This window comes from Streptomyces sp. NPDC079141 (assembly GCF_040686775.1).
GTDB lineage: Bacteria > Actinomycetota > Actinomycetes > Streptomycetales > Streptomycetaceae > Streptomyces.
Genome location: NZ_JBFBLP010000009.1, coordinates 222,854 through 277,659, shown reverse-complemented (window position 1 = coordinate 277,659; position 54,806 = coordinate 222,854). Strand labels below are relative to the sequence as shown.

Genomic DNA, 54,806 nt, shown 5'->3' with positions numbered 1-54,806 from the left:
TACGACATGGCCAAATGATCAAAGGCGTGTTCAAGTCGTTCGAGTGTGGCGATTCCTGCGTCGCTGGCTTGTACCCGCCGGGCAAGTTCCCAAGCGTCCATTTCGTCGTCATGTGGCTTGCCGTCCTCAGCGCTGAGCGATAGGCCGAGGTATTCGTTAACTGCTTGAATCAGTTCGGGAGAAGCTGCTTGTTTCCCGTTAATTACCCGGCTCAGATACGAAACGTCGTAATGCAACTCCTTGGCAGTACCTCTCAGGCTCTTGCCCTGCGCCTTGAGTGCTGCCCGTACCTCGGTCCCGAAGTCGTTCATGCCGCCGCCCGTGCAGTGTGGACTGTTGACTCTCAGCCTAGTCAACGCTGGTCAACTGCCCTATGGGTACGCGAAATCGGTTGAGTTGACAGACGCAACGCAAAGCCCCCGGACCACATGCACGGTGATCCAGGGGCGCGGCCACCAACCGGTAAGGGGTTGACGACAGTGCCCAAAGCTACAGGCAGACTCCCTGAAAGTCGCCAGCGGACGGAGCCTCTGAGGGAGATCGTTTCGGGCCGGTACCCGGAGATTCGGGCCACTCCAGCGCCTGACTGCGACGTCTGCGCGGCGCTGGCCAAGCAGTGGCAGGAGACCAGCGACCGTGACGTGTTGATTGAGATCAACAATCACCCGCACGACGAACCGAAGCTTTCGCGCGTCAGGCATTGGAAGGCTGAGGGGGCGTCGGTCGGATGATGTCACCCACGACACGGCCGAATCGCCGCATGCGCGCCTTACCGGCCCCTGAGCTAGTCAGCCTTGTGGAAGGCTCGGAAGGGCGGTCTGAGGGCGACTGGTGGACTCAGTACGGCGGCGCGCTTGACCCGGCGTCCGGCGTCATCGCGTTTCCGCCCCGCTCGCTGCCTCCATGTCGAGTGCCGAACTGCCGTCGCTGCGAGACCAGGGGGACGGCATGACGCGCGCAACGTACCGATTCCGTGAGCACACGCTGACTGCGGACGACCGACCCGACGCCGAACCGCTCAGGCACAGCATGGAGTGCAAGGCGTGCAGCGAGATCAGCGACGCAAGCGAGAACCCTGAGGACGGCTCGAATTGGGCCGTTGGTCATCTCAAGAGCAACCCCGGACATCTGGACTACCGGGCGCGCATCACTCGGCCCTATCGATTCGAGCCCGGAGAGTGGCAGTGACGACGAAGCAGGAAGACGCCTACCTGTTGGCCCCTACCCAAGAGGTGACGGGCACGGTCGGGGAAGACGTGCTGACCGTTCACAAACTCAGCGAGGGAAAGCCGGTGTGTGGCGCGACCGGCGAACTGACCGAGTGGCAGCGCGCCGTGACGTGTTCCGCGTGCGTCGCTGCTGAGTGACCCCGACCCGCTGAGGACGGCCCAAGTAGGGCTCAGCGTGTCGGCTGCCCCGTCTGTGCGTACGTCCCCCCGTGGCGCATGGGCGGGGCTTCCCCATGCCCTCTGACCTGGTGTACCTTCCAGAACTGCTAGTTAGAAGCGTTCGGATCAGCCATGACGACCCAGTTTCGGTCTGGTCCCTGGCCCACGTCCGTGTTGGTGGCGCCGAGGCCGAGCAATCTGGCCACCTCTTCCTCGGTGCTGCTGTCGATCGGGCTGACGTCGAGGTGAAGCCGGTTCTTCTTCACGGTCTTGCCCTCGGGCACCTGGACGAACAGCAGGGCGGGCGGCATCTGGCGGGCCCGAACGTCCTCGACGGTCGGCACCCAGGAGCCGATCTCGACCTTGTCCTTGCTCCGGTCGATCACTTTGAAGTCCAGGACCTCGCACCAGAAGGCTGCGAGCCGCTCCGGATCGTGGCAGTCAACGACCAACTCAGTGAACCTACTTGTCATGACGCTCCCAGATAGTGCGGACGGGGCTCAGCGTAGAGCGGCCCGTATTTCAGCAGACTCGACCTCCGGGTCGTGCACAGCACACCGTCGCTCCAGCGCGGATGCCACGTCTGCATTTGCCGTCACCCCCTCCGCGTGCCTGCCCACAGCACCGGTGCCGGCAGGTCCAGAGCGCGGCCGAGGGCGGAGGTGACAGGAGCGGCGTCATCCGGCAGGTGCCGAGCGGCCCAGGCGGCGGCCAGTTGGAGGAAGTCGATCAGGTCGCGCTCAGCGTCGTCGAGCAGTCGACGCAGGTCGGTCACGGACAGCTCGATCACCGGGCTGTTGGCCTGCTCGGCGTCGACGGTCAATCGGACGACGTCGCCGTGACGTTCAGCAAGAGGAGAGGGGTCGTGACCGAACGAGGCCCAGCCATCGCCTTCGACGACCTCAAGCCAGTCACGCCTCTCGTCCAGCCCTTTGCAGCAGCCCGGGACCAGCGCGGTGCCGGTAGCAGTGTCGGTGATCCGCAGCCCTCCGGGCGCGAAGAGGTCGTCCATGGTCAGCAGCCCGTTCAGGAAACCCCCGAGCGGGTCGGCGGGCCGCGGTGGGCGACCGTCGTCCGCAAGGTCGGTGTTGTTGCAGTCGGCGATGCGCATCACCGCTGTGCCGACCTCGGCAGGATCAAGTGCGCCGCCGAGCGGCAGGAAGTCGTACGGCGCGGACTCGGCGACAGGCCAGAGGGTGAAGCCATCACAGGCGTAGATCTCCAGGACGGGCTGCACAACGATCACCCCAGGAAGTGTGCGGTATGCCTGCTCGTGCCGCACTGGGACTACTTCACGACGTCCTGCTCTCTCGCATGCCGCCCAAGCGTGTTGCAGGAGGCTGTGAGCTGGGCATCGCCCGGTGTGGTGGGGTATTGGGGGCCGAGCGAGTGTGGGTGAAGACGTTCACGGGCCTGCGGCTTCATGCGTGAGCGATGAGTTTGGGTGGCGGATCGGGTCTACCTGGCATGAGTCGAATCATGGCTGACACTTCTGGCGACCCCGACGGCCGCCGTGTTCTGCGCGAGGGGACCGCCCGCTCGGGCGCCGTCGTCCGCGGCCGCCGCCTCTTCGACGTGGTCGTCGGGCCGGGAGGCTGGGACGACGCGTCCGGCTACGGCGTCGTCGAGGTCGGCGAGGCCGCGGTCGTCGTCGTGACGAGTAGGCCGCCGGAATCAGTGCGGACAATCAAACTCGACTGGACGTTCGTCACGACCCGTCCGCCCGGCGCCGTCACCGCCGCGCGTGAGCGAGCCGAGGCGGCGGCGTCGGGCAGCGGCGGGCACCTCGACGTCAACCTCGTGGGCGGCGGAGCCGCGGTCGGCTCGGCGCCGGAGGCCGGGGCTGGTCGACGCGCTGACGCTGGGCGCCGGGGCACCACTGTTCACCGGCGACGCGCCGCGCATGCCGGTGCGGCAGAACGTGATCCCGGAATCGACCGCGGCGTACCTGACCTGCGACGTTCTGGGGTGATCCGATGACCACGGTCGAGGTCAATGGGGTCGTCTTGGGCATCGAGTCGTTCGGTGACGACGACGCGCCACTTGTCCTGCTCGCGGGCGGGACGACGATGCTCTCCTGGCCCGACGCGCTGTGCGAGCGCCTCGCTGCCGGTGGGCGCCATGTGGTGCGCTACGACCTGCGCGACAGCGGAGAGTCGACGACGGCGGATCCGGAGGCGCCCGCCTACACACTGCGCGACCTCGCCGCCGACGCGGCGGCCCTTGCTGACGCGCTCGGCGGCGGGTCTGCGCACCTCGCGGGGATCGGCGTCGGCGGGATGGTCGCCCAGGTGGCCGTGCTCGACCATCCGGGCGCGTTCTCGGCGCTCACCCTGGTCGGCACCCGCCCGGTTGCCCCTGGCCCGCCCGACGATGACCTCCCCGGCCATGACCAGGCGATGATGCGCCGGCTGTTCGCACGTCCGAAGCCCGATTGGACCGACCGCGAGGCGGTGGCGGAGTTCGCCGCCGGCGGCGCCGAGATCCGCGGCGACGACCCCGTCGCCGCGCGCGCAATCGCTGGGCGCATCTGGGACCGCACGCCCGGCACCGCAGCCGCGGTACAGCTGGCCAACCAGATCGGCCTGGTGTTTTCCAGGCTCGACTGCAAACCCCGCTGGCGCGAGCGCCTGCCCGAGATCAAGGTGCCCACGCTCGTCGTCCACGGCCGCCGCGACCGGTTCTTCCCCGTCGGTAACGGCGAGGCAATCACGCGCGAGATCCCCGGGGCACGGTTGCTCGTCCTCAAGGAGGCCGCCACCGCGATCCCCGGTGCGGCCGTCGGCGAGGTCGCCGAGGCGATGCTCCGGCTCGGATAGAGGCTGGCGGGTGCCGCGCGGGTCTGGCCTCCGGGCAAGCAGGGGACGTCTGAGACCGGATCCGGCTGCGCACCTGCGATCGGCACGGTTCCCATCGGGTCCAGAAGGCTTTGCTCGATCTGTGTCCCGCAATCCATGGCTTCTGCCGTCAGCACTCCACGTCGAGAACCCGACCCACCAAGGATGCGAAGCGCTCCGCCATGCCGACCGGCCGATGGACCGAGTGATGAGTTTTCGTGCCCACACCCGTCACACCTACGACGGGACACGGCGAGGCGGAAGGATGACGTGATGAGTGCGGACACGCGGCTGGAGGAGCTGGGCGTGAGCGGGCTGGGCGAGGTCGACGAGTCGGCGTTCTCGGGGCTGGCGGAGCAGCATCGGCGGGAGCTGCATGTGCACTGCTACCGGATGCTCGGGTCGTTCGAGGACGCCGAGGACACGGTGCAGGAGACGTTTCTGCGTGCCTGGCGGCGGCGGGAGACCTTCGAGGGGCGGTCGACGTTCCGGGCCTGGCTGTACCGGATCGCCACCAACGCCTGCCTGGACCTGCTCGCCAAGTGCCGCCCGGAGCCTGCGTCCGGCGGCGAGGTGCCGTGGCTGCAGCCCTACCCGGACCGGTTGCTCGACGAGCTGCCCGCGGGCGACGCGGACGAGCCGGAGACCGTCGCCGTCGCGCGGGAGACGATCGAGCTGGCGTACCTGGTCGCGGTCCAGCACCTCGCGCCGCGTCCGCGGGCCGTGCTGATCCTGCGGGATGTGCTCGGCTGGCCGGCGAAGGACGTCGCGGAGATCCTCGGGGACTCCGTCAACTCCGTGAACAGCGCGCTGCAGCGGGCCCGCGCCGGCATGCGGGAGCACCTGCCCGCCGAGCGGCAGGACTGGACCGGCGGCGATCAGGACGCCGGGACACGCGAGCTGGTGCGCCGCTTCACCGACGCCAGCGTGGCCACGGACATCGGCAGGCTCGCCGCAATGCTGCGGCACGACGTGCGCTGCTCGATGCCGCCCACGCCGGGCCTGCACGTCGGCCGGGACACCGTGGTGAAGGACTGGGTCGAGAGCGGCTTCGAGGGCATGAAGGGCCTGCGCGCCGTCCCCACCTCCGTGAACCGGCAGCCTGCCATCGCCTTCTACCTCTGGCGGCAGCCGGAAGGCGCGTACCTGCCGCTGACCATCGACGTCCTGCGCATCACCGGCGGGGCAATCACCGAGATCGTCATCTTCCACGACGACCGGTTCCCTCGGCTCGGGCTGCCGGAGCGGCTGCCGGCGGACGGCACGGAGTAGACCCGGTACGGAGTAGTCCCGGTACGGACGCTCGCGCTGCGCGGTGGCGCGTGTGTCGCGTTGGTCGCGGCGGAGCGGTGCGACGCGTTGGGCGTCGTCACCCGCGGGCTGGTGCAGCCGGAGTTGTGCGACGGCGAGGCCGGGCCGGTCCTCGGACGCGACGCCGGTTCTGGCTCCGCGCCGTCGGCGTCCGCGCCCTGCGCAGCCCCGGCCGTCACACGGCGGGGGTGCGCATCGTCGTTCCCCGGGCCCTGACCGTCGTATGTCAGTCGACTCACCCCGTACGCCAGTTACCGAAGGTTGGAGGAGCGATATGAACGGCATGCATGACACCGGGGTCGTCGCGGGCCCGGCATCGGACCGGAGCGGCCGCGCTCACCGACTCCGCGGGCTCGCCGGCACCGGCTGTGTTGCCGCGCTCGCGGCGATGGTGGTCACGACCCTCGCCGCGGCGCTTGCGCAGGCCGTCGGCGTCGACTTCCAGGTCCCTGATGGTGGGGAGGCGATCCCGTTGTCGGGGTTCGCCGTGGTGACCGGCTTCTTCTCGGTCGTGGGCATCGTGATTGCCGTTGCTCTTCTGCGGTGGAGCGCTCGCCCCGCCCAGCGATTCGTCTGGACGGCAGTGTCGCTGACGGCGATCTCGTTGGTCCCTCCCCTGCTCTCCGGGGCAAACACCGCCACCATCACCGCCCTCCTCGGGCTGCACCTCCTCCCTGCGACGGTGATGATCCCCACCCTGGCGCGGAGCCTGCCCACCCGGACCGATTGACGGGACCTCCGGCTCGGTGCGAGGGCGCGGGCGGATCTGACTGGCGCCGGCCGCGGGGCGGCCGCCCAGGTCTCCCCCACCACACCGAGGACGTAACCGCGGGCAGCGGTTCGCTGTCCGGCCCTTCCCAGTCACTCGGGCCGGGGCCCTCCGACGAATCCGCATGGGGCGCGTTCGTACGTGTGCTCGCCATCTGACGTGTCACGTGTCGGCGGCACGGCTCGCGCCGCCGTCTTACGTCCCGTCAGTTTCGTTCTCCGTCACGCACCCGGAGCCGTAGTCAAGGCGCCGTGCCGTCTCCACGAGGGGTGTGAGCGGGTCCCGGCGCAGGGGCCGCCATCGCGCGGCGGCCCGTGCCGTACGACGGGCGGTGTGCCAGGCCTTCTTGAACCGGGACCGCAAGGCGGCAGGGGTCATGGTCGAGCAACGTTCGAGAGCTGGGCCGCATCCGCTTCCAAGAGAAACATTTCGGCAGCGTTCGCCATGGTTCGCCACCCCTTCCGCAGAATAGAAATATCTACCAACATGAACCTCCCATGTCCGGCAGGCCTGGCAGCCAGGGGGAAGTGCGCCCTGTTCACAGGGCTGACGGATACCGGAGGCGCGCCATGAGAGACCCCGCCCGGCAGGCCAGGGAGTGGCTGGCCGCCGCTGCCCGTGACCCGCGGGAGTGCAAGCGGCAGTGGCGCTCCGACCTCGGAGTCGCGGTTCTGGCCTGCGGGCGCTTCTGGGACGTACTGAGCGTGTCCGAGGACCTGGGCGTGCTCGCCCTGGACGCCCTGCTCGGCATTCCGCAGGCGCCCGGCCCCGCACTCGCCGACGCCGGCTGCCGCCGCGTGGGCTTCTTCCTGCCCCCGGACCCGGACGGGCGCTGGGTCGGGCAGGGCGTGAAGTACCTGGGCCGCGGTACCCGGATCGCGACGCCCGCGCCGGACCGGACCGCGGGACAGCTGCGCTGGCTGGTACCTCCGGACGGCCTCGGCACGCTGTTCGTACCCGCCGCCGTGGAGCTCGCCCTGCAGCACGTGCTCACATCGTCGCTCGCCTCCAAGGTCAACGCACAGCGGCGGTGCCCCACCTGCGGAACACCGTTCGCCAGGTCCCTGCGCAACGGCGGTGGCCGGGGCTGAAGCCGTACCCACGCACACGGTCGGCGGTCCAGCGGCGCGCGGTGGCCTGCCCGGCGAGCGTCAGTGAACCGCCACCGGCTCAACGGTGCGCTCCCACCAGCGGTCGGGCGGTTCTGTGGGGGCGGCCGGCGACTCATGGGTGGTCCGGATGACTGGGGCAGGGGTGTCCCACTGTTCCTCGCGTGCGCCAGGAATCGTCCGCCCACCTGCCTTCCACTCCCTGATCAAGGCGGCGTAGATGGGCGGATGTTCCGGTGATGGGCCCTCGGGGGCGTCCGAGCGTTCCCGACGACGCTCGCCCGCCAGGACGACGCGGCCCCTGGTAACTGTGCGATCCATGCCGAAGCCAACGCGCCCACGGGGCCGGGTGGTACGCCTCCTGCCGCGCAACGCCCGCATCGGTGGAAGGGGCGTCCCTCGTTCGGGGCCATGCGCTTGTCGTACTGAGCGCAGTTGCATCCAGATGGCGCCCCGCCAACCCCCGGCCTACAGCTTTACGTCGAGACGCACGAGCGCGCCAGTCTCCACCAGTTGGTCCGGCAGTGCCAGGTCGGAGACTCCCATGACCGTGCTGGTGGGCCGGTGCTCCCCTACTGAGTTCGGCGCTTCAGGGTGACGACGGTGGGCCGAGGGAGACGCCCGTGGCGCGGCGTTCACTCCGCCATGACCTGGCCGAGGGCCGGGCCGAGGTGCGCCTTGCGACGGGCACTGGACCAGCCTGGTCGCGTGCGGTGGGCATCGTCGTCGCCGCCGGGCTGCTCACTCCCTGCTGGAGGGCTCGGCAGGGCGCAGGTGCACCACCGTGAGGTTGACACCCGGGACTTGAGACAGCGGCCCTCACCTCCGCGGGGTTCGGTTGCGCAGCCGGTCGATCTCAGCGAGCACGCGGTCAACATGCGGACGCACCTGCGCCTGCAATGCATCGCTCCAGCTCTCCTCGGAGTAGGGGCAGTTGAGATAGAGCTGCCTGGCGTGCTCAAGGGCGGCGCGGTGCTCGGGCGGGAGCTGGGCGAGGGCCCAGTCGGCGGCGGCGTCCTTCGACTTGATCTGGCCAGTGGCGAGCGTGGTCCAGATGCGGGCGAAGGTCAGCAGGACGTTGCGGGTGTCGCTGTCCAGGTCGTCGAGCAGTCCGGGGATTCCCGCCACGCTCGCCCGGACCAGGTCGGCCTGCGGGACCGGATCGAGGACCTGCGCCGGGCGCGGGCCGGTGAGGGGGTGGTCGCCGGTCAGCGCCATGGTGATCAGCAGCGCCAGATCGGGCATCGGCTCCGGCCGGGGAACCTCCCCGGCCTCGTACTCGCCACGCAGCCACTCGCCGTAGAGGAAGTCACCGGTCGGCGGGTACCGCCACGGCCGCACCTCGGACTGGACGACCACGGTGACCTCGACCGGGCGGACCTTGTTTCGGTCGCCGGAGATCCGGAGCAGCCCACCGAGGAGTGTCCGTCGATCCTGCTCGTCCATTCGCCGCCGGGAGACGACCAGCACGTCCACATCGCTGGCCGGCCTGAGGCCGCCGAGCACGGAGGAGCCGTGGAGGTAGGTGCCGATGACATCGTGGCCCAGCACACCGCCGACCAGCCCCACGATCTCCTGAACCTGATTCACTGCATCAGCGTCTCCTGCCATCCGGCGGACTGCACAGCATTATCTGATTCGGCTGGTCAGGGCGATGTAGGGATGTCCAGGGCGAGGCCGGTTCCGGCGATGAAGCCGTCGAGGGTGTCTGGTCGGTACTGGAGGCGTTTGAGTCGATTACGGACAAGCGTTTCCAGGCGGTCGAGGGCTACGACGGCCAGCTTCTTCAGACAGCGCGGACAGACGGCACCGCGATCCACTCGCGCCGCGCGAGGCCAGGGCCTGTACAGCGTCCTTCCGCCACAGTTGCTGCCACTGATGGGCCGTCTTCCGGCTGACCCGAAGCCGCCGAGCAATCTCCGGCGGCTTGGCCTTCTGCTCGAACAACTCAGCCGCCTGCAGCCGCACCGCTTCCCGGCGCTGCTGTCCCGCAGCGGTCAGCCCGCCCCCATCCGCATACCTCACACACCACGGGATACAACCAACGCCCCAGAGGTATGCGGGACTTCAACAGAGGTCACCCTGACGAGCCGAAGTCAGTAAGTATGCGGCGTGGAGACGCGCCGTCATGTCGAAGTGTCGATCCGATCAACGGCTCACAGCGTCCGTCGCACGCCCGCCTGACGTTCGAGGTTGTGCAGCTGTACTGCCAGGTCTCCTTCCACGGCGTCGTGCGCCGGGCCCCGACGCCCCACGGGCAGAACCTCCTCGCCCCTCATGTCCTCCAGCATGAGAGCGAACGCGGCGTACATGGCCACGCCAGCGAGGAGCAGTCCGAAGGCGCCGGAAACGTAGCCAATCCAGGCGACACCGGTGAAGTTGAAGAGCGAGGCCACGGCGAAGCGCGGTACAGCCACACAGAGCACGGCCCACATCGCACGCTTGCGGGTCGCGACGGTGGCCATCATCAGGGCGAAAACGGCGAACACGAGATTGAGCATGCCGAGCACTTCCGCGCCCGACGGCGGATCGAGGGCCAGTACCAGGGAACTGGCCAGCCAGGTTCCGGAGAAACACGCCATGAGTGTCGCCGCGAGCACGTCCCTCGCCCCGAACGCCAGGATGCTGACGACCAGTTGCAGGACAAAGGCCGGGAAGATCGTCAGGGCGACGGCCCGATGAGCCTCGTCTCCCAGGAAACCCAGTTGCAGGCTTCCGACGATGACGGAGGCGATCGACACCGCGAAGAAGCCGACCGGCATCGGGGAGGCGATGGGGTGGAGGTTGATGCGGGTCATCGGCCGCAGGTCCGGTTCGAAATGTCTGCCTGTCGGCTCGGCCCGCTCCCCCGGCGATTCGGGACTGCTCCTCATGGTGAATTCTCCTCTTGAGTCGTGCTTGCCAGGGAGCTGGGACTGATCATCGCGCCGGCCGGCGTGCGACGCTCGCGGCGCCGCCCATGTCTGCCCCGCCGAGGGCACGCCGTTCCGGCGCGCAGTCGGGCTCGCTCCGCATGAAGTGGAAATTGCTGATCGTCAGCGCCGCGTCAGGCCGCCCGCGGACCGACGCCGGGTCACGGCATGCGCGGTGATGCTCGCGCCGAGCCACACCGCGAGCATCGGCGGTTCAGGCGCGAACGAGGGGGGTGTCGACCAAATGCTCGGCCAGGAACCATGCCTGGAGTTCGCCGGTGCGGATCACCTGTGAGACCAGCAGGTCGTTGGTGCCGTCGTCGCCCAACTCCCCGATGCGGGCCGCCGCGTCATGGGCCTCGATGAGGATGGCCTCGTGGGCCTCCAGCAGTCGGGACAGCATGGCCGGCACCTCCTCCACACCGTCCGGGGGCCGGGGAATCGAGGTGATCTCGGCGACGTGCCGGGGGTCTCCGACCGCGACGCCGCCCAGGGTCTGGACGCGTTCGGCGAGGGTGTCCACGAGTGCGAGCTGTTCTCCGGCGTGCTTGTCCAGCACCAGGTGCAGTTGGTAGAAGGTCGCCCCGCGCATCAGCCAGTGGTGCTTCTTGTAGAGGCCGTAGAGGATCTGCGTGTCGGCCAGCACTTTGTTGAGCCGCTGGCAGGCGTACATCCGGGCTTCGTAGGACAAGCCGAGCGGGAACTGCTTGACGGTCCCGAACTCCTGGATGATCGCGCCCTTCTGGTGCAGCCGGGGCTGGCTGCTCACTTGTTGCGAGCTGATGGTCATGGTCCGCCTCCTGCGGTCTGCCTGTATGTGCACAGGTGACACTAGGTATCCGCGCGGCGGCCTCGTTGCCCGAAAGCGCATCCGATGCTGCTCGGCAGCGCACAGGTCGACGGGTCTGTGCCCCGTGTTCGTTCTCCGGCAAGTCCCCTTCCGCCGACAGGCACGACCCGGTGCCTCGCCGCCTCCAGCCTCTCGCGGGCGGCGTCGCGCCCGCGTTGGGCATGCGTGCCCAGCAACCCGGTAGCGAGCCTCGGGTGAGAGGTCGTACCCGGGGACGACCAGGGCGGCCTCGGTGCCCACGGCGAGTTCCCGAGCCGCCACCGTCCCGACGGTGCACGGCTGGCTACGCGTCTCCGCCGAGGCGGAGCAGCGCAGGGGCTGTCAGTGCACGGTGAGGCAAAGTCCTGTGCGCTCACGCGATATGAGCGGGCGCGTGTCATGTCTATCGTGATGGCGAAACAACCCGCGGCCCCTCAGACACAGGGCCTGCCCTCATTCCAGGGCACGACGAGCGTCGGTGGAATTCACTCAATTCGATTCGAGTAGTCGGACACCCGAGCGCGACTGGACGAGTACGGCTGAAGAGCCGAAGTCCGCCTGCCCCGGCCCATTACCTGGACCGAAATCGTTTTCCCAGAGGGAGTTTCAGGAGATGTCAGCAATGCCCGTCGGCGGGCTGGTTCCGCATGCCGTCGACCATCCCGCGGACCTCGTCGTCCGCAACGCGAAGATCCACACCGGTGACCCGGGCCGCCCGCACGCGGAGGCGCTGGCCATCCGCGACGGCGTCATCAAGGCCATCGGCGCCGACAAGGATGTGGCCGACCACGTCGGCCCGGGCACGAAGGTGGTCGACGCGCTCGGACGACGGGTCGTCCCCGGCCTCAACGACGCCCATCTGCACGTGATCCGCGGGGGCCTCAACTACGTACTGGAACTGCGCTGGGACGGTGTGCGCAGCCTGCGCCAGGGCCTGGCGATGCTGCGTGAGCAGGCCGCGCGGACGCCGAAGGGCCAGTGGGTGCGGGTGGTCGGGGGCTGGTCGGCCGAGCAGTTCGCCGAACGCCGGCTGCCGACGGTCGCGGAGCTGAACGCGGCCGCCCCGGACACCCCGGTGTTCGTCCTGCACCTGTACCAGTCGGCCGTGCTGAACCGGGCGGCGCTCAGGGCCGCCGGGTTCACCAGGGACACGCCCGACCCCAAGGGCGGCCAGATCGTCCGGGGCCGGGACGGGGAACCGACCGGCATGCTGCTGGCCGCTCCCAGCGCCCTCATCCTCTACTCGACCCTGGCCAAGGCGCCCACCCTGGAGAGCCAGGAGGACCGGAAGACCTCCACCCGGCATTTCCTGCGCGAGTTGAACCGATTCGGACTGACCTCGGCGATCGACGCGGCCGGCGGTTTCCAGAACTTCCCCGACAACTACGCCACCGTCGTAGAACTGGCCAAGGCCGGACAGCTGTCCTTGCGCATCGCCTATCACCTTTTCCCGCAGACTCCCGGCCAGGAGATCGACGATCTCGCCCGCTGGATCGAAATGACCAGTCCCGAGGACGGCGACGAATGGCTGCGGCTGAACGGCGCGGGTGAGAATCTCACCTGGTCGGCGGCCGATTTCGAGAACTTCGCCGAGCCGCGCCCGGAACTCGCCTCCGACTACGAGGCGGAGTTCGAGAAGGCGGTGCGCCTGCTCATGGAGAACGGCTGGGGGTTCCGGCTGCACGCCACGTACGACGAAACGATCCGCCGCGACCTCGCGGTGTTCGAGAAGCTCGCCGCTGATGGGCTCTTCCCGTGCGGGAACCGGTGGCTCTTCGATCACGCCGAGACCGTCTCCGCGGACAGCCTCGACCGTATCGCCGCCCTCGGCGGCGCGATGTCCGTGCAGAACCGTCTGTCCTTCCAGGGCGAGGCGTTTCTACGACGCTACGGCCCCGGCGCCGCCGCGGACGCCCCGCCGATCCGGGCCATGCTGGACCGCGGCCTGACGGTGGGCGCCGGCACCGACGCCACCCGCGTCTCCTCCTACAACCCCTGGGTCGCCCTGCACTGGCTCGTCAGCGGTCGCTCGGTCGGCGATCTCGCGTTGCGTCCGCCGGCGAACCGCGTCGACCGGCAGACGGCGCTGGCGATGTTCACCCGCGCCGGCGCGGCACTGACCGGCGAGGACGAGGTCAAGGGCGTGCTCCGGCCCGGCTGTTACGGAGACCTCGCGGTGCTGTCCGACGACTACTTCACCGTGCCCGAGCCGGACATCGCCCACATCGAGTCGCTGCTGACGGTGACGGGCGGCCGGATCGTCTACGCCGCCGCCGAGTACGAGGGACTCGACGAGGAACTTCCCCCCGTCAGCCCTGCCTGGAGCCCGGTGGCGCACTTCGGCGGCTACCAGGCGTCCCCCCGGGCGGCTGTTACCGGCGCGCGCCAGGCGGAGTCGCTCGGCGAGGCCATCGCCGAGTCGGAGCAGCACCGCCAGTGGCGCATCGCGCGCGGCCTGCTCCCGGAGGCCGCGAGCACGCCCTTCGACCCCTGCTTCGACCTCTGAACTCCCGGAAGACATCCGGCCCTCGGGCTCCCGGAAGACATCCGGTCCTCGAACTCCCGGAAGGGGCCCGGCGCTTGAGCCGCCCCTTCCGGGACACCACCCACAAGCCCCGTCCCCCCGGACGGTTTTTTCCACGGCACGGGCAGCAGTCCGCGCCACCCCTTACCCAGAAAGGCTCCACTCTCATGGTCAACATCGCCGAGGTCACTGCCGCCCCCAGCCCCGACCTGCTCACCCCGGACAACTGCGCGGTGCTGTTCATCGACCACCAGCCGCAGATGTTCTTCGGTACCGGCAGCGGCGACCGCACCGCCATCATGAACTCCACCGTGGGCCTGGCGAAGTCCGCGAAGGCGTTCGATGTGCCGGTCGTGCTGAGCACCGTGGCCGCCGAGTCCTTCTCCGGCCCGATCATGCCGCAGTTGGCCGACGTCTTCCCCGAGCAGAAGATCATCGACCGCAGCACGATGAACGCCTGGGAGGACGTGAACTTCGTCGAGGCGGTCAAGGCCACCGGCCGCAAGAAGCTCGTCGTCGCCGGTCTGTGGACCGAGGTCTGCGTCGTCCTGCCCGTGCTGTCCGCCATCGCCCAGGGCTACGAGGTGTACGTCGTCACCGACGCGTCCGGCGGTGTCAGCCCGCAGGCCCACGAGCACGCCGTCCAGCGCATGATCCAGGCCGGGGCCGTCCCGGTCACCTGGGTGCAGGTGCTCCTGGAGCTCCAGCGCGACTGGGCCCGCACCGAGACCTACGACGCCGTCAGCGCCGTGGTCAAGGAGCACGGCGGCACCTACGGCCTCGGGATGGTCTACGCGCACGCCGTCATCGGCGCCCACGCCGCCGGCTGACCCGCAGCACGAACACGTAAGGAACAGGCAGGAACACGATGGACGCTGGACTGTTGATCCTCCGGCTGGCGGTGGGGCTGCTCATCGCCGCGCACGGTGTGCAGAAGGTGAGCTTCCGGCTCGGAGGCAACGGATTCGCGGGCGGCACCGAGGAGTTCCGCCGTGACGGATTCCGCGGCGGCCGGCTGACCGCGCTCGTCGCGGGAGCAAGCCAGATCGGTTCCGGCCTGTTCCTGGCAGCCGGGCTGCTCACACCCCTGGCCGCGATGGCCGCGATGGGCGTGATGACGGTCGCGGGCACCGTGAAGTGGCCCAAGGGGCTGTGGGTTCAGAACGACGGCTACGAATATCCCCTCGTCCTCGTCGTCACCTCCGCCGCGCTGGCCCTCACCGGGCCGGGGCGGTGGTCCGTGGACCACGCGCTGGCCGTCACCCCCTGGCCGGTGTGGGTGTCCGTCGCAGCGATCGTGACGGGCCCGGCGAGCGGCTTGCTCACGCGCGTGGTGCTGCACCGGCCGGCCACCGCCGCACCGGAGAGGGCGCGGCATGCGCAGGCTGCTGAGTGACGCGTTCCGCACCCTGGCGCCGCGCGGCGAGGATCGGCACGGCCCGCTGCCTCCCCTGCTGCTGATCCTGACGGTGGTCACCGGCCTGGTCGACGCCGTGAGTTACCTGGAGCTCGGGCATGTCTTCGTCGCCAACATGACCGGCAACGTGGTCTTCCTGGGGTTCGCCCTGGCAGGCGACGAGAGCCTGTCCGCGCTCGCCTCCGTCGTGGCGATGGGCTCCTTCCTCGTCGGCGCACTCGCAGGGGGCAGGCTCGGCACACGGTTCGCCGCGGACCGGGGGCAGCTGCTGGGCTCGGCCACGGCGGTGCAGACGGTCCTGGTCGCGGTCACCGTGGTGGCAGCCGCCGTATCGGACGGCCGGGTCACCCCCGGCGTCCAGTACACGCTGATCGTGCTCCTGGGGCTCGCCATGGGCCTGCAGAACGCGGTCGCCCGGCGCCTGGGCGTCCCGGACCTCACCACCACGGTCCTGACCCTCACCCTGACGGGCCTGGCGGCGGACTCCACCCCGGCCGGCGGCGAGGCGCCGCGCCCCGGCCGCCGGGTCCTGTCCGTGCTCGCCATGTTCCTCGGCGCTCTCGTCGGAGCCCTGCTCGTCCTGCACGGCCACCTCGTGCTCGCACTGGGCCTGACGGCGGTGCTGCTCGCGGTCACCGCCGCGATCACCCATCGCCTCCGGACCCCCGATGCCGCCTGGCTCCGGCCGGGGCCCTGAGCCGCACTCCGTCAACGCGTTCCCACTCACCCCGCATGGACCGACATGAGCCCCGCACCACCCTCCCCACCGACACAGCCCGCACAGCCCGACTCGGCCTGGGCACCGCTCGCGACACGCCTCTTCCGAGCGCTGTGGATCGCCCAGTTGGTCTCCAACGTCGGCAGCTGGATGCAGATGGTCGGCGCCCAGTGGCTGCTGATCGGCCAGGACGCGGCACTGGTGACGCTCGTCCAGACGGCGTCCAGCCTGCCCGTGGTGCTCCTGGCTCTGCCGTCGGGTGTGGTGGCCGACCGCTACGACCGTCGAGGCGTGCTCCTGACCGCGCAGGTGGCCATGCTCGCGGTCTCCGGCACGCTGACCGCACTGGCGTTCGCTGACGCGCTCACCCCGGTGCTCCTGCTCGTCCTCACCTTCCTGCTGGGCTGCGGTACGGCGTTGATGGGCCCGGCCTGGCAGGCGATCCAGCCGGAGCTGGTGGAACGCCGTCAACTGGGGCAGGCTGCCGCGCTCGGCGGCATGAACATGAATCTGGCCCGCGCCGTCGGGCCGGCCCTGGGCGGAGTGGTCGTAGCGGCGGCGGGCGCGGGATGGGTGTTCGCCTTCAACACCGCTTCCTACCTGGGCATCGCCGCCGTCCTGCTGCTCTGGCGGCGCCCCAGGACCGAGGCGCCGGTCCCTCGCGGTGAGAAGCTGCTGACCGCCCTCGACGCGGGCCGCCGCTACGTGCGCTACGCACCGGGCATCCGCCGGGTCCTGCTGCGCATGGCCCTGTTCATCCCCGGTGGCGCCGCCCTGTGGGCACTGCTGCCGCTCGTCGCCAGCCGCTCCCTGCACCTGGGCTCGGGCGGCTACGGGCTGCTGCTGGGCGCCGTCGGCGTCGGAGCGGTGGCGGGCACCTTCGTCCTGCCGCACAGCAACCGGCTGCTGGGCGCCAACGGCACGCTGGCCGGCGGCGCCCTGGTCTTCGCGGGTGTCCTGGTCGTCCTGGCCACCGTACGCATCCCGTGGCTGGTGACGGTGGCGCTGCTGTTCAGCGGGCTGGCGTGGATCGGTGTCCTGTCCACCCTCAACGCGGCCGTGCAGACACGGCTGCCCGGCTGGGTCCGGGCCCGCGGTCTCGCCGTCTACCTCCTCGTCTTCCAGGGCGGCCAGGCACTGGCGGCGCCGCTGTGGGGCGCCCTCGCCGACCGGTTGGGGCTCACCGTCCCGCTGCTGGCCGCCGGCGCGTTGCTGCTCGTCAGTGCCCTGAGTCTGCGTCGCTGGCCGCTGCACGGTGCGGAGGGAATCGATCCCTCCCCCTCCGAGCACTGGCCGGTCCCGCCCCTGGTGTTCGAACCGGGGCCGACCGACGGGCCCGTGCTGATCACCGTCTCCTACCGTGTCGCCCCGGGAAACGAAACCGCCTTCAGTGCCTGCATGGAGCACGTCGCCCGCTCCCGGCGGCGCACCGGAGCCCTCACCTGGGGTCTGTACCAGGACGGACAGGACCCAGGGCACTTCATCGAGAACTACCTCGTCGCCTCCTGGTCCGAGCATCTCGCCCAGCACAGCGACAGGCTCACCCTCACCGACCGCCGCGACGAGGAGCAGGCACGCCGTCTCCTCGCCCCCGGCACCCGGCCAGAGGTCACCCATGCCTTCGACACGTCCTCGGGACCGGTCGTCCCGGAAAGGAAGGGCAGCGCTGCCCAGTGAGGGGAGAGGGAGCACCGGGCCACTCAGAGCGCCCGCCCGCCCCGTCCCTGCCGAACGCCGTCATCACCCCGCGCGGAAACCCACCGCGCCGCTGGCCCCGCCCCAACCGAAAGGATCCCGATGACCCCGCCTTCCCCCACCCCGACCGTCCAGCGGGTGGACGACCGGCACCGGTACGAAATCCTCGTCGACGGAAAGCGCGTCGGTCTGACCGCCTACCGCGACCGTGGTGAACAGCGCGTCTTCTTCCACACGGAAGTCGACGACGCCTTCGCCGGCCAGGGCCTGGCCGCGCAACTGGTCCAGGAGGCGCTCACCGACGTACGCGCGTCGGGCAAGCGCATCGTGCCGGTCTGCCCTTACGTGGCCAAGTACCTGATCCGGCATCAGGAGTTCAACGACATCACCGACCCGGCCACGGCGGAGGACGTCCGGTGGCTGGACACGGAGCTGGGCCGGGCGTCGAGTTGATCAGCGGTCGGCCGCAGACCCTAGCGGACGTCGACGAAGTCACCGCTCGCCCTGACCGCGGCCGTGGTGCCGGTGCCCGCGAAGGCGAAGCGGTAGTACCCGTCGGCGCCGGCCGTGGCCGTGGCGGTGACCGCCCCGCCGCTGCCGCTCGTGACGGTCTTGAGGGTGGTGTAGGTGCTGGTTCCCTTCTTACGGAACTGGAGCTTCACCGGCTGCCCCTTGAACCCGACGTACTTGTCGGTGCTCCAGTCGGCCCGGGTCAGGGTGCCCTTGACCGTGATCGTCTTGCCCTTGCTCACCGGCTCGGGCGTGGCGTTGGCAGTCAGCCTGGCGGCACGCAGCAGCTCGACGTGGTACTCGTCGTTGCTCTCGTAGGGGGCGCCCTCCCACGCGTCGACGTGGAGGAACACCCGCCAGGTGCCGGCCGGGCTGTTGCCCTGGGTGAACACCTTGATCGGATCGACGGTGTACGACGAGGTGCAGGTCGTCGTGGGCCTGGTCTCGGCGCAATCGAGCTTTTGGTAGCCATCGGTGTACACCACGGCGTACGACGGACTGAAGAGGGTCGCGTCGGCCTGGTAGACGCCGGAAGCGTGGGTCGCCGTGACGGCGATGGGGAACTTCACGATCGCCTGCGTACCGACCACCACGGGCTTGCCGCCGTTGATGACAACACTGTCGATCCGGATCGGTTCGTCGTCCGCGGCCTGCGCGGGCGGCATCGCAAACGCCGCCCCGGCCAGGGCACAGGCCAGACCGCTGGTGACGACACGTCTGATTCCGGTACGCATACGCTCCCCCAAGGGCACGGAACGGCAGGCCCGCTGAACTGTCCCTGAGTCAGGGCCTGTTGATCAGAGAGCGCATCGTACAGCCGTTCGCCAACCCGGCCGTCGGCGGCAAGGGTTACGGCCCTGCCCGCCGGCCATTCGTCAGATCCAAGGCGGTTTCTAGGGCTTTTTCGCCGCTCGGGCGCGGTAGGCCGCGACCGTCGTCCGGCTGGCGCACGCGTTGGAGCAGAAGCGGCGCGTCCGGTTGCGTGACTGTCCTACATCATCCGGCACCTCGCACCCCACAAGGAGTGCGCCGAACTCCTGCGGACGTTCCGCCCGGGTGCGGAAGAAGTGCACGTCGGCTGGCTCCTGTCCGAGGACTGATCCACCAACGGTCCCTGTTCAATTGGGGAGTGATGTCTGGGCGGATGATCAGGCCCTTTCAGTGGCCGACGTCGTGGTCTCCGGCTTCGACAAGTCCGCTCTCGTAGGCGAAGATCACGATCTGGATCCGGTCCCGCAGGCCGAGCTTGGCGAGGATGCTCGACACATGTGACTTGACGGTCGCGGCACCGATGAAGAGCTGCTCGGCGATTTCCGAGTTGCTCGCGCCCCGGGCCACGGCGATGACGACCTCGCGTTCGCGTTCGGTCAGTCGTGGCACGCGGCCCGAAGCGGCGGAGCTGACGACGCGTCGCTCGGCGAACTGGTCGATGAGCCGCCGTGTGATCGACGGGGCGAGCAGGGCGCCTCCCTCGGCCACGGTGCTCACCGCGACGGCGAGTTGTTCCGGCGGAATGTCCTTGAGGACGAAGGCGCTGGCTCCGGCGCGCAGTGCCTCGTAGACGTATTCGTCCGGGTCGAAGGTGGTCAGGATCAGTACGCGCACAGGCCAGTCGGCCTCTCGCAGAATGACGGAGGTCGCTTCGAGGCCGTCCATCTCGGGCATGCGGATGTCCATGAGGACCACGTCCGGGCGCTCTCGGCGGGCTGCCTCGATCGCCTCAAGTCCGGTGCCCGCCTCGGCGACGACCTCGATGGCGTCGCTCATCCGCAGGATCATGGTGAAGCCGCGGCGGACCAGCGCCTGGTCGTCGGCGACGACGACGCGGATGGTCACGTGGACTCCCCTTGCACGGGCAGATGAGCGGTGAGCCGGAACCCGCCGCCGGGGCGCGGCCCCGCGTCGAGGGTGCCGCCGAGCAGGAGGGCCCGCTCCCGCATCCCGACGATGCCGTGGCCACCCGTGCCGACTTGGCCCGCGCCGGAGACGGACTGGAGGACGGCGCCCCCGCCGTCGTCGAGGACTTCGACGGTGATGCCGGGGCCGGTCCGGTCGTGCCGCAGGCGTACTTCGGTGTGCGTGTGCGGTCCGCTGTGCTTGAGGACGTTGGTCAGGGCCTCCTGGACGATCCGGTACACCGAGAGTTCGACGCGGGCCGGGAGGGGAGCGTGGAGGTCGTCGGTGAGTGAGACGTCGAGTCCGGCCTCGCGGACCTGCGCGATGAGCCGGGGCAGATCGGGCAGGCCGGGCTGGGGGCCGAGCCCGTCGCGCTCGGTCTTCGGGCGCAGCACTCCCAGCAGGTGCCGCAGTTCGTCCAGGGCCTGGCGTCCGGCCTCCTCGACCGCGGTCATCGCCTCCAGGGCGCCCTGCGGATCCTCGGCGGCCACCATCCGGGCGGCACCGGCCTGCACGGTCATCATGCTCACCCGGTGAGCGACCACGTCGTGCAGTTCGCGGGCGATGTGGGTGCGTTCCTCGGCGACGACGCGCTGTGCCTCGGCGGCCTGTTCCTGACGGCGCTGGACGGCGCGCTCGGCACGCAGCCGCAGGCGTCGCCCGAAGTACCAGGCCCCGCCCATGATCACGTAGCAGAGGCTGAGCTCCCCCCAGGGGATGGATTGGAGCAGCCCGTCGATCGTGATCGAGGCGGTGGCCGCGACGATGCCGAGGGGGCCCCACCGCTTGTCGTCGGTATGCCGTCCGACGCTGTAGAGCGTGACGAGCACGATGCCGCCGAGGGTGGCGTAGCTGCTGCCCAGCGTGGGGGCCCAGGAGGCGAGGGCCACGCCCATGACCGCTGTCGGTCTGCGCCGGCGCCAGTAGAGCGCCGCGCCGGCCGCCGAGAAGAGCAGGAGGACCGGCGGGGGGAGGTCGGGGAGCGGGCGGAAGACCAGGCTGTCTCCCGGACCTTCCTCCAGGAACGTCACGGCCAGGAACAGGACGAGGGCGAGGGTGGCGTCCGCGGCTCGCGGCCAACGGACGAAGGGGCCGTGGAACTTGGACGGCACGCTGCTGACCGGCGTCCCGGCAGGCTGTGCCGTGCGGTTCATCATCGCTCCATCACAGGGCTGTTGGTGCTCTGACCTCGATCAGCAGGGGCCACGCGTCGCCATCGTATGTGCGGGCCAAAGACGTCGTCACCCGTCGGCGGGCGGATCCGCCTCTCCGTCTCCAGGGGGAGGTGCTACGTCGATTTCCCCGCCGCGGGCGGGAGCGCCGACCCCCTCCGGCGGCCGGGGACAGCGGCCGCCCCGGCGCCCACGATGGATGAGCTCACGACTCGTGCCGCCGACGCGCAACGGACCTCGGCGGCGGCCCTCTGACAGGAGCCCACGCAGCCATGAACCGAATTACCCGACGCATCGGCAGGGCGAGCGTCCGCCGGCCGTGGGCCACCATCGCCGCCTGGGGGGTCGCCCTGCTCCTGTTGCTGCCCGTCGCCGCGACGGCCGGCGGTTCGTTCGTCGACGACCTGGTCGCGCCCGGCAGCCAGAGCGAAGAGGCGATGGAGCTGCTCGAAGAGCGCTTCCCGGAGGCGTCCAGGGGGAGCGCCATGGCTGTGTTCGCCGTACCGGAAGGGCAGCGACTCGATCGTCACCGGCCTGACGTCGACTCGGCGGTCGCACGAATGGCCGAGGTGGAGCAGGTCGCCACGGTGACCGACCCCTTCTCGGCCGGCACGATCTCGCCCGACGGGCGGATCGGCTTCGCCGAGATCACCTTCGACGTGCCCGTGATGAACGTCGATCCCGCGCAGATCGAAGCGCTGACCGAAGCGGTCGAACCGCTGCGGCAGGACGGCGTCGTCGCCGAACTCGGCGGTGACGCCGTCTTCATCAACGCCGAAACACCCACCTCCGGTGCGGAGGCGGCCGGCCTGCTGGCCGCGCTGATCATCCTGGTGGTCGTGTTCGGCACGGTCGTCGCCGCGCTGGTGCCCATCGCGCTCGCCCTGGTGGCCGTCGCCGCCGGCCTGGGCAGCACCAGCCTGCTGGCCAACGCCATGGACATCTCCACCGCCGCCCCCACCATCGGCGCCATGATCGGCCTGGGCGTAGGCATCGACTACGCCCTGTTCATCGTGGCCCGCTACCGCGAGAACCACGAAGCGGGGCAGGACAACCCCACCGCCCTGTCCCACGCCATGGCCTCCGCGGGCGCGGCCGTGCTCCTCGCCGGCGGCACCGTCATCGTGGCGATGGCCGCCCTCGCCCTGACCGGCCTGGGCTTTCTGACCTCGATCGGCCTGAGCGCCTCGCTGGTCGTCCTCTTCGCCGTCGCGACCGCGCTCACCCTCCTGCCTGCCCTGCTGACCCTGCTGGGCAACCGCATCCACAAGCGACGACGCCTCGGCCGTAAGCGCACCGCCGGGGCCGAGAACTCCGCATGGTGGCGTTTCGCCCACCGCGTCTCCGGCCGGCCATGGCCCTACCTGATCGTCGCCTCGGCAGCGCTCCTCGCGCTGGCGGCGCCCGCGCTGCGGATGGAGACGGGCTTTCCCGACGCGGGCAACGACGCGACCACCACCACCCACCGCCGCGCCTACGACCTGCTGACCGAGGGATTCGGCCCCGGCGTCAACGCCCCGCTCCTGGTCGTCGCCGACCTGCGCAGCCCCGGCGCGGACGCCGAGGACATCCCCGCGCTGGCGAAGCGCATCGCCGCCGACCCCGGCATCGCCACCGTCGGTGAACCTCAGACCTCCGCGGCCGGGGACACCGTGGTGCTGCCCACGCTCCCCACCACCGCGCCCGCGGACGCCGAGACGTCCGCGACGCTGGAACGCATCCGCGATCTCGTCCCGGACAACGTCGCCGTGTCCGGCACGACCGCCATGACCGACGACCTCACCCGGCAACTCACCGACACCCTGCCGGTGTTCGTCGGCGCGATCCTTCTGTCGTCGTTCCTGCTGCTGATGCTGGTGTTCCGCTCCGTCGTGATACCGCTGAAGGCCGCCGTGGTGAACCTGCTGTCCATCGGCGGCGCGTACGGCGTCGTGGTCGCCGTGTTCCAGTGGGGCTGGCTCGGAGCACTGTTCAACCTCGACGGGACCTTCCTGATCGCCTCACCCCTGCCGACGATCTTCTTCGCGGTCCTGTTCGGACTCTCCATGGACTACGAGGTGTTCCTGCTCTCGCGGGTGCGCGAGGAGTACGACGTCACGGGTGACAACGCCGAGTCGGTGGCGCGCGGTATCGCGGCCACGGGACGTGTGATCACCTCCGCCGCGCTGATCATGACGGTGGTGTTCCTCAGCTTCGTCGCCAACCCCTCACCGCTGGTCAAGATGATGGGCCTGGGCCTGGCGGCGGCGATCGTGCTCGACGCGACGATCGTCCGGATGGTGCTCGTTCCCGCGGCCATGGCGCTGATGGCGAACGCCACTTGGTGGCTGCCCGGCTGGCTGGAGCGCCGGCTGCCGCACATCAGCGTGGAGCACGCCGACGCCCCGCCTGCCGCCGAGCCGGTACTCGCCCGCACCTCCGGGCGCGGCTGAGCCGGGAGGGTCAGGAGGTCGCAGCCTTCGCCGCCTCGACCGGCGTCAGCTGGGTCAGGGCGCACCGCCACCGCTCGCCGTCCCATACGAACACGTCCGTGGCCCACTCGTCCGCGGTGAACGGCTCGCCCCGGAAAACACCGCTGTTGGTGCCGTGGGTTGTCACCAGCACCGTTGTATCGGACACCGACGTCACCCGCTCCACGTCGAGGTTCATGGCGTCGTGCGTCAGGTCACCGGAGGCAACCAGCTTGAGGAACGTCGAACCCGACGTGATGCCGCTACCGGCAACGAACTGCCAGTCCGGAGTGGCGAAGCGTCCGATCGCCTCGGCGTCGTTGGCGACGACGGCGGCCGCCCATTCGTCCAGCAGGGCTGCGAAGGTCTCACGATCGGCCTTGGGTGCCGCGCCCTCGCCCCGATAGGTGCCGAAGCTCCAGAGGTTGCCCTCCGTGTCGCGGACGGTGAAGCCACGTGAGCCGTAGTCCTCGTCGACCAGACCGCGAACGATCTCGGCACCGGCGGCGACGGCTCGCTCGAAGAGCGTGTCGGGCTCGTCGCACACGACGTAGACCGCGTCGTTGCCCGGGGCGCGTCGCCCCCAGGCGGACTCGTCCTTGGCGGTGGTACCCAGCATCACGCCACCGCCGAGCGGCCCGCGGAGCTCGGCGTGCTCGACGATCGACGGATCGTCCTCGCGGGCGTGTACCGCGATCTCCCGGAAGCCGAGGACGTCGGTCAGAAAGGCGATCGCGGCGCGCGCGTCACGGTAGGTGAGGCAGGGCCAGACGGTTGTTGTCGTGGTGATTGCGTTCATGCAGGTGACGATGCGCCTCCGCCCCGGTGCTGTCTTGGACGGATGGAACATCCCCCGCGATCAGTTCGGTCGGCGTGCAGCCGGCCAGCGCCACGAAGTCCCGGGTCAGGTGCGACTGGTCGTAGTACCCGCACACCGCCGCCACCTGGGCGATCGACACGAACGGCGGCGCGTGCCGCAGCATCTGCTGGGCGCGCTCGAATCGCACCACCCGGGCCGCGAGCTTCGGCGTCAGCCCGAACTCGCTGCGGAAGCGGCGGGCGAGGTGCTGCCGGCTCCACCCGCTCTCCTCGGCCAGGTCACCGACCGACACCTCGCCGTGGGAGGCGACCACCGTCTGCCAGGCGAAGCGGAGCTCGGGCGCCGCTGCGCCGTCCCCGGCCAGGCGGCCGAGGACGCCGTCACAGACGGCGAATCGGTGCTCCCACCCGGCGGTGTCCTGCAGGCGTTCCCACAGCTCACGGCCGGCGGCTCCGACCACATCCACGAGCTCCACCGAGAGGTTCCACAGCTCGCCCGCAGGCATGCCGAACAGGGCCCGGCTGCCGAGCGGCGTCAGCTCGACCGCCACTCCCTCCTGGTCGCCGCGGTGAGAGATCAGTGCCGCCGAAGCCTGCAGGCCGCTCAGCACGCACCCGTAGCGCTGCGGGGGCTGTGCCGGATCCGTCTGGGCCACCACGTCGATGTCGTCGCCGATGCTGGCAATGAATGTCATATGGCGCGATGGCAGGCCGCGGTGCAGCGCCGGCGGAAACCCCATGAGCCGGTAGCCGCAGTAGCGCTCGATGAACGGCCGTAGCGGTGGGCTCGGTGCGGCCGTCACCCACTCCTCACACCGCTCCACCATGTCAAAAAGCGTACAAGTCGAGCCTTCTCTGCGCCTGCGGGCAAGGAGTTGTGCACTGCGCGACAACTGGCGGCGCGATCTTCGACCTAGCGTGGCCGAGTTCCCTGACAGTCATTCGGAAACGAGGTAACAGCGCATGCCGTTCATCACCGTGGGCCACGAGAACTCCACCACCATCGACCTCTACTACGAGGACCACGGAACCGGTCAGCCGGTCGTCCTCATCCACGGCTTCCCGCTCGACGGCCACTCCTGGGAGCGGCAGAGCGCCGCGCTGCTCGACGCCGGTCACCGCGTGATCACCTACGACCGCCGCGGCTTCGGACAGTCCAGCCAGCCGACCACCGGGTACGACTACGACACCTTCGCGGCCGATCTGAACATCGTGATGGAGACCCTCGACCTGACCGACGCCGTCCTCGTCGGGTTCTCCATGGGCACCGGCGAGGTCGCCCGGTACGTGTCCCGCTACGGCTCCGCGCGGGTCGCCAAGGTCGCCTTCCTGGCCTCGCTGGAGCCCTGCCTGCTCAAGAGCGACGACAATCCGGACGGGGTCGCCCCGAAGGAGTTCTTCGACGGTGTCGTCGCGGCCGTCAAGGCGGACCGCTACGCGTACTACACCGCCTTCTACCAGGACTTCTACAACCTCGACGAGAACCTCGGCAGCAGGATCAGTGAGGAGGCCGTCCGCAACAGCTGGAACGTGGCCGCGGGCGGCGGGTTCTTCGCCGCGGCTGCCGCGCCGTCGACCTGGTACACCGACTTCCGGGCCGACATCCCGGCCATCGACGTGCCGGCCCTGATCCTGCACGGCACGGGCGACCGCATCCTGCCCGTCGAGGGCACCGCGCGCCCGTTCCACAAGGCGCTTCCGTCCGCCGACTACGTAGAGATCGAGGGCGCCCCGCACGGCCTGCTGTGGACCCACGCGGAGGAGGTCAACGCGGCGCTCCTCGCCTTCCTGCGGAAGTGACCCGACGCCGGACCGTCGTCCCGTAGCGCTGTCATAGGCAGGGATTACCCTGCCGGAAGATTGATCAACGGGTCGGGCCGAGGGGCGGGGCATGAGCAGGGACACGGTGACGGTTTCCTACGCCGAGGGCTGGGACGCCGAAGCCCGCCGCGCGTACCGGCCGTTGACGCGGGCGGAGGCAGTGGAACGGGACAGTGCCGGGGATCCGTATGTGATGCTGCACCGGGTCCCTGGGCGCGCGGTCCCCTCAGAGGTGCACCTGGTCGCCTGGCATGACCACTTCGTCGGGCAGTGGGTCTACGACGAGCTGGGGCGACGCACCCACGACGTCGACCTGCGGCTGTTGGAGGACGACCGTCTGTTCCTGCGGCGGTACGTGGAACGACGGTATGCCTCACCGGAGCAGCCGGACCTGGCGTCGGATGCCTGGCTGCTCACGGTGGAACTCCTCCCTGGTGACAGGGGACGGAAGATGCTCAAGGAGCAAGGCGAGAGCGGCGGGTCGTTCCACACACTGGCCGATGTGCCGGAGGGGCGACGATGGCACGACCGGCCCGCGTTCGGGGTCCGGGCGGCCGCCTCGCCCCCGTCGGCTGACGGCCCGGCACGGGAGGTGGCTGACGCTGCCGCCGATGAGCCCGCGTCGCTGTGGCGTCCGCCGAAGCCCATGCGCTTGGAGTTGTCGGTCAACGACCTCTTCCAGCCGGGCAATCCCTTCCCCGTGGAGCCCTGGGAGGGGACGGAGACAGCCGCACCGCGACATATCGCCATGGTGCGGTTCCCGACCGGGCGCCTGGCGGTCTCGGACCCTGGCGACAAGGAGCCCCGTGAACTCGCCGAGCGCATACCTCCCGGCGAATACGCGCTGGAGACGGCCGTGGTCGTCGGCGAGGGCGAGTACGGCGGGAAACGCTTCCCGGTCACCGAGGAGCCCGCTGTACGGCTTCTGATCCGCAACGAGCCCGCTGTCGCCTGGGAGTTGGCGCTGAGCGAGGGCGAGGATCCCCGTCTGCTCCTCGACGGCCACGCCTACGGCTTCGGCACCGACGGGGCGGCCGGCGGCTTCGCGGACGCCGCGGCCTGGGAGACGTTGTCCGGGAAGGTCCGGCGCTACTACGAAGCGCAGGATCGAGGCGCGTGCGAATCCATCGGCGACGGCTACCTCCGTACCGTCGACGAGGAGACCGGAGGTCACCTGGTGTCGTTCTACACGGGGGGCGACGGGACGTGGCCGGTGTGGCTCGGCCGCTCCGCCACCGGTGAACTCGTCTCGGTGGTGGTCATCACGTCCTACCTCTAGCGGTCGGCATCCGCTTGCGCGGAGTACGGCGGGCGCTGTACTCCGCGCAAGCGGCGCGAGACCGTGTCGAAGCGTCAGGGCATCATCTCGTACGCCCCCGACAGAGCCTCGACGCGCTGCCAGACGCGCTCCGAGCGTGCTCCGTCGACGACCGGGCGCCGGACCGCGCCGAGTGCCCACAGCTGCTGCTCCTCGGTGGCGGAGTCCTTGCCGTGCAGCTCGACGGCGTGCGCGGAGAAGTCGCGTACGAGGACGGCGAACAGCTCGTCGAGCACGTCCTCGTCGAGGCCGGCGAGGGCTGCCTGTTCCAGGACGAGCTGGCCGTGGACGACGAGGGCGAAGAGCTGGCCGACGGCGAGGAGCAGGTCGAGGTCCCGGCTCTGCTCCTCGTCCGGGGCGGCGGTGCGTACGAACTCGCAGAGCGCGTCGGCCTGTTCGCGGAACCGGGCGACGTTGGACAGGTGGGCGTAGGCGTCGAAGGCAGGCCGCCAGTCGTGGAAACGTACCGAGCCGAGGCCTCGGGCCGGTCCCTGCCGGAAGAGGAAGGTGTCGTCGGCCGCGTCGAGGCGGGTGGGTACGGGTTCGTAGGCGGCGGGGTCGAGGAGGTGGTTGCGCATGAACTTGAGGATCAGCGCCAGGTTGACGTGGACGGTGCCCTCCAGCTTCGGCAGGCCGCGGATCTCGACGGCGGCCTGGGCGAAGTAGTTGTCCTTCTCGAAGCCCTTGGCGGCGATGACGTCCCACATCAGGTCGATGACCTTCTCGCCCTCGGTGGTCACCTTCATCTTCGTCATCGGGTTGAAGAGCAGGTAGCGGCGGTCGTCGGGGCCCGCGGTGCGGAAGTAGTCGACGGCACGGTCGCTGAACAGCTTCATGCCGACGAGCCGGACGTAGGCGTCGGTCAACTCGCGTCGCACATGCGGGAATGCGGTGACGGGGCGGCCGTAGAGGATGCGGTTCTGCGCGTGGGTGACGGCCTCGTACATCGCGTGCTCGCAGATGCCGATCGAGGCGGTGCACAGGTTGAACTTGCCCACGTTGACGGTGTTGAGGGCGGCGTCGAAGGCGGCGCGGCCGGTGTGCAGGACGTCTTCCGGGGCTACGGGGTAGCCGTCGAGGCGGAACTCGCTGACGTACTTCGAGGAGTCGACGACGTTCTTGACCAGGTGGTACGCCGGATGGCGGCTGTCGGCGGCGAAGAAGACGTAGCCGTCGGGGCCCTCGATGTCGGTGCGGCGGCCGAAGACGGAGACGAGACCGGCGGCGTTGCCGTTGCCGATGTAGTACTTGGCGCCGGTGGCCCGGAAGCCGCCGGTGCCGTCGGGCTCCAGGAGCATGTCGGTGGAGTAGATGTCGGCGCCGTGGGTCTTCTCGGAGAGGCCGAAGGCGAACACCTCGCCCTGGGAGAGGAGTTCGGCGGCGCGGGTGCGGGCGGCGGGGTTGTCGCTCTGCCACACGGGGCCGAGGCCGAGGATGGTGACCTGCCAGGCGTACCAGTAGTCCAGGCCGTAGAAGCCGAGGATCTCGTTGAGTGCGGCGATGCGGGCGGTGTCCCAGCGCTTGTCGCCCTCACCTTCCGCGGCGACGGAGGCGGGGGTGAGGAAGGTCGCGAACAGGCCCTCCTTGGCGGCGAAGGCAAGGAAGTCGCCGAGCCAGGCGCGGGTCCGGTAGTCCTCGATCAGCCGGCGCTTGCCCCGCTCCTCGAACCAGTCGACGGTGGCACGCAGCAGCCTGCGGGTCTCCGGGTCGAAGTGCGCGGGGTCGTAGGTCCGCGGGTTGAAGAGCAGCGCGTCGGCCATGAGTGCCGCCTTTCGGCTGGGAGGGGTGAGGGTGGGTCCGGGTACGGGTCCCGGGGGCCTGTTCGGCCGGTCAGCGACCGGTGTCGAATCGGGCGAGTGTGGCGAGGACGTCGTCGAGCCAGGTGATCATCATCCGCTCGTAGGCGATGCCGCCGCGCAGCACGACGTGCTGGAGCTCCCGTTCGGCGTCGAGCGGGCCGTCGGCCGGGGGTTGTCCGAAGTCGCGGGTCTCGCCAGCGAGGTAGTGGGCGAGGCGGTCCGTGTGCGCCTGCCGGTGCCGCTCGACCTCGCTGATCAGGGCGGCCGGATCGTCGAAGGCGGCGCCCCGGACCTTCACCGCCAGGTCGTGCCGCACGCTCTCGGGTTCGGTCGGTTCGTTAAGCCACGCGGAGAGCGCGTCCCGTCCCGGTCCGGCGACGGAGTACTCCTTCTTGTCCGGACGCCCGTACTGCGGCACGTCCCGGACGTCGACCCAGCCGTCGCTCTCCATGCGCTTGAGCACGCGGTAGATCTGCTGGTGGGTGGCGGTCCAGAAGTAGCCGATGGACCGCTCGAAGCGCCGGGCCAGTTCATAGCCGGAGCCGGGCTTCTCCAGCAGGGACACGAGGATCGCGTGGTCGAGCGCCATGTTCCCGATCCTCCTATGCACCTAGTTGCATAGCAACGCTGTCGTGGTGAGACACGGCTCACCCGGTGCGGGAGGCGCAGATCACCCTCCGCGCTGCGGTGGTGCGGTCCGTACCGGACATTTATTGAGGCTTTTGCGTCGGCGTGGATTCACTTGTTATGTGGCGCAGTTCGACATCGTCATCTGCGGGTCAGGACTGCGGTCCTGTATCGTCCCCCTGGCACTCCCACCCCGTTCGCGATTCCATGTCGCCAACCGGAGCGGTCGGCCAGGCGAGTGCGCCGCCGAATTACCGAACTGGCGATTTGTGAGTTTCCGGGGCGCAGGTCCCGGAACGGTCCGGAGGTCCGAGAGGTGAACGGAGCGACGCACCACGCACATTCGGACCAGGAGCCGCCTGCCGCTTCCCGGCTGCGCAGGCCGGTGGCTGTCCTCCGGGAGCAGCTTGCCCTCCACCGTGAGATGCGCAGAATGGCCAGGACGATTCGCAAGGACATCGGGCTGTCGGGAGTGGAGGACATAGACGGCCTGGTGGAAGTCGTGGCCTCCCGGCGCGGGCGGTCCATCAAAGTAATGTTTCAGCCATTGCCGTCCGATGTCAGCGCGTTCTGTTTTTCCACCCCGGCGCGCGACTGCATCGTGGTGGACGAAACAGCGAACGAGCTGACCCAGTTCCATGCGATCCTCCATGAATTGGGGCACTTTCTTCTGGACGGCGGGGAACACGACTGCGGCGCGCAAGGCAACGCGGACGACGACCCCGTGTGCAGGGAACTGGTTCAGCAGTTCGCGCCGGCCCTCAACCCCGAAGGCGTCGTCAGGATCTTCAGGCGATCGCACTACGCCACCGACGGGGAACGCCGCGTCGAGGCCTTCGCGACGGTGATGCTGGACCGTCACCTCGCACTCCGGCGCGGTAAGGGCCAGGACGGCCTGGCCGCCACCTTCGCTCACCGCAGGGGGACCGGTGTCTGAGTCCGCCGTCACCGTCGTCTACCTGCTCATGGCTGCCGCATTCTGGTTCCTGGCGGCGTGGAAGGGCATCGCCTTCCGGCGTGAGCCCACACCCACACTCGCCCTCATGACCGCCAACCTCACCGTCGCGGGCGCCACTTACGTGCTGGCCTCCCCGCTCGGGTACACCACCACCGGGTCGGCGTTCGGCCAGAGTTGGTTCGCCACGCTGCCGATCTACGTGGCCATCTTGCTCTGCTTCGGTCTCTCGCAGCTTCAAACGATCATCTGGACGTCAACCCGCAAGGATCGACCGCACGGTGCACGCGCCGAACTCGTCGGCTGGTCGACGGCCTACGCCCTGGCCATCGTGGTGATGACCGTCGCGTTCCTCAACGCTGATCTCAACGGCCCCGCCGACCCTATGAAGTTCAATACGGAGCAGTCGGACGAGCCCTTCGTGTGGGTCTTCCTGGCCGTCTTCCTCACGATGCTCACCTGCGGAACCCTGCACACGTGGTACCGCTCGCGCCGCGCACGGCCCAGCGACGAGGGCATCGCGCACGCTCTGCTGTGGTTCGGCCGCAGCATGGCCATCGTGTCCGGCTACGTGGCCTGTTCGGCGCCCGCCATCATCGCGGCCGCCCTGGGATATCACCAGCTCGACGGGGTCGGAGTGCTCGGCTCGGGCTTCGGAGTCGTCGGGTGCATGGGGATCTGCTACGCCATGTCCGGCGCGGCCATCAGTGTGTGGCTGCGTGAGCGGCGCGACATTCTGGCCCTGGAACCGCTGTGGGATCTCGTGGTGGCCAGTGTCAACGAACGCGTCGCGTTCTCCGGCAGCGCCCGCCCGAACCGAATCCTGAATGTCCGCTTCAGCCTGCACCGGCGCATCATCGAGATTCTCGACGGCATCAGGGAGCTGCGGCCCTGGCTGACGGATGAGGCCGCCAAGGCACTTGAGGCCCTGCACGGCGAGGCCGTCGAGGATGAATCCGTCCGCAAGAGGCTGGGGCTGAGCGCGACAGGTCTCCCGGCGCCGGAGCTGGAGGCCGCGGTCACGGCGGCGGGGCTGCAGCACGCGGTCGGCCGCCTCCAGGTCGCCCGCTTGAAGAGCGGCGACGCCGTCCAGCCGGCCCCGCCTCCCCATGGGGCCGTGTACACGCTTCCCGGGCAGGGCACGGCGGCCGACGAGGAACGGCCGCGTCTGATCCGCGTGGCGGGTGCCCTGTCAACACCCCTTGTCCAGGCCTCGATGCACGTCATCCGGACGCCTGGCACGGACGGTGAACCGTCATCCCGGGCCGATGCGGCGGCCCGATAGGGTCGGCCCGAGGTCAGCTGCGCCTCGAAGGCGCGTACCAATGAACCAGAGCCGGGCCCGGCGGGCCCCTGAGGGGAGAAGCGTGCGCAGGGCTGTTGTTGTCGGGGGAAGTTTCAGCGGCCTGCTCGCGGCACGAGTGCTGAGGGACTTCGCCGAAGACGTCGTCGTCCTGGAGCCGGACTCCCTGGACGCCGAGGGAACCGGCCCCGGCGCTCCCCACCGGCAGCAACTGCATGCGCTGCTGGCCATGGGGCATCGCCAGCTGGAACGCTGGTTTCCCGGCATCACCGAGGACCTGGTGGCCGGAGGCGCCCGGCTCGGCAAGGGGCCGGCCGTCCAGTTCTATGTGGACGGCGTGCTCAAGGCTCCCGTGCACGACGCCGAGATGATCGGCGCAACGCGTCCCTTCCTTGAGCAGATCGTGCGCAGGCACGTTCGCTCCCTCCCCGAGGTGCGCTTCGTCGCCGGCCGGGGCAGCGGCCTGCTGCTGGCGCGTGACCGCGTTCAGGGGGTCCGGTTCCGTACCGACGGCGACAGTGCCGAGCATGAGCTGGAGGCCGACCTCGTCGTCGACGCCATGGGGCGCTCAAGCCGCCTCGGCCCGTGGCTGGAGCAGGCGGGCTGGCCCGCCCCGTCTGTGGAGCGCATGAGGGTCGATCTGGGGTACGCCACCGCCTCCTTCCGCCGGGGCGGCGAGCTGCCGGACACCGTGATCGCCCACTCCGCTCCGGGTCCTGCATCCAACTACCAGCCGACGCTGATCGAGCCGGGCGCCCTTACCGCCGTCGAGGACAACCGGTGGGCCGTCGTCCTCGCCGGCTACGCCGGCCACCGGCCGTCCCGGGACGCCGATGCCTTCCTCGCCCGGATGCGGCGGAGTGTCGCTCCCCTCCAGGAAGTGGCCCGGGTCTGCGAGTGGGACGGCGACGTCGGCACATTCCACTTCCGCGAGAGCCAGCGGCGCCGGTTCACCCCGCTGACGCGTTTCCCCGGTGGCTTGACGGCGCTCGGCGATGCCGTGGCATCGGTCAATCCCATCTACGGCCAAGGACTCACCCTGGCAACGCTCCAGGCCTCGTCGCTCGCCGCGCATCTGCGCTCCGGTGCCGACCCTCATGAACCCGCACGGGGGTATTTCCGGCGAGCCGAGGTCGTCGTGAACGCCGCCTGGCAACTGTGCACGACCGCGGACCTGGCCCAGCCCCACGTGACCGGCCCCTACCCACGCGCCTATCCGGTGCTGCGCTGGACCGCGGACCGCATAGCCGAGGCCTCCATCACCGACCCGGAGATCAACCGGGTGTTCATGGACGTCGTCAACATGCTTGAGCATCCGCGCGCGCTCAGCCATCCGCGCCTTCTGCTGCGTACGGCTCGCCACCTTCTCGCCCGCTGACAACCCCGCCCTTCAGGAGAACAGTGACCAGATGGTCCACAGCGCTGGCGCACACCGGCATCCGTGATCCGCGGCTACGTCAGGACTACGACGCCCAGCGCCGGCTCGTCCGCCGGTTCGATCCCCATGCCTACCTCGCCGCACGGCTGCTGCTGCCTGCGCGGCTGCACCCGCCGGTCGTGGCAGCCGTCGCCTTCATGCACGAGACGGACGACTTGATCGACTCCGGGGATGTGGACACCCGCCAGGAAGCCCTTCGTTCATGGGCCGACCAGGTCGCGGAGGCGCTGACCCACGGCTCCGGCAATGCCACGCTCCGGGCCCTGGCCCACACGGTGCAGCGCCACCAGCAACTGGCTTCCCGGGTGACGGACTTCCTCGACGGTGCATCGGTCGAGGCGGCCTGGACGGGTTTCCAGACGGAGGACGACTTCCAGGCCTACGTGGACCAGTACTGCCTGCCTGCGTTGATGCTCACGGCCTCACTCTTCGCGCCGCCCGCCGAGTCCGGCCGGGACGCGCCCTTCCACCAGGCATGCCGCAAGCTGATCGAGGCCTGGCAGCGCATCGATCACCTCACGGACCTGCGCGAGGACGCCGAACAAGGCGCAGTCGGCATCCCGCACGTCACACTGGCCAAGTACGGCATGAAACCTGAGCACTTGCTACGGCAGCCGCCCGATGCGCCGGCCGTCGGTCTGCTGGTCGTCGACCAGGCGCGACTCGCGGGCGAGGCCCTCCAGGAATGCCAGACGCTTCCGGGCCTGGTGGAGCCGGAGTTCCGCCCCTTCGTGAAGGCCCTGATCTCCGTGCAGGAACTGCGGCTTGCTGCCCTGCGGCGCAAGGGCGGCGCCGTGCTCACGGGCGGGGCACGACCACCTGTTGTGGCAACCGTGCGGGTCCTGGCCCGCCAGACCGTACGGGCCCGGCGGCTGCGCCGGCGCTGAGGACAGCGGTCGCCGCGCGTAAGGTGCCCCGGCCCAGGGCGTGCCGCCGAGCGTTGCGGTGGAGGTAGGCGGCTCGGCGGCACTGAGAGGGCGGGACGCGCTGGTGGCCGGGTCGAAACCCCTCAGGGACTGTTGCCGTCCGACCCGGCAAGGCCCAGGACGTTGCGGATGATGCCGAGGACGCTAGTGCGGCGGCCGGCGGGCAGCGCGCGGACCGTCGCCGTGATCTCCCTGATCTCCGGATCCTCTGCCCGCTCCGATTCCAGGGCGTTCTGCAAGGCTTGCCGCAGCTCGCGCGCCAGGCGGTCGTCGCCTGCGGTGAGGCTCCCGCGCAGGGCCAAGTGCTCAACCCTTCCGCCCTTGAGCAGAGCGAGGTAGTTGAGGCTCTCGGCAATCTCCGCAAGGGCCGCGAGCAGGGCGTCACTTCCACGCATGGTGAAGTAGCCGGGGGCCACCCCGAAGAAGCGTTCCAGGGCAGCGCCGACGTCGAGACCCGCCTTGCGTGTGCCGTTCAGCATCTTGTTGACGGCTTCCTTGGAGACCTGTGCGCCCTCCGCGATCTCCGAGATCCTGTACTTCGCACCGTCAGGCCGGCGCCGGGTCTCATGAAGAAAGCGCAGGCGCTCCGTGAACGAGGGATTCAGTTCCGCTTCGCTCACGTCCTCGCCCGCGAACAGGCGGCGGACCGTAGCCTCCGGGATCGCCGTCAGATGAGTGATCCGCTCAAAGTTGATCAACTCCTCCAGTGAGCCGCCCATCCCGGCCGCCTGGTCTCTGAGCGTCTCGATGGCCGCCTTGACGTCACGCTCCTCAGGTGAGTGGGGAGTGTTCATGTATGGGCGGTCTCCTGCTCTGAGGTCGCAACTCCGCGTCCGCGGCGGACAGCAGCGTAGCGCGCAGGTGTTTCATGGACACCACACAGTCGAGTACTTTTGTACTCGCATCGCGGCTGGATCCCTGGCGGCGGGGACAATTGTTGACAGCGAGGTCGGTGTGGACAAGGATCTCTCCCGCGGCGATGCGGCATCCGGCGTTCGTCTCGCCGTACCAGGACTGCTTTCCCCTTGCGGCGCCATCTCCACGATCTGGTGCTTCCTTCATCCAACAAGGTCGCGGGTAGGACGGAGTTACGCACATGCCCCAGCCTTTAGTGCTCCTCGGGTTAGGAGGCTCAGCCGCCTCCAGCGAGTTCACCCTGGCCCAGATCGCCTTCACGCATCCCGTCATCCTGGCCGCCACCACCGCGCCGGCCTGGGCGCGCCCCCACCTTGCCCGTCATCTCTGCGTCGACCCCGCCGATGAAGCGGCAACAACCGCCGCGGTCAAGGCCCTTGCCGCCACCCATGACCTCGGCGGCATCCTGACCTACACCGGCGAACACCTCGTCACCGCCGCACGGATCGCGCAGCAGTTGCAGCTGCCCGGCCCACCGACAAAGGCTCTGGAGTCCTGCGCCGACCGTGCGGAGCTCCGCGCGAAGCTGGCACGGCACAAAGTGCCGGTGCCCGTCTGGGCGCAGGCGGAAAGCCCGGAGGCAGCAGTCACCGTCGCGGACGGGATCGGCTACCCCGTCGTCATCCGCTCGCGCAGCGGGAGCGCCTCGTCCGGCCAGGCGGATCGCGGCAGCGAGGTGGCGGGCATGTGCGCACGCGTGCGCAGCCATGCCGCGCCGAATCACCCCCTCCCGCGCGGCGATGTGCTGGTGGAACGGCGGCTCGACGGGCCGCAGGTGGCCGCGGAGACCGTCGTCCTGGAGAGCGGTGACGTCCAGATCGTCGCCATCACCAGGACCACCCTGGGGCCGCCACCGGCCCGGCAGGCGGTACGGCACTGCGTGTACGCCCACGACGCCCTGCTGCACAACCGCCTGCTGCGTCAGACGGTCGCCCGGGCCGTCGAGGCCCTCGGCATCACCCTCGGTGTGCTCCACATCGAGATGACACTCACCAGCCGAGGACCACGCATCACCGACATCAGCGCTCACCTTGCCGATGACCTGATCCCCCTGCTCGTCAAGCGCGCCACGGGCGTCAACCTGCCCCGGATAGCCGCCGACCTGGCTGTCGGCCGGCTGCCGAATCTGGCCCCGACCCGGCAGCGCGCGGCAGCCGTCCACTTCGCCTACCCCGAGGTCAGCGGTCGGCTTCAACACGTGTCGGTCACCACACCCGGCAGCGGCCCGCTGGTGGATCGCACCGCTGTGACACGAGAACCGGGCCACCAGGTGGAGACGGCGGCACAGGCCACGGCCCAGGACCGTCTCGCGCACTGGGTGGTGCTGGGGGCCGAAGCGGGCGACTGCCACGCCCTCCTCGACCAGGTGATGTACGACCTGCAAGCCGACATCGCCCCCACCGCTGCGGTTCGCGCCGCCTGAATGCACCCTGAGTCAGGGGCACGAGTACCACCGGTTGACGGCTGGCCGCCGGCAACCGGGCGGGCCAAGGCGCCACTGTGATGCCCAACAGTGCCGGACCGTACTCCCCAGCACGGTCCCGGCCTTGGCCCGGGCGGGGGTCCGGAGCGCGCCCGGACCCCCGCAACTGGCATCGACCGCGGCGATCCACGCAGGGAGCGTGGTCACCCGGCAGGCCCCACCTCCACCGAGAGGTCATTGTCGACCGTGTAATAGGGACGCACGACGGCACCGCCGACCCTGGCCGTCGGATACACGAAGATCTCCTTGCGGTCCGCCAGGTCGTCCAGCAGGCGGCCGACACGGGCGAGTGGGGCTTCCCCGGCAGGGCCGGTCCGAACGCTGATGTCCCAGACGCCGGCGGCGTCAGCGGCGATCAGCTCAGTGAAGTCCACGGTGAAGGAGAACCGCCCGCCCGGGCTCTCGACCTGCGGTTCCCGGATCCGTACGGCACCGTTCGCGCCCCTCGCGCGCAGGCGTACGACGGCTCCCGCTGACAGGGTGGCGCCGTGCAAGCGCGCGTTGACCGTCATCGACCTGTCCGTCACGTCGATGCCCTCGACCTCGGCATGCGCGGTGCGCAGCCATGTCCGTACGGCGAGATAGCCGTCCTTGGTGGAGTAGGGAACGCGGACCGCCACCGGCGACGGCCAGTCGCGGGTGTGTCCGTCGACCAGGGCGCGCTGGTCCCGCAGACCAGGGCGGAGTCGCTGTCGCGGCGCCTCGGGTGCGGGAAGCAGGTACACGTCCCACCGTCCCTCGGCGAGGACGGGCTGCGGCTCCAGGACGGCACGTCGGCCGCCGTCGGCCACCGTTTCGACGTGGAGGAGGAGAGGGAGGTCCTCGGGTTTTCCCTTCTTGGGGCGCAGGCGCAGCAGGAGCTGGGCTGATGGTGGATCTGTCGCCTCAAGTGCGGGCAGGTGGAAGGTGATTCGGCCGTCGGCGTCGGTCGTGCAGTGGGCGCGCAGCTCCACGTCATGTGTCATGCCTGGTTCCCGGTTCATCGTCGGCCCCTCCGTACTGCGCGCAGCGCACTGCCGGCCGCGGCGTGCGCGGCGTCTCGCGCGGCGAAACCCCGGCTGATCAGGGCGCGTTGTATCGGGTTGCGTTCCGGTGTGTCCGGCCGCCCGGACCCCCTCGCCGACATCGCCGCGCCGATCAGGCGTTCGGCCTGTTCCACGACGGGAACCGGGGCGAAGCGGCGCGCGTTCTCCATGGCCGTACGGCCCATGCGTCGGCGCCGCTCGTCGTCGCCGACGAGTTCCAGCAGCGCGTCGCTCAGCGCTTCGCGGTTGCCGACCGGCACGAGTCGGCCGTCGACTCCGTCCTTGATGATCTCGCCGGGTCCGTACGGGCAGTCGGTGCTCACGACCGGGAGTCCGCAGCGCATCGCCTCGACGATGGTCATGCCGAACGGCTCGAAGTTGGATGCAGCCGCGCCGATCGAGCCCTTGACCCACTCCGCCTCCATCGGGGCGGCCGCACCCATCAAAAAGACGTTGTCGCACAGGCCCAGCGTGTCGATGAGCTGCCGCAGCCGGGGCTGTTCCTCCCCCTTGCCGTAGATCCGCAACTGCCAGTCCGGGTGTTCGGCGGCCACCCGGGCGAATGCCTCGACGAGCAGGTCGTAACGTTTCACCGGAACCAGCCGGCCGGCCGCGATCACCGCCTTCGCGCGGCCGTCCGCGGCGGGCAGCACAGGATCGGGGACGCTGTTGGGAAGCGCCTCCACCGTGACGCCGGGCAGCCGCATCTTGCGCCGGTAGGCGGCGGCGTCCGCCTCCGTGACCGTGGTGAGCACGTCGAGTCGCCGGTAGGCCCGGCGCAACGCGGTGCGCAGCGACGGTGAGTGGTTGTCGAGGGTGAGGTGCTCCTGCCCGATGCGGACGACATGTCGCGGGGCCTGGTACGCCAGGTGCACGTTGAGCCCGGGGCGGGTGCCGATGACCACGTCGGCGTCGATTGCCTCCAGGCACTCGCCGATCCGCTGATCGGTCAGCTCGCTGTACTGCTGGTAGCGGTATTCGGCGGCCGGGAACACTTTCGCGGGTCTCAGATGAAGCGGATGGTCCTTCTCCTTGCGCAGGTCCACCAGCGGTCGTAGGGACACGCGCGGGTCCAGAGCGAAGTTCGGGCGCTCCCGATGGCGTAACACCGAAACGATCTCCACGTCGTGCCGCGCGGCCAGAGCCTGGGCCAGATTGAAGGTCGTGGTGATCGTGCCTCCGATGCCGTAGGCGTTGTGAATCAGGAAAGAGATCTTCATGGCGGACTAGACCTCACCAACCCCCTTCCCGTTGCCCTCCGTTACCGCTTTGTTCCCTTCACGATCATGTCGGGCGCCGCCCGGTCCCCGCGCCGGCAGTCACCGTGTCACGGTCCGGGTACGCCTCGACGATCCTTCTGGCCACGCAACCGCAGTGGCCGAAAATGTGTCTCTGAGCGCATGGCACGGTCGCCGCGGAGCGGATGAGGGCTCCGCCACTTGGGGGATGCGATGAGCACATGGGAAGTGCCCGGGTACACCGAGTCGTTCGAACTCGGCTCGGGAGCGAGCGGGCGGGTCGTCCTGGCCGTCCACGAGGACACCGGCGTCGCGGTCGCGGTCAAGTACCTCAGCGAGTCGCTGCTGACCCGGCCCGGCTTCGTGTACGACTTCCGAGCGGAAGCACGGCTGCTCGGCGGGCTTGAGAGCCCGTACGTCACCGGTCTGTACGAGTACGTGGAGAGCCCGCACGGCGCCGCCATCGTGATGGAGCTGGTGGACGGCGTCTCGCTGCGGACCCTGCTGACCCGTCACGGCCCGCTCGACCCCGAAGCCGCGCTCGTCATCCTCAAGGGGTCGCTGCTCGGCCTGGCCGACGCCCACCGCATCGGCGTCGTCCACCGTGACTACAAGCCGGAGAACGTCCTGGTCATGCCGGACGGATCGTCCAAGCTCGTCGACTTCGGGATCGCGGTGGACTCGGGGGCGAGCGCCGGGGTGGCGGGAACCCCGGCCTACATGTCCCCCGAGCAATGGACCGGCGCGCCCGCCTCCCCGGCCGCCGACGTGTACGCGGCCACGGCCACGTTCTTCGAGTGCCTGACGGGTCACAAGCCCTACTCGGGGGACAACTTCGCGGAGCTGGCCCTGCAACACGTCGAGGCGCCCGTCCCTGCCGAGGAGGCTCCGGAAGCCGTGCGCGCGCTCGTCCGCCGCGGTCTGGCCAAGGACCCGGCGGACCGGCCCGCGCAGGCGGCGGAGTTCGTCACGGAACTGGAGGCGGTCGCCGGCACCGCCTACGGGAACGACTGGGAGGAGCGGGGCCGAGGCCGGCTCGCCGCACTGGTGGCGCTCCTGCCCCTGCTGCTGCCTTCGGCCCGCAACACCCCCCACACCACCACCGACACCGCACGCACGATCCTGCCCCAGGGACCGGGCCCCGTCCCGGCGCGATCATGGCTGCCCGGCCGGCCCGGAATGCTGGTGTCGGTCGCTGCCGTCATTCTGGGCGTGCTCCTGGCCTACGGAATCCCGTTGGACCCCGGGTCCGCGGCGCAGGAGGCGGCACAAGCCCTGGCCACGACCAGCGCCCAGCCCGGCGCGGATCCGGCCGGGACCTCGGCGCCGACGTCGTCGGTCTCCCCGTCCCCGACGTCCACCGCATCGGCAAGCCCTTCGTCGTCACCCGGCCAGTCGCCCACCGGCCCGGCGACCCCGGGTGCCGAGGAGCCCCCCGCATCCGCCGGCGAGGAAACACCCACGCCGCCGGGCGGCACGGAGAGCACGACGACGCCGACCACCTCTCCCCCATCGCCGGCCGCGCCCGCCGTCAAGGCCGTAGCGGTGTCGGGCTTCAGCCAGACGGGTCCTACGACCGCCACCGCCACCATCGACGTCACCACGGACGGCACCGGGCCGATCTCCATCACCGTCTCGTGGTTCACCAGCAACGTCAGCGGACAGCCCGGCGCTGCCGACGGGGCGCCCGAGACCTACACGCGCAGCGGAGCCACCGCGTACTCGATCACCGTCGACCACACGTTCCAGAACACCGGCTGCTACTGGTCGGTACAGGCCACAACCACGCCGGGCGCCGCCGGCGGTGATGCCTCTCAACAGCTCCTGACCAGGCAGTGTGACATTCGATGACCGCTCAGAACGACCGCACTCCCCCACCCGCCGCGGATCACGAACCGACGCATCGGCTCGCACCCGCCGACAGGCACGTCCCCACGCTCCCGCTGAGCCCCACCGCCGGCCCCGCGCCGAGTGACGAACCCGGCTCCGCCGACGCCGAGTACAGCGCCACCGTGCTGGCCAGCCACTGGATACAGCGACCGGCATCGCAGGACACGCTCGTCGAGGAGAGCCCCTCACCGACGCGGTCGGCACCCCCGCCCGACCGCGTCGAAGGCACCGTATTGCGCTTCGGCCCGGGCGTCACCGCCACCGTCGCGCACCGCACGCACGGCACACTCCCCGCGGTGACGGCACCCCCGCCACCCCCTCGTCGGCGGTGGCGCAGACACGCGCTGCCCGCCCTGGTGCTGATCTGCGTCCTCGGCTTCCTCGCCTGGCAGCGCCTCGGGCCGTCCGTCGAGGTGAGCACGGTGACGGTCACGGCCCGGCCGACGGTTCTGGGGTGCGACGAGACAGCCGACGTCGTCGGCGTGGTCAGAACGAACGGCAGCCCCGGAAAGCTCTCCTACCGCTGGACAAGGAGCGACGGCACCGCCTCCGACGTCCTGCGCGAAGAAGTGGTCCGCGGCCAGAAACACGCACGCCTGCACCTGATGTGGACCTTCCAGGGCCAGGGTCACCGCACGGCGCAGGCCGAGCTTGAGATCCTCTCACCAACCCGCAGAACGGTCACCGCGCAGTTCACGTACGCCTGCCCCTGACGGTGGGATTGTCAGCTCTTCTGTCGGTGCGAGTGCGCGGGGTACACACCCAGGATGCGTACCTCGGTGGAGAAGAAGCGCAGCTCGTGCAGGGCCAGGGCGACGCGCTCGTCGTCGGGGTGGCCCTCGATCTCGACGTAGAAGCGGCTGGGGTTGAAGCCGGCGCCCATCTGATAGCTCTCGATCTTGGTGAGGTTCACGCCGCTGCTGGCGAACCCGCCGAGTGCCTTGTAGAGCGCGCTGGGGATGTTGCGCACGCAGAAGAACAGGCTCGTCATCGTCGCCTCCCCGGTGTGCGGGGCCAGGGCGGCGTCCCGGGACAGGACGACGAACCGCGTGGTGTTGTCCGGGTCGTCCTCGACCTCGGGGCGCAGCACGTCGAGGCCGTAGAGCTCGGCCGCGGCGGGCGGGGCGAGCGCCGCGTGCCGCGGGTCGCCGAGTTCGGCCACCTCACGGGCGGCTCCGGCCGTGTCGTCGCTGACCAGGGTGCGCCAGCCGCCCTCCCGCAGCACCTTGCGGCACTGCCCGAGGGCGTGCACATGACTGCGTACGCACTCGATGTCGTCGAGTGTCGCGCCGGGCACGCCCATCAGGTCGAAGCGGATGGCGAGGAAGTACTCGGCGACGATGAACAGCCCCGACTCGGGCAGCAGGTGGTGTACGTCGGCGACGCGTCCGGCCGCCGAGTTGTCCACCGGGATCACGGCGACATCTGCGCTGCCGAGTGTCACGGCGTCCAGGGCCTGCTCGAAGCTCGTACAGGGCAGCTCGCTACCGCCGGGGTAGAGGGCGCGTGCGGCGGTCGCCGAGTTGGATCCGGGTTCACCCTGATATGCGGCGGTCGTCACCGTGTTCAGCCTTCCTGCGGGGAGGTCCTGCCGCAGGGCAGCAGGAGCTCCGTCGTGGTGCGCACCTGCTGAGGACTCGGGGAACCCGCTTCGATCAGGCTCACCAGGGATGCCGGCCGCCACCCCAGTCTGACGCCGGCCCGTGTTCGTACGCCGCGGTGCCCACATGGTGGACGGTGTTCGCGGCTTGTACGGCATGCGTGGCGTGCCGCCGAACGTGTGACGCAGTCGGCCGAGGCGGAGGCGGCGCCGATGCGCTGCCGGGGTCCAGTGGGTCCGGTGGGTCGGCGTCAACGCGCGCGCGTCATGCCGGGGCGACCGGGCGCGCCGTGGTTCGCCTGCTCAGGGTGTCTTCGTCTTCGCGGCCGACCGTTTCGTGCCCTTGCTCCTGTTGGTGCTCGTGCTGCTTCGCCGCCCGCCGGCGGGCGCAGTCTTCCGGCTGGCGGCCTTCTTCGTGCCTGCGTCCGTACGCGCACGGGCTGCCGGTGTCGGTGTGGTCGGCCACTTGAATTCGATCTCCAGTTCGACCTCGCCGTTGCCGATCTCCACCTCTATCTCACTGCGGAGGTCGTCGGGAATCCGCAGGCTCAGCGTTCCTGGACCCAGTTCCAGTTCGGCGTCCCCGCCTTCCCTCAGCGCGTCCGCGAGTGCCGTGAGCTGGTCAGCGGCCTCATGGCGTGACAGTGAGCGCTTCTGCTCGATCTTGAGGTCCTTCATAGGTAACCCTCCGTATGCCACGAGAGGCTGGATAGCGCTCATTGTGACGTGATGGGCGGGATGGGGCATCCTCGCCTCCGGTCGCTGTGCGTCCGACCTCGCGGGGCCCCGTCGTTCACCAGGAGTGCCCGCGACGCCCGTGGGGCCCGCGGCGGAAGACGGCAGGGCGTGGAGCACCGACAGGAAGACGAGGGCGCTGATGCCAGACGATTCCCCTCGGACTCCCTCCGCCTTCCGCCTTCGGCACGGCTACGGTGACCGGCTGGATCAGGCTGAACTGCCGCGTCATGCCTCGTCGTTCGGTGCAGCGGTCGGCGCTTACGCCGAGCATCGTCCGGATTACGCTCAGGCCGCGGTGCGTTGGGCGCTCGAATCCGCGCCCGGGCCACGCGTACTCGACCTCGGCGCCGGAACCGGCAAGCTGACAGCCACACTTGTCGCGCTGGGCGTGGAAGTCATCGCGATCAAACCCAACCCGGCGATGCTGAGCGAGCTGCGCCGCTCGCTGCCGGGTGTGCGTGCCCTGTCGGGCAGTGCCGAGGCGATCCCGCTGCCGGATGCTTCCGTGGATGCCGTGCTGGCCGGTAACGCCATGCATTGGTTCGACATGGCCGTCGCGGGACCCGAGATCGCCAGAGTTCTCGCGCCCGGTGGCATTCTGGCCGGCTTGTGGAACCTCATGGACGACCAGGTCGAGTGGGTGGCCGGGCTCGCACGGGTCACCGGGAGCGCGGCCATCGGCCCGCGTGACACGCCCGCCAGCTGGCGCGCCGAGATGGCCGACCTGCACCTTCCGAAGACCGGCACGCCTGCCCGGTTCGACTCGCCGGAGCAGGCCGAGTTCCCGCACGGGCAGCGCCGTACCGCTGAATCCCTTGTCGCGACCATCGCGACACGTGCGGGGATGCTGGTCATGCCGGACCAGGCACGACAGGCCACGCTGGGCCGGATCCTGGCGCTCCTCGCGAAGACGCCGGAGACGGCCCACGGCGAGTTCACCCTGCCGATACTGACCGGTGTGTTGCGCGTGCGGCAGCTGTAGGCGTCAGCGACCGCCCGGTCCGGGCGATGCCAACCGACTTCCCCTTCCCCTCCCCCGCCGGGCCGCGCAGCCCGCGTCGGCCCGGACGACGCTGACGCATCCGGCGCCGCAGGATGTGCAGGGGCCGCCGCTACCGTGTGCGAATGCCGATGCAAGGTGCTGGCGGTACTCAGGACGACTGGGCAGAGCTGTTCGTGGGGATCGAGGCTCTGGTGGCACTGCCATCGATGCGACGGGCATGGCTGCGCGGGCTGCGCCGCATCGCGCCGCCGGAAGAGTGACGGCGGACTTGAGTAGCTCCAGGTAGGTCCTTGACTGATCGAGCAAGCCCGACGTGCGGCGCGGGTTCCGGGTGGCTGTCTCGTTCTCGATCTTCACCGAGAGGGCCGACCCAAGGAGAACAGGCATCGCTCAAGATCCACTTTCGGCACGCGGACTCGGCTGTGTATCGAAGGCATGGACGGGCCGGACGATGTGATGTCCAGGTCCGGCCCGTCCGTCCGCCGCTAAAGGTTGAGTTGGTACTGGTGGGTCGTGTGTGTGGGTGTGTAGCCGAGACTGTCGTTGATCTGTCTCATGTGCGTGTTGCTGTCGGCGGTGTCGGTCAGGAGGCCGCCGAGGTCCGGATAGTGCCCATGGGCGTGTCGGATCGACTCGGCCTTCATCCATCGGCCCAGGCCGTGTCCGCGGTGCTCGGGCAGCACGCCGGTGCCGTAGTGCTGGCCATCACCTGTGCCGTTGCCGGGTATGACGAGTTCGGTGAATCCGGCGATCGAGCCGCTGGAGGTGTCGATGGCGGCGACGGTGTGCAGGTGGTCGCCGCGCTGTTCGACGGCCTTCGCCGCGGCCCGGACCCGGTCCACGTCCCAGTACACCGTGCCGTAGTCGGTGTCATCCATGGGCATGTCGTCCATGGCGCGGCGTGAGGCGGCGAACGTCTCGGCGAGGTTGTCGGGGACGGTTCCGTGCCATGCCGCCAGCCGGTAGCCGGGATGCGAAGACTCGATGATCTCGGCGAGGGCGGTGGTGTCCACATCGGCCAGTGGCAAGCGGGAGAACCTCAGGGTGAGGACCTTACGAAAACCGCGCGCCGGCAGGAAGTGGTCGCCGGGTGCTCCGGCCTCGGCCTGCGCGATGACGCAGCGCCGGGCATCGACCCGGGCGGCGGCTACGGCGGCGTTGAGAAGCTGCGAGCCGATGTGCCGGCGTCGCTCCGCCGGATGGACCTGGAGGGTCAGTTCGGCCAGGTGCTCCTGTCCGGGACTGTTGAACAGGCGCAGAAAGGCGGTTCCGGTGGGGATGGAATCGGCGTCGGACGCCAGCCATGCAAGACGCCGGCTGTTCGGGCCGTGAGCGGGATCGGTCAGTGGGGTGATGCGGAACGACAAGGTGTCTCCGTCGTGAGGAAGTGGCCAAGGTCAGTACGCGGACTCAACACCTGGGCACTCCTGCACATGTGCTCCACACCTCCTCGTCGACAGCGCCGGTCCCGAACACATCGGACGGCTGGGAGAACTTAGCTGGCCCATCGCTTCCTCGGCAAAGGGTTAACGAAAGACCGGTGCGAGCGTGCGGTCACAGCCACTCGTTGATGGCTGCGACCAGCACGGTTGCCTCGTAGCGGACCGCCACCTTCTCGTACCTGGTGGCCGCGGCCCGGTGGTGGTCGGGTAGCCGGGTCATGTCGCCATGACCCGGCTACCCGACCAGTGGCGCGGCCTGGCCATGCGAACGGACAAGCTCGCCATCGCCTACCAGGCCGCACTCCACCTCGCCGCGATCCTCATCTGGGCACGCCGATGACCACGGAACCAGAACCTAAACCCGTTCCAGCGGGCGGTGAGGGGGCGGCGGGGGCTCGACCTGGATGGAATCGTCGGGGCGGATGGTCCCTCCACGGCGGACCACAGCCATGACGCCACACTTGAACGTGAACTCGCCGGACAAGGGGTCCATGGCGAAGACCTCACCAAGCAGCCCCTTGCGGAAGTCGTTGATCTTCGAGCACGGGTTGCGCAGTCCGGTCACCTCAAGTACCGCCTGCTCCCCGAGATGGAGCAGGGCGCCGGTGGGCAGGCCCAGCAGGTCCACCCCGCGCGTGGTGATGTTCTCGCCGAGCTGGCCCGCAGAGACCCTGAAGCCCTTGAGCGCGAGTTCGTCGAAGAGTTCCTCGTGCATCAGGTGGACCTGGCGCAGGTTGGGCAGGTCCGGCTCGTAGGTCATGCGGAACTGGTGGCGGATCGTCTCACCAGCGTGAACGTCTCCCTCCACTCCGAGCCCCGTGAGCAGCCTGATGGAATCGCGATTGGGCTTGCTGAACGAGTACCTCTCGTTACTGCTCACTGCGGTCACCTGACCAGGCATCACGCCCTCCACCCGTCGTCGTTCGGCGTCCGGTCGATCATAGAAGCGGTGCAAGCAGCCCTATGAGGGAGGCGTACAGCGAGCGGACATCATCGGGCGGATGGGTCATGCCCGGCTCCTGACCGACACCCCCCCGTCACCGAACGCCAAAGAGACAGCCCCTAGTACGTCACGTGCATCAGGGCGAAGTTGGCCAGGAACTCCTCCGACGGCAGGGGCCAGTCGGTGTGGAGGTCGTGGCGGGTGGACGCCGGGTGCCATGGTCGTGACGGGGAACCGTCGGGTTCCATTCCGAACGTCCAGAATGGAGAGACGGGTTGCGTCGGCCCGTCGTCATCCGGTGGGCCGACGGGCGCGGAGGCGGGAGGGCGGTCGGCGGGCGAGCGGTCGCCCACCAGTGTCAGCAGCGCGGGCCCGGAGTTCGTAGCGGTGGCGGAGATGACGAATCCCTCGGCGGTGGGGACGTACCCCTCCACTTGCGCGGACCTCCGGGAGCCGCCCTCCCCACCGCTCATACGCCACCAGGGGAACCCCACAGCCACGCAGCCCTCGATGCGTCCGAGGCCGCCACGGTCCACCCGTGCGAACCGCAGGGTGCCGAGATCGGGCACCGCGTCGTCCACGACGAGCAGCGCCAGATCCACGTCCGGACTCCCCGAGCGGATGCGCCGTACGATCCGGTGTTCCGTCGTGGCCCCGTCCGCCGACGCCCGGAGCACCACATGAGCGCTGCCCGCGGCGACATGGTCGGCCGTCAGGACCACCTGGGGCGACACGAAGAGCCCCGAACCGTAGCGGGTCCTGCCACCGACGGTGTAGCGGACACAGGCCACGCGTCCGGTCTCCACGGCGCTTCCGCCCCTGGACGCCATCACGTGGGCCGGCCTCGTCAGCCCTGGTCGCTCAGCGCTTCGTCGCGCGGGGCGGAGCCGGGCGCCCCGTCGGAGATGTGCTGGTCGCCCGGCGGCAGCGGAGTGCCGTCGGCATCCACGACGACCGGCTCCAGCTGGAGGGTCAGCGACTGAACCGTCTCGGCCTGCCGGGAGCGCTCACCACCCGCGCTGAGGACATGCCAGCGCACGCCCACCGATCCCCGGCCCTGCCGTGTGACGGCCACGCTCAGGTTCAGCTCGACGGACGAGACATCGAATCGGATCGCCCGCCCCCTGCCCCGGCTCCTGGCCCGCTCAAGGCTGTCGCGCAGCGCCTCGATGGCGTCAGCGAGCTCGACCTCGTCTCCCATGCGGCCCCCTCGACAGTGCGGCCCTGGGCAGGGCCACCCCGGCATCGCCTCGCGGCTGTTGGGCGAACATTCCCGGTTCGGGGGGAATTCAAGCCGAGGGGGTGGGCCGAAGCCTGCGGTGACGGCGCCGGTACCAGAGCGCGCCGACCGCCGCGGACGCCGTGGCCAGGGTGAGGCCGAGGACCGGCCAGCGGCTGCCGGCCATGCGCAGGCCGGCCAAGAGGGTGACGGCGGTCAGCACGAGCGGTACGAGGAGAGAGAGCAACGCGCGGAGTGCGGCCGCCATGACGTCCGGTTGGGGACGGGTGATCCGGCGGCGCGGGGCGGGTGCGGTGTCGCTGAAGTAGTAGGCCAGGACGCGGTTCGCCAAGCGGGCGTCGGCACGCCGGTAGCTCACCGCCATGTACGGGAGCCAGACGAGGGGGGCGACCAGTCCGACCAGGAAGACCGTACCGAGGAGCAGCCAACGCCAGGCCTGGACGGCGAGCCTGCGTACGCGCCCGCCCGCGTCCTGACCCGCGTCCCCCGGCGTGAGGACGCCGAGCAGGCGGGCCATGCGCAGGGTGACGCCCCACAGGGCCGCCCATCGCCTCCAGCGGACCGGTGCGTCAGCGGCGCGTGGCGTCCGGGCGAGCGCCTCCTGCGCCTGCTGGGTGTCCTCGTACACGCCCTGGAGGACGAGAAGTTCGCCGGCGCGGGCGTTCGCCGTCGGGTCGCGGCCGTCGAGGGCGGCCAGCTCCAGGACCGTACGTGCCTGGCGGAGCAGCGCGGTGCAGAACGCGACCGGAATGAGCACGATGAAGGGGCCGCCCACGAAGGATCCCTCCGACACGACGGCCCGCCGGCCGCGGGCGACCACCAGGCTTCGGAGTTCCGCGTCGGTGGCGTCGGGGTGGTTCCGCCGAAGCCGGTCGACGGCTCGGGGCACGGCCGGGCCTACGCGGCGGACGGCGAAGTCGGCCAGGAGTTCGGGAAGGTATCCGGGTTCGGTGACGATCGACGCCAGCAGCGAGCGCTCCAGGGAGGGCTTCTTGCGGGCACCCGCCGTGTTCATTTTCTCCCGGTGCGACACAGATCGTATCTATCACGAATCGCAAGGATCAGGGTATACAGCCATATTCCAGGCGCCCCGCGGGGGCTAACGTGCCCGCAGCACCCTGTCGATCTTTGTCCGCCTAAGAACTTACGGAGCCCTGATGTCCCACAGCGCACCCGAGTTGCCCGCGAAGGACCTGCGCACGCTGATACCCGAGTACGCGGCGCTCGCCCGGGAAACCACCCTCCTCAACCCCGAGCCCGGCAACCCCGGTGTGCGGGAGAGCTCGCTGGGGGGCGAGCTGTTGTGGCCCGCGGGCGAGCCATGGCCGTACTGCGCACAGGAGGACCACTGGACGTTCGGGTCCGACTGGCGCAACCGCACCGAGATCGTCCCGGGCTCGGTGCCCATGGTGCCGATCCTGCAGTTGTTCGCCCGGGATGTGCCGGGACTGGAGTTCCCCGGGGGCAAGGACCTGCTGCAGTTGGTGTGGTGTGCCCTGATCCATGAGCAGGACGCGGGGCCGGTGATGCCACAGCTGTATTGGCGCAACGAGGCCGATGTCGTCGCGGGCGGGCTGTTGCCGGAATTCCCCCGGGCGGGCGAGGGGGAATACGACGAGGACAACCTGCCGACGCCGTCCACGCTTTCCCCGAGCACCGCGCAGGACTGGCCCCGGTGGCTCGATCTGCCCCAGGACATGTGGGAGACGTGGGAGCCCCGGCTGCGGCTGCCGTCGGGCGTCTCCCAGTGGCCTGCCGACTCCAACGTCATCGCGACCAAGGTCGGCGGCTGGCCCGCCTGGACGCAGCCCGCCCAGTGGCCCGACTGCGAAAGCGGACACCGCATGGAACACCTGGTGACCATCACCGGTGACATCCAGTTGGGCGATGGCGGCGGCGTCTACTTCTTCCACTGCCGCCAGTGCCCCGGTCTTCCCTGGGACTGGCGTTTCGACTGCCACTGACGGTTGAAGTCCGTTGCGGTGGCTCCGGTTGTGTTGCCCGAGAGCTGCCGCGTCGGGGCGCAGACTCCGTTAGGCCGATCCTCCGACCCGGCTCCTCCGCCACCCGGGTGGTGCGCCCCGTACAAAAGAACCCTCCCCCGTCGCGCCGCGGGCGGCCCCATCCCGCCTCTCACGATGCATCAGGTCAGGGCCTGGGATGTCCGGCAGACAGCAGACGGTCCGTCACCCGGCGGGTCGTCCCAAGTGGCGAGCCCGGAGTTCCCCACTGACCGTGGATCACGTCGAGGCGGGACCAGATCCAGTTGATACCGCGTCAGCCACCCGCTCCTCGGCAGAAAGGGAACTCAGATGCGCTCTGCACGCACTCTGCTCGCCGCCACGGCGGCCACGGCCGCCGTCCTCCTCGGCGCTCCCGCCGCCTACGCCGCCGCCCCCGGCCAGGACCACGAGGACTCCTCGTACAGCAGGGACCACGACGGCGGCCGGGACTACGGGCACGACAGCGAGGACTCCTGGAGCGGCAAGAAGCACGAGAAGGACGACTCCTGGAGCGGCAAGCACGACGAGAACTCCTGGAAGGGTGACCACGACAAGCCCAGGGGCGGCATGCACACCGGAGGCGGCGGCCTGGCCACGCCCACGGTGACCGCGGGCGGGCTGGCGGTCCTGGCGGTCGCCGGCACCGGCCTGTACGCGGCGCGCCGACGCAAGACCGCCGGAAGCGTGGCCTGACGATGCCCGACGACATAGCCGCTGCGGCCGCCACGCGTATGCCGCGTGGCGGCCCCACGGCGGTCCCGTCGATTGTCCCGACCCGTACCACTGCTGTGCCCCCGTGAGGTGGTCTCCCCATGACAGCTCGTCCCTCTCCCAGCACCGACGCCGATACGCCCCGGGCCGAGCCGGGAATCCGCGGCCGTGTGCTGGTCATGACAGTGCTCGCCCTCGCGGTGCTGGCCATGACCGTCTTCAACGACGACGAGCCGTCCACCAGCGCCGGCCCGCCACCAGCGGCACGGGCCGCCGCCTCCACGCCGCCCGCCGGTCAGCCGGCAGGCCGGACAGAGCATCGTTCCGCGCCCAAAGACCTGCCCCGGTCCAAACCCGTACGGCTGCTCATCCCGAAGATCTCCGTCGACGCCCCCTTCACCGAGCTGGCGATCAACCGCTCAGGGCAACTCGATGCTCCGCCTGCCAGTGACACCAACCTCGTCGGCTGGTTCGCCAAGGGACCCACCCCCGGCGAAGCGGGAACCTCGGTCATCGCCGGGCACGTCGACACAGCCACGTCACCCGCCGTCTTCGCCGAACTCTCGGAGCTGAAGAAGGGCGACGTCTTCCACGTCAAACGTGCCGACGCACGCAAGGTGTCCTTCGTCGTCGACAGCGTCGAAACCTTCGCCAAGGACGACTTCCCCGACGAGCGGGTCTACGCCGACACACCGCAGGCCCAGGTCCGCCTCATCACCTGCGCCGGCGACTACGACCGCGCCGTCAAGGACTACACCGACAACCTCGTCGTCTTCGCGCACCTGAAATAGCCCACACGCTCAACCACCGCTGCTTCGCGGGCTGGAGGGCTGCAGGAGCTGGTCGACGGGCGCGTAGTCGTCGGTGAGCAGTCGGGCATCGCCGATCCAGGACGTGAGGGCGTCACCGGTGGCGATCTTCCAGCCGGTCTGCCGGGCGTCCAGCGCCTCCTGGGCCGCGGCGAGGTCGACAGGACGGTCGGAGGCGAGCACGACGAGATTGCCGCCCTCGGGGGTGGCGGTCGGGTCGAGGCCGATGTCGGCGGGTTCGCCGACGAGGGCGACATGCTCGAAGGTCTTCCTGAGGGTGGCTGCTTCGGCGCGCGCGAAGGCCAGGGAACCGTGATCGATGAGGTTGACAACGTACAGTCCGTCCTCGTCGAGCACCCGCCGTACGTCCGTCATGGCTTCCGCCGTGGTGAGGTGCCACGGCACGCTGACGCCCCCGAAGGCGTCGCCGACGACGAGATCACGGCTGTTGGCGTCCAGTCGCCGCAGGCCGAGCCTGCCGTCCTCGGCGCGTACGTCGATGCCGTCTCGTGGGCTCAGACCGAGTTGGTCGCGGTTGATGCGCACGACCCCGCTGTCGATCTCGGACACCAGGCTGCGTGTCCCGGGCCGGGTGGCCGCAAGGTATCGGGGGAAGGTGAGCCCGCCGCCGCCCAAGTGGTAGGCGGCAAGGGGGTCGTCCTCGGGAAAGGCCGTGTCGACCACCGACGCGATGGCGCGCACGTACGTGAACTTCAGGAAGGTCGGGTCGTCGAGGTCGACGTAGGAGTGCCGCAGGCCGTCCAGGACGAGTGTGCGGCCGCTGCCCCGATCGGGGTCGGCGACGACATGTGCGCAGTGGTACCTGGTCTCCGTGTCGCAGCCACCGGGTGCGACCGTGGTGGCGAGGCCGCCGGCAACGATCACGAGGGTCAGGGCGGGCACCCCGCTCCACCCGCGCGTTCGCCACTCGACCAGCGCCGAGCCGGCCACCAGCAGGACCCCGAGGCCGATCAGGATGCTGCTGACCGGGAACCGCGACACAAGGACGAAGCCGGTGAGGACGGTCCCGACGATGGCGCCGACGGTGCCGACGCCGGACAGTCGGCCGACGACCGTTCCGGTCTCCGCGAGGCTGGTGAGACGCAGCTTGGTCACGATCGGGGTCACCGCGGAAAGCAGCGCGCCCGGTACGAGGATGGTCAGTGCCGCGATCAGGAAGAGCCCCGCCGGCGCCCACTCCGCCGTGGTGCGCAGCACGGCAGGGGTCAGCGCCACGACCGCCCCTGACAGTCCGAGCGCGGGGCCGAGGAGGCGACGTGGGCTGACCTGGTCGGCAATGCGCCCGCCCAGCCAGGAACCCGCGGCAATCGCGGTCAGAGCGATACCGATCACCATGGTGCTGGTTTCCAGGGTCAGACCCAGGTAGGGAGCCAGCAGCCGCAGAGAGACGATCTCGACCACCAGGACCGCGGCCGAGGAGGCGAACACCAGCGCGACAGCCGCGCGGGAACCCAGGCCGTTGTCGCGAGGCCTGTCCCCGGCGACGGGCGACGAAGACAATCCGGTCACGCACGGCATCCTTCCATGCGGCTCGTCCACACACAGGAGTTGAGAAGGGCCGTCGGCCGCCACGACGCGACGTGAGGCGGCCAACGGGGTGCTTCTCGGCTGTGGCGGACTGCCGGTGTCGGGCCGTTCGGCCATGCTGGGCAGGGTGGCACCCCTTCTCGCGACAAGGAGCCCTCTATGCCCATGGACACGGTCGGACGATTCCTGGCGGCCCTGAACCCGGAGCAGCGCGAAGCCGTCGGCGCCATGCCGCACCAGGAACAGGAACGCCTTGCGGCGGCCTGGGAACGGGAACTGGAAGCGGACGACGAGCTCGACACCCTCGACGAGCTGTCACCGCCCGCGGCAGAGGCCGAAGCGGCCCGCCGCGTTCTGGACCGCGAAATCGACTAGCGATCCAGCCATTACTCAGCGGCTGTGCGCGGCCGCCAGCTGTCCGACGAGCGTGGCGAACGGCATGTCCAGATCGGCGTACACGTCCTGCGCGAGGGGATGCGCGTTGTCGGCGAGTATCTCCACGGCCAGGCTGGCGTAGTCGCTCACCACCACGCCCGCCTGCTGGAGTCGCAGCAGCCCGGTTTCCCGCTTGGTGGTGGAGAAGGTGCCGGACGCGTCTACGGCGACGTAGGCGCCGTAGCCCTCGGCGGCCGCGGCGATGGCCGGGAACGCCGCACAGACTTCGAGCGAGACTCCGGCGATGAGGACCTTGTTTCGCCCGGTCGCCCGGATCGCGTCGCGGACGCGGTCGTCGTGCCAGGCATTGACGGTGCTCCGGTCGATGATCTGAAGGTCCTTCGGCAGCGCGGCCCGCAATTCGGGGACGAGAGGGCCCCACATGCTGTCGGCTGCCGTGGTGGTGACGACGACGGGGAGGTCCAGACGCAGTGCGGCCTTGGCCAGGCAGGTGACGTTGTGCGTGAGTTCACCCACGCCGATGTCCCGTACGCCGGTGAACAGTCCTATCTGATGGTCCACCAGCAGGAGGACGGCGTTGTCCGCGGTGAGGGGCTCGTGGAAGGGGTTCGTCATGGCCGTTTCCTTTGGATGTAGTGATCGTCGGATGACCTGGGACGATGTTTGACCGGGGGCTCCTCGATCCGTAAATGTTTCATCTGTGGCTGAATCCTCGTGCGCCGAGTTCGACTTCACCTCCGCCGACCTCGCGCGGCTGAGGTTCGCCTTCTCGCCGGTGTCCGAGGCGGTGGCGAGCCTGCGCACGCTGCAGGACCCCGGTCGCCATGCGCTCCACCTGCCGTGGATTCGCGCCGTCCGCCCCCGGCTCGCCGGACTGGATCTGCGGTTGCTGTTCGCGCTGGCTCCGCTCGGCCCCTATATCGCCGACTTCCTGACTCCGCCGCCGACCCAGCCGTTGCCGGACGTCACGGCCGAGCTGGAGCGGGTCGCCGCGGCGGATCCGGACGAGGCGGCCCGGGAGGCGGCGCGGGTGCCGGGCGCCGGCAGTCCGCCTGTGCTGGAGTTCCTCGCCGACCCTGCCGCGGGTGTGGCCCGGGCCGCCGCCGAACTGCGCCTGTACTGGGCGACGGCGCTGGAGCCGTTCTGGCCGCAGATCCGCGGGCTGTTCGAATCGGAGGTGCTGCGCCGGTCCCGGCAACTGTCCCGGGACGGTGCGGGGGCGATGTTCAACGACCTGCATCCGAACGTCACCTGGAACGAGGGCCGTCTGCGCGTCCGT

General features: G+C 69.8%; 55 protein-coding genes and 3 pseudogenes (2 of these 58 running past the window's edge). 30 read left to right on the top strand and 28 right to left on the bottom strand.

What is annotated here, in order from left to right:
• Positions 1-311 carry the start of a helix-turn-helix transcriptional regulator gene (locus tag AB0Q90_RS25295; protein WP_363161653.1) on the bottom strand. Its footprint begins 841 nt before the window's first position, so 311 of the gene's 1,152 nt are visible here — the first part of the coding sequence; it begins with the start codon at positions 309-311; the stop codon falls past the left edge of the window.
• An 873-nt stretch (positions 312-1,184) separates the two neighbouring features.
• Here AB0Q90_RS25295 and AB0Q90_RS25290 point away from each other — a divergent pair.
• Positions 1,185-1,367, top strand: coding sequence for a hypothetical protein (locus tag AB0Q90_RS25290; RefSeq protein WP_217177468.1), 183 nt, complete (start codon positions 1,185-1,187; stop codon positions 1,365-1,367).
• A gap of 128 nt (positions 1,368-1,495) precedes the next feature.
• Here AB0Q90_RS25290 and AB0Q90_RS25285 read toward each other — a convergent pair whose 3' ends face one another.
• Both AB0Q90_RS25285 and AB0Q90_RS25280 read right to left on the bottom strand, forming a co-directional pair.
• The gene (locus AB0Q90_RS25285; protein WP_363161652.1) at positions 1,496-1,861 is read right to left on the bottom strand and encodes a VOC family protein; all 366 of its coding nucleotides are present in this window, start codon (positions 1,859-1,861) and stop codon (positions 1,496-1,498) included.
• Between the two features lie 122 nt (positions 1,862-1,983).
• Positions 1,984-2,670, bottom strand: a complete 687-nt coding sequence (locus AB0Q90_RS25280) for a hypothetical protein (RefSeq protein ID WP_363161651.1) — start codon at positions 2,668-2,670, stop codon at positions 1,984-1,986.
• 152 nt (positions 2,671-2,822) lie between these two features.
• On the opposite strand from AB0Q90_RS25280, the pseudogene AB0Q90_RS25275 reads away from it, so the two are divergent.
• From AB0Q90_RS25275 to AB0Q90_RS25255, 5 genes and pseudogenes are all read left to right on the top strand, one after another.
• Positions 2,823-3,360 (top strand): annotated as a pseudogene (locus tag AB0Q90_RS25275) (dihydrofolate reductase).
• Between the two features lie 4 nt (positions 3,361-3,364).
• Positions 3,365-4,207: an alpha/beta hydrolase gene (locus AB0Q90_RS25270; RefSeq protein ID WP_363161650.1), complete on the top strand. Its 843-nt coding sequence runs from the start codon at positions 3,365-3,367 to the stop codon at positions 4,205-4,207.
• A gap of 291 nt (positions 4,208-4,498) precedes the next feature.
• A complete protein-coding gene (locus tag AB0Q90_RS25265) occupies positions 4,499-5,497 on the top strand; it encodes an RNA polymerase subunit sigma-70 (protein ID WP_363161649.1) in 999 nt (332 codons plus the stop codon).
• Between the two features lie 313 nt (positions 5,498-5,810).
• Positions 5,811-6,266 (top strand): DUF6069 family protein, encoded by a 456-nt coding sequence (locus AB0Q90_RS25260; protein ID WP_363161648.1) that lies wholly within the window; start codon positions 5,811-5,813, stop codon positions 6,264-6,266.
• Between the two features lie 608 nt (positions 6,267-6,874).
• Positions 6,875-7,396, top strand: coding sequence for a hypothetical protein (locus tag AB0Q90_RS25255; protein WP_363161646.1), 522 nt, complete (start codon positions 6,875-6,877; stop codon positions 7,394-7,396).
• Between the two features lie 837 nt (positions 7,397-8,233).
• On the opposite strand, the gene AB0Q90_RS25250 is transcribed toward AB0Q90_RS25255, so the two are convergent.
• From AB0Q90_RS25250 to AB0Q90_RS25230, 5 genes and pseudogenes are all read right to left on the bottom strand, one after another.
• Positions 8,234-9,004: an aminoglycoside adenylyltransferase family protein gene (locus AB0Q90_RS25250; protein ID WP_363161645.1), complete on the bottom strand. Its 771-nt coding sequence runs from the start codon at positions 9,002-9,004 to the stop codon at positions 8,234-8,236.
• Positions 9,005-9,060: 56 nt separating this feature from the next.
• Positions 9,061-9,195 (bottom strand): annotated as a pseudogene (locus tag AB0Q90_RS25245) (IS630 family transposase); the annotation flags it as partial.
• On the bottom strand, positions 9,152-9,382 hold the full coding sequence (locus AB0Q90_RS25240; protein WP_363161644.1) for a helix-turn-helix domain-containing protein: 231 nt from the start codon (positions 9,380-9,382) through the stop codon (positions 9,152-9,154). The pseudogene AB0Q90_RS25245 and the gene AB0Q90_RS25240, both read right to left, overlap by 44 nt.
• Before the next feature lie 188 nt (positions 9,383-9,570).
• Positions 9,571-10,287 (bottom strand): GPR1/FUN34/YaaH family transporter, encoded by a 717-nt coding sequence (locus AB0Q90_RS25235; protein ID WP_363161643.1) that lies wholly within the window; start codon positions 10,285-10,287, stop codon positions 9,571-9,573.
• A 253-nt stretch (positions 10,288-10,540) separates the two neighbouring features.
• On the bottom strand, positions 10,541-11,116 hold the full coding sequence (locus tag AB0Q90_RS25230) for a DNA starvation/stationary phase protection protein (RefSeq protein ID WP_363161679.1): 576 nt from the start codon (positions 11,114-11,116) through the stop codon (positions 10,541-10,543).
• Positions 11,117-11,768: 652 nt separating this feature from the next.
• Here AB0Q90_RS25230 and AB0Q90_RS25225 point away from each other — a divergent pair.
• From AB0Q90_RS25225 to AB0Q90_RS25200, 6 genes are all read left to right on the top strand, one after another.
• Complete coding sequence (locus tag AB0Q90_RS25225) at positions 11,769-13,661, top strand: amidohydrolase (RefSeq protein ID WP_363161642.1); 1,893 nt, start codon at positions 11,769-11,771, stop codon at positions 13,659-13,661.
• 185 nt (positions 13,662-13,846) lie between these two features.
• Positions 13,847-14,509, top strand: coding sequence for a hydrolase (locus AB0Q90_RS25220; RefSeq protein ID WP_363161641.1), 663 nt, complete (start codon positions 13,847-13,849; stop codon positions 14,507-14,509).
• A gap of 38 nt (positions 14,510-14,547) precedes the next feature.
• Entirely contained in the window at positions 14,548-15,075 is a 528-nt protein-coding gene (locus AB0Q90_RS25215) for a DoxX family protein (RefSeq protein WP_363161640.1), read from the top strand.
• Entirely contained in the window at positions 15,056-15,793 is a 738-nt protein-coding gene (locus AB0Q90_RS25210; protein WP_363161639.1) for a YoaK family protein, read from the top strand. The genes AB0Q90_RS25215 and AB0Q90_RS25210 overlap by 20 nt, the downstream gene beginning before the upstream one ends.
• 45 nt (positions 15,794-15,838) lie before the next feature.
• Positions 15,839-17,491, top strand: coding sequence for an MFS transporter (locus AB0Q90_RS25205; RefSeq protein WP_363161638.1), 1,653 nt, complete (start codon positions 15,839-15,841; stop codon positions 17,489-17,491).
• A gap of 120 nt (positions 17,492-17,611) precedes the next feature.
• Positions 17,612-17,962, top strand: coding sequence for a GNAT family N-acetyltransferase (locus AB0Q90_RS25200; protein WP_363161637.1), 351 nt, complete (start codon positions 17,612-17,614; stop codon positions 17,960-17,962).
• A gap of 20 nt (positions 17,963-17,982) precedes the next feature.
• Here the strand turns inward: AB0Q90_RS25200 and AB0Q90_RS25195 are convergent, their stop codons facing one another.
• The 4 genes from AB0Q90_RS25195 to AB0Q90_RS25180 all read right to left on the bottom strand — a co-directional run bounded on the left by AB0Q90_RS25195 (position 17,983) and on the right by AB0Q90_RS25180 (position 21,069).
• Positions 17,983-18,753: a calcium-binding protein gene (locus AB0Q90_RS25195; protein ID WP_363161635.1), complete on the bottom strand. Its 771-nt coding sequence runs from the start codon at positions 18,751-18,753 to the stop codon at positions 17,983-17,985.
• A gap of 159 nt (positions 18,754-18,912) precedes the next feature.
• Complete coding sequence (locus tag AB0Q90_RS25190) at positions 18,913-19,026, bottom strand: CGNR zinc finger domain-containing protein (RefSeq protein WP_363161678.1); 114 nt, start codon at positions 19,024-19,026, stop codon at positions 18,913-18,915.
• Positions 19,027-19,177: 151 nt separating this feature from the next.
• The gene (locus tag AB0Q90_RS25185) at positions 19,178-19,855 is read right to left on the bottom strand and encodes a response regulator transcription factor (RefSeq protein WP_363161634.1); all 678 of its coding nucleotides are present in this window, start codon (positions 19,853-19,855) and stop codon (positions 19,178-19,180) included.
• Positions 19,852-21,069, bottom strand: coding sequence for a sensor histidine kinase (locus AB0Q90_RS25180; RefSeq protein ID WP_365733647.1), 1,218 nt, complete (start codon positions 21,067-21,069; stop codon positions 19,852-19,854). The genes AB0Q90_RS25185 and AB0Q90_RS25180 overlap by 4 nt, the downstream gene beginning before the upstream one ends.
• Before the next feature lie 290 nt (positions 21,070-21,359).
• Here AB0Q90_RS25180 and AB0Q90_RS25175 point away from each other — a divergent pair, with 290 nt between their 5' ends.
• Positions 21,360-23,519 carry an MMPL family transporter gene (locus AB0Q90_RS25175; protein WP_363161632.1) on the top strand — a complete coding sequence of 720 codons (2,160 nt, stop codon included), beginning with the start codon at positions 21,360-21,362 and terminating at the stop codon, positions 23,517-23,519.
• A 10-nt stretch (positions 23,520-23,529) separates the two neighbouring features.
• On the opposite strand, the gene AB0Q90_RS25170 is transcribed toward AB0Q90_RS25175, so the two are convergent.
• Complete coding sequence (locus tag AB0Q90_RS25170; protein WP_363161631.1) at positions 23,530-24,336, bottom strand: DUF4440 domain-containing protein; 807 nt, start codon at positions 24,334-24,336, stop codon at positions 23,530-23,532.
• Complete coding sequence (locus tag AB0Q90_RS25165; RefSeq protein WP_363161630.1) at positions 24,284-25,183, bottom strand: helix-turn-helix domain-containing protein; 900 nt, start codon at positions 25,181-25,183, stop codon at positions 24,284-24,286. Before AB0Q90_RS25165 ends, AB0Q90_RS25170 begins: the two co-directional genes overlap by 53 nt.
• A 136-nt stretch (positions 25,184-25,319) precedes the next feature.
• Between AB0Q90_RS25165 and AB0Q90_RS25160 the strand changes: the two genes are divergently transcribed.
• Complete coding sequence (locus AB0Q90_RS25160; RefSeq protein ID WP_363161629.1) at positions 25,320-26,156, top strand: alpha/beta hydrolase; 837 nt, start codon at positions 25,320-25,322, stop codon at positions 26,154-26,156.
• 91 nt (positions 26,157-26,247) lie between these two features.
• Positions 26,248-27,456, top strand: coding sequence for a DUF4241 domain-containing protein (locus AB0Q90_RS25155; RefSeq protein WP_363161628.1), 1,209 nt, complete (start codon positions 26,248-26,250; stop codon positions 27,454-27,456).
• A gap of 74 nt (positions 27,457-27,530) precedes the next feature.
• Here the strand turns inward: AB0Q90_RS25155 and AB0Q90_RS25150 are convergent, their stop codons facing one another.
• Both AB0Q90_RS25150 and AB0Q90_RS25145 read right to left on the bottom strand, forming a co-directional pair.
• Positions 27,531-29,255, bottom strand: a complete 1,725-nt coding sequence (locus AB0Q90_RS25150) for an acyl-CoA dehydrogenase family protein (RefSeq protein ID WP_363161627.1) — start codon at positions 29,253-29,255, stop codon at positions 27,531-27,533.
• Between the two features lie 70 nt (positions 29,256-29,325).
• Positions 29,326-29,883, bottom strand: a complete 558-nt coding sequence (locus AB0Q90_RS25145; RefSeq protein WP_363161626.1) for a PadR family transcriptional regulator — start codon at positions 29,881-29,883, stop codon at positions 29,326-29,328.
• Between the two features lie 471 nt (positions 29,884-30,354).
• Here AB0Q90_RS25145 and AB0Q90_RS25140 point away from each other — a divergent pair, with 471 nt between their 5' ends.
• The 4 genes from AB0Q90_RS25140 (at position 30,355) to AB0Q90_RS25125 (ending at position 34,504) form a co-directional block, all read left to right on the top strand.
• Positions 30,355-30,858, top strand: a complete 504-nt coding sequence (locus AB0Q90_RS25140; protein ID WP_363161625.1) for an ImmA/IrrE family metallo-endopeptidase — start codon at positions 30,355-30,357, stop codon at positions 30,856-30,858.
• A gap of 28 nt (positions 30,859-30,886) precedes the next feature.
• Positions 30,887-32,161: an MAB_1171c family putative transporter gene (locus AB0Q90_RS25135; RefSeq protein ID WP_363161677.1), complete on the top strand. Its 1,275-nt coding sequence runs from the start codon at positions 30,887-30,889 to the stop codon at positions 32,159-32,161.
• Positions 32,162-32,243: 82 nt separating this feature from the next.
• Positions 32,244-33,557: a hypothetical protein gene (locus tag AB0Q90_RS25130; protein WP_363161624.1), complete on the top strand. Its 1,314-nt coding sequence runs from the start codon at positions 32,244-32,246 to the stop codon at positions 33,555-33,557.
• Positions 33,558-33,580: 23 nt separating this feature from the next.
• Complete coding sequence (locus AB0Q90_RS25125; protein WP_363161623.1) at positions 33,581-34,504, top strand: squalene/phytoene synthase family protein; 924 nt, start codon at positions 33,581-33,583, stop codon at positions 34,502-34,504.
• A gap of 122 nt (positions 34,505-34,626) precedes the next feature.
• Here the strand turns inward: AB0Q90_RS25125 and AB0Q90_RS25120 are convergent, their stop codons facing one another.
• Complete coding sequence (locus AB0Q90_RS25120) at positions 34,627-35,337, bottom strand: helix-turn-helix transcriptional regulator (protein WP_363161622.1); 711 nt, start codon at positions 35,335-35,337, stop codon at positions 34,627-34,629.
• A gap of 302 nt (positions 35,338-35,639) precedes the next feature.
• Here AB0Q90_RS25120 and AB0Q90_RS25115 point away from each other — a divergent pair, with 302 nt between their 5' ends.
• Positions 35,640-36,881: an ATP-grasp domain-containing protein gene (locus AB0Q90_RS25115; protein ID WP_363161621.1), complete on the top strand. Its 1,242-nt coding sequence runs from the start codon at positions 35,640-35,642 to the stop codon at positions 36,879-36,881.
• Positions 36,882-37,084: 203 nt separating this feature from the next.
• Here the strand turns inward: AB0Q90_RS25115 and AB0Q90_RS25110 are convergent, their stop codons facing one another.
• Together AB0Q90_RS25110 and AB0Q90_RS25105 are read right to left on the bottom strand one after the other, a co-directional pair.
• Complete coding sequence (locus AB0Q90_RS25110; RefSeq protein WP_363161620.1) at positions 37,085-37,906, bottom strand: transferase; 822 nt, start codon at positions 37,904-37,906, stop codon at positions 37,085-37,087.
• A 14-nt stretch (positions 37,907-37,920) separates the two neighbouring features.
• Complete coding sequence (locus tag AB0Q90_RS25105) at positions 37,921-39,186, bottom strand: glycosyltransferase family 4 protein (RefSeq protein ID WP_363161619.1); 1,266 nt, start codon at positions 39,184-39,186, stop codon at positions 37,921-37,923.
• Between the two features lie 231 nt (positions 39,187-39,417).
• Here AB0Q90_RS25105 and AB0Q90_RS25100 point away from each other — a divergent pair, with 231 nt between their 5' ends.
• A complete protein-coding gene (locus AB0Q90_RS25100) occupies positions 39,418-41,055 on the top strand; it encodes a serine/threonine-protein kinase (RefSeq protein ID WP_363161618.1) in 1,638 nt (545 codons plus the stop codon).
• A complete protein-coding gene (locus tag AB0Q90_RS25095; RefSeq protein ID WP_363161617.1) occupies positions 41,052-41,807 on the top strand; it encodes a hypothetical protein in 756 nt (251 codons plus the stop codon). The genes AB0Q90_RS25100 and AB0Q90_RS25095 overlap by 4 nt, the downstream gene beginning before the upstream one ends.
• A gap of 11 nt (positions 41,808-41,818) precedes the next feature.
• Here the strand turns inward: AB0Q90_RS25095 and AB0Q90_RS25090 are convergent, their stop codons facing one another.
• Both AB0Q90_RS25090 and AB0Q90_RS25085 read right to left on the bottom strand, forming a co-directional pair.
• A complete protein-coding gene (locus AB0Q90_RS25090) occupies positions 41,819-42,655 on the bottom strand; it encodes a prephenate dehydratase (protein WP_363161616.1) in 837 nt (278 codons plus the stop codon).
• 342 nt (positions 42,656-42,997) lie between these two features.
• Positions 42,998-43,372 (bottom strand): amphi-Trp domain-containing protein, encoded by a 375-nt coding sequence (locus AB0Q90_RS25085; protein ID WP_363161615.1) that lies wholly within the window; start codon positions 43,370-43,372, stop codon positions 42,998-43,000.
• Between the two features lie 199 nt (positions 43,373-43,571).
• Between AB0Q90_RS25085 and AB0Q90_RS25080 the strand changes: the two genes are divergently transcribed.
• Both AB0Q90_RS25080 and AB0Q90_RS25075 read left to right on the top strand, forming a co-directional pair.
• Positions 43,572-44,414 carry a class I SAM-dependent methyltransferase gene (locus AB0Q90_RS25080; RefSeq protein WP_363161614.1) on the top strand — a complete coding sequence of 281 codons (843 nt, stop codon included), beginning with the start codon at positions 43,572-43,574 and terminating at the stop codon, positions 44,412-44,414.
• A 143-nt stretch (positions 44,415-44,557) separates the two neighbouring features.
• Positions 44,558-44,695: a hypothetical protein gene (locus tag AB0Q90_RS25075; RefSeq protein ID WP_363161613.1), complete on the top strand. Its 138-nt coding sequence runs from the start codon at positions 44,558-44,560 to the stop codon at positions 44,693-44,695.
• Positions 44,696-44,920: 225 nt separating this feature from the next.
• On the opposite strand, the gene AB0Q90_RS25070 is transcribed toward AB0Q90_RS25075, so the two are convergent.
• Positions 44,921-45,802, bottom strand: a complete 882-nt coding sequence (locus AB0Q90_RS25070) for a GNAT family N-acetyltransferase (protein ID WP_363161612.1) — start codon at positions 45,800-45,802, stop codon at positions 44,921-44,923.
• Between the two features lie 319 nt (positions 45,803-46,121).
• Here AB0Q90_RS25070 and AB0Q90_RS25065 point away from each other — a divergent pair.
• Positions 46,122-46,217: pseudogene (locus tag AB0Q90_RS25065) on the top strand (IS5/IS1182 family transposase); the annotation flags it as partial.
• A gap of 15 nt (positions 46,218-46,232) precedes the next feature.
• Here the strand turns inward: AB0Q90_RS25065 and AB0Q90_RS25060 are convergent.
• The 4 genes from AB0Q90_RS25060 to AB0Q90_RS25045 all read right to left on the bottom strand — a co-directional run bounded on the left by AB0Q90_RS25060 (position 46,233) and on the right by AB0Q90_RS25045 (position 49,075).
• Positions 46,233-46,778 (bottom strand): MOSC domain-containing protein, encoded by a 546-nt coding sequence (locus AB0Q90_RS25060; protein ID WP_363161611.1) that lies wholly within the window; start codon positions 46,776-46,778, stop codon positions 46,233-46,235.
• A gap of 161 nt (positions 46,779-46,939) precedes the next feature.
• Positions 46,940-47,626 (bottom strand): trypsin-like peptidase domain-containing protein, encoded by a 687-nt coding sequence (locus tag AB0Q90_RS25055; protein ID WP_363161610.1) that lies wholly within the window; start codon positions 47,624-47,626, stop codon positions 46,940-46,942.
• Positions 47,627-47,667: 41 nt separating this feature from the next.
• Entirely contained in the window at positions 47,668-48,021 is a 354-nt protein-coding gene (locus AB0Q90_RS25050) for a trypco2 family protein (RefSeq protein ID WP_363161609.1), read from the bottom strand.
• Between the two features lie 88 nt (positions 48,022-48,109).
• Entirely contained in the window at positions 48,110-49,075 is a 966-nt protein-coding gene (locus AB0Q90_RS25045) for a hypothetical protein (protein WP_363161608.1), read from the bottom strand.
• Positions 49,076-49,217: 142 nt separating this feature from the next.
• On the opposite strand from AB0Q90_RS25045, the gene AB0Q90_RS25040 reads away from it, so the two are divergent.
• The 3 genes from AB0Q90_RS25040 (at position 49,218) to AB0Q90_RS25030 (ending at position 51,565) form a co-directional block, all read left to right on the top strand.
• Positions 49,218-50,024: a hypothetical protein gene (locus AB0Q90_RS25040; protein WP_363161607.1), complete on the top strand. Its 807-nt coding sequence runs from the start codon at positions 49,218-49,220 to the stop codon at positions 50,022-50,024.
• Positions 50,025-50,372: 348 nt separating this feature from the next.
• Complete coding sequence (locus AB0Q90_RS25035) at positions 50,373-50,756, top strand: hypothetical protein (RefSeq protein WP_363161606.1); 384 nt, start codon at positions 50,373-50,375, stop codon at positions 50,754-50,756.
• Between the two features lie 119 nt (positions 50,757-50,875).
• Complete coding sequence (locus AB0Q90_RS25030) at positions 50,876-51,565, top strand: class F sortase (RefSeq protein WP_363161605.1); 690 nt, start codon at positions 50,876-50,878, stop codon at positions 51,563-51,565.
• 9 nt (positions 51,566-51,574) lie between these two features.
• Here AB0Q90_RS25030 and AB0Q90_RS25025 read toward each other — a convergent pair whose 3' ends face one another.
• On the bottom strand, positions 51,575-53,113 hold the full coding sequence (locus AB0Q90_RS25025) for a fused MFS/spermidine synthase (protein ID WP_363161604.1): 1,539 nt from the start codon (positions 53,111-53,113) through the stop codon (positions 51,575-51,577).
• A 177-nt stretch (positions 53,114-53,290) separates the two neighbouring features.
• Between AB0Q90_RS25025 and AB0Q90_RS25020 the strand changes: the two genes are divergently transcribed.
• Positions 53,291-53,506, top strand: coding sequence for a hypothetical protein (locus AB0Q90_RS25020; RefSeq protein WP_363161603.1), 216 nt, complete (start codon positions 53,291-53,293; stop codon positions 53,504-53,506).
• A gap of 15 nt (positions 53,507-53,521) precedes the next feature.
• Here AB0Q90_RS25020 and AB0Q90_RS25015 read toward each other — a convergent pair whose 3' ends face one another.
• Positions 53,522-54,142, bottom strand: a complete 621-nt coding sequence (locus AB0Q90_RS25015; protein WP_363161602.1) for an isochorismatase family protein — start codon at positions 54,140-54,142, stop codon at positions 53,522-53,524.
• Positions 54,143-54,227: 85 nt separating this feature from the next.
• Here AB0Q90_RS25015 and AB0Q90_RS25010 point away from each other — a divergent pair, with 85 nt between their 5' ends.
• A protein-coding gene (locus AB0Q90_RS25010; protein WP_363161601.1) for a helix-turn-helix domain-containing protein crosses the window boundary here: on the top strand, positions 54,228-54,806 show its 5' portion. The gene runs 396 nt beyond the window's last position; only the first 579 of its 975 coding nucleotides appear in the window; the start codon lies at positions 54,228-54,230; its stop codon lies beyond the right edge, outside the window.

What these genes read in the sequence shown, in the direction of transcription:
- AB0Q90_RS25285 (WP_363161652.1), bottom strand. Translation starts at nt 1,861, where the DNA reads ATGACAAGTAGGTTCACTGAGTTGGTCGTTGACTGCCACGATCCGGAG.
- AB0Q90_RS25270 (WP_363161650.1), top strand. Translation starts at nt 3,365, where the DNA reads ATGACCACGGTCGAGGTCAATGGGGTCGTCTTGGGCATCGAGTCGTTC.
- AB0Q90_RS25265 (WP_363161649.1), top strand. Translation starts at nt 4,499, where the DNA reads ATGAGTGCGGACACGCGGCTGGAGGAGCTGGGCGTGAGCGGGCTGGGC.
- AB0Q90_RS25260 (WP_363161648.1), top strand. Translation starts at nt 5,811, where the DNA reads ATGAACGGCATGCATGACACCGGGGTCGTCGCGGGCCCGGCATCGGAC.
- AB0Q90_RS25255 (WP_363161646.1), top strand. Translation starts at nt 6,875, where the DNA reads ATGAGAGACCCCGCCCGGCAGGCCAGGGAGTGGCTGGCCGCCGCTGCC.
- AB0Q90_RS25235 (WP_363161643.1), bottom strand. Translation starts at nt 10,287, where the DNA reads ATGAGGAGCAGTCCCGAATCGCCGGGGGAGCGGGCCGAGCCGACAGGC.
- AB0Q90_RS25230 (WP_363161679.1), bottom strand. Translation starts at nt 11,116, where the DNA reads ATGACCATCAGCTCGCAACAAGTGAGCAGCCAGCCCCGGCTGCACCAG.
- AB0Q90_RS25225 (WP_363161642.1), top strand. Translation starts at nt 11,769, where the DNA reads ATGTCAGCAATGCCCGTCGGCGGGCTGGTTCCGCATGCCGTCGACCAT.
- AB0Q90_RS25220 (WP_363161641.1), top strand. Translation starts at nt 13,847, where the DNA reads ATGGTCAACATCGCCGAGGTCACTGCCGCCCCCAGCCCCGACCTGCTC.
- AB0Q90_RS25215 (WP_363161640.1), top strand. Translation starts at nt 14,548, where the DNA reads ATGGACGCTGGACTGTTGATCCTCCGGCTGGCGGTGGGGCTGCTCATC.
- AB0Q90_RS25210 (WP_363161639.1), top strand. Translation starts at nt 15,056, where the DNA reads ATGCGCAGGCTGCTGAGTGACGCGTTCCGCACCCTGGCGCCGCGCGGC.
- AB0Q90_RS25205 (WP_363161638.1), top strand. Translation starts at nt 15,839, where the DNA reads ATGAGCCCCGCACCACCCTCCCCACCGACACAGCCCGCACAGCCCGAC.
- AB0Q90_RS25200 (WP_363161637.1), top strand. Translation starts at nt 17,612, where the DNA reads ATGACCCCGCCTTCCCCCACCCCGACCGTCCAGCGGGTGGACGACCGG.
- AB0Q90_RS25195 (WP_363161635.1), bottom strand. Translation starts at nt 18,753, where the DNA reads ATGCGTACCGGAATCAGACGTGTCGTCACCAGCGGTCTGGCCTGTGCC.
- AB0Q90_RS25180 (WP_365733647.1), bottom strand. Translation starts at nt 21,069, where the DNA reads ATGAACCGCACGGCACAGCCTGCCGGGACGCCGGTCAGCAGCGTGCCG.
- AB0Q90_RS25175 (WP_363161632.1), top strand. Translation starts at nt 21,360, where the DNA reads ATGAACCGAATTACCCGACGCATCGGCAGGGCGAGCGTCCGCCGGCCG.
- AB0Q90_RS25170 (WP_363161631.1), bottom strand. Translation starts at nt 24,336, where the DNA reads ATGAACGCAATCACCACGACAACAACCGTCTGGCCCTGCCTCACCTAC.
- AB0Q90_RS25165 (WP_363161630.1), bottom strand. Translation starts at nt 25,183, where the DNA reads ATGGTGGAGCGGTGTGAGGAGTGGGTGACGGCCGCACCGAGCCCACCG.
- AB0Q90_RS25160 (WP_363161629.1), top strand. Translation starts at nt 25,320, where the DNA reads ATGCCGTTCATCACCGTGGGCCACGAGAACTCCACCACCATCGACCTC.
- AB0Q90_RS25155 (WP_363161628.1), top strand. Translation starts at nt 26,248, where the DNA reads ATGAGCAGGGACACGGTGACGGTTTCCTACGCCGAGGGCTGGGACGCC.
- AB0Q90_RS25150 (WP_363161627.1), bottom strand. Translation starts at nt 29,255, where the DNA reads ATGGCCGACGCGCTGCTCTTCAACCCGCGGACCTACGACCCCGCGCAC.
- AB0Q90_RS25145 (WP_363161626.1), bottom strand. Translation starts at nt 29,883, where the DNA reads ATGGCGCTCGACCACGCGATCCTCGTGTCCCTGCTGGAGAAGCCCGGC.
- AB0Q90_RS25140 (WP_363161625.1), top strand. Translation starts at nt 30,355, where the DNA reads ATGGCCAGGACGATTCGCAAGGACATCGGGCTGTCGGGAGTGGAGGAC.
- AB0Q90_RS25135 (WP_363161677.1), top strand. Translation starts at nt 30,887, where the DNA reads ATGGCTGCCGCATTCTGGTTCCTGGCGGCGTGGAAGGGCATCGCCTTC.
- AB0Q90_RS25120 (WP_363161622.1), bottom strand. Translation starts at nt 35,337, where the DNA reads ATGAACACTCCCCACTCACCTGAGGAGCGTGACGTCAAGGCGGCCATC.
- AB0Q90_RS25115 (WP_363161621.1), top strand. Translation starts at nt 35,640, where the DNA reads ATGCCCCAGCCTTTAGTGCTCCTCGGGTTAGGAGGCTCAGCCGCCTCC.
- AB0Q90_RS25110 (WP_363161620.1), bottom strand. Translation starts at nt 37,906, where the DNA reads ATGACACATGACGTGGAGCTGCGCGCCCACTGCACGACCGACGCCGAC.
- AB0Q90_RS25105 (WP_363161619.1), bottom strand. Translation starts at nt 39,186, where the DNA reads ATGAAGATCTCTTTCCTGATTCACAACGCCTACGGCATCGGAGGCACG.
- AB0Q90_RS25100 (WP_363161618.1), top strand. Translation starts at nt 39,418, where the DNA reads ATGAGCACATGGGAAGTGCCCGGGTACACCGAGTCGTTCGAACTCGGC.
- AB0Q90_RS25095 (WP_363161617.1), top strand. Translation starts at nt 41,052, where the DNA reads ATGACCGCTCAGAACGACCGCACTCCCCCACCCGCCGCGGATCACGAA.
- AB0Q90_RS25085 (WP_363161615.1), bottom strand. Translation starts at nt 43,372, where the DNA reads ATGAAGGACCTCAAGATCGAGCAGAAGCGCTCACTGTCACGCCATGAG.
- AB0Q90_RS25080 (WP_363161614.1), top strand. Translation starts at nt 43,572, where the DNA reads ATGCCAGACGATTCCCCTCGGACTCCCTCCGCCTTCCGCCTTCGGCAC.
- AB0Q90_RS25075 (WP_363161613.1), top strand. Translation starts at nt 44,558, where the DNA reads ATGCCGATGCAAGGTGCTGGCGGTACTCAGGACGACTGGGCAGAGCTG.
- AB0Q90_RS25060 (WP_363161611.1), bottom strand. Translation starts at nt 46,778, where the DNA reads ATGCCTGGTCAGGTGACCGCAGTGAGCAGTAACGAGAGGTACTCGTTC.
- AB0Q90_RS25050 (WP_363161609.1), bottom strand. Translation starts at nt 48,021, where the DNA reads ATGGGAGACGAGGTCGAGCTCGCTGACGCCATCGAGGCGCTGCGCGAC.
- AB0Q90_RS25045 (WP_363161608.1), bottom strand. Translation starts at nt 49,075, where the DNA reads ATGAACACGGCGGGTGCCCGCAAGAAGCCCTCCCTGGAGCGCTCGCTG.
- AB0Q90_RS25040 (WP_363161607.1), top strand. Translation starts at nt 49,218, where the DNA reads ATGTCCCACAGCGCACCCGAGTTGCCCGCGAAGGACCTGCGCACGCTG.
- AB0Q90_RS25035 (WP_363161606.1), top strand. Translation starts at nt 50,373, where the DNA reads ATGCGCTCTGCACGCACTCTGCTCGCCGCCACGGCGGCCACGGCCGCC.
- AB0Q90_RS25030 (WP_363161605.1), top strand. Translation starts at nt 50,876, where the DNA reads ATGACAGCTCGTCCCTCTCCCAGCACCGACGCCGATACGCCCCGGGCC.
- AB0Q90_RS25020 (WP_363161603.1), top strand. Translation starts at nt 53,291, where the DNA reads ATGCCCATGGACACGGTCGGACGATTCCTGGCGGCCCTGAACCCGGAG.
- AB0Q90_RS25015 (WP_363161602.1), bottom strand. Translation starts at nt 54,142, where the DNA reads ATGACGAACCCCTTCCACGAGCCCCTCACCGCGGACAACGCCGTCCTC.